Annotated in this window: 41 protein-coding genes and 1 pseudogene; 19 read left to right on the forward strand and 23 right to left on the reverse strand. The window is 69.1% G+C overall.

The features are described 5' to 3' along the window. Positions 1-846: zinc ABC transporter substrate-binding protein (locus G020_RS0112290; RefSeq protein WP_024329788.1), on the reverse strand; the 846-nt coding region annotated here is incomplete at its 3' end. Between the two features lie 25 nt (positions 847-871). On the opposite strand from G020_RS0112290, the gene G020_RS0112295 reads away from it, so the two are divergent. Both G020_RS0112295 and znuB read left to right on the forward strand, forming a co-directional pair. Beyond that, positions 872-1,762, forward strand: coding sequence for an ATP-binding cassette domain-containing protein (locus G020_RS0112295; RefSeq protein WP_019590105.1), 891 nt, complete (start codon positions 872-874; stop codon positions 1,760-1,762). Next, positions 1,762-2,586 (forward strand): zinc ABC transporter permease subunit ZnuB, encoded by an 825-nt coding sequence (gene znuB / locus G020_RS0112300; protein WP_018946265.1) that lies wholly within the window; start codon positions 1,762-1,764, stop codon positions 2,584-2,586. The genes G020_RS0112295 and znuB overlap by 1 nt, the downstream gene beginning before the upstream one ends. Positions 2,587-2,592: 6 nt before the next feature. On the opposite strand, the gene G020_RS0112305 is transcribed toward znuB, so the two are convergent. The 3 genes from G020_RS0112305 to lgt are packed head-to-tail and all read right to left on the reverse strand — an operon-like array spanning position 2,593 to position 4,752. Then, entirely contained in the window at positions 2,593-3,087 is a 495-nt protein-coding gene (locus G020_RS0112305) for a dihydrofolate reductase (protein ID WP_018946264.1), read from the reverse strand. 3 nt (positions 3,088-3,090) lie between these two features. Beyond that, complete coding sequence (locus G020_RS0112310; RefSeq protein ID WP_024329789.1) at positions 3,091-3,924, reverse strand: thymidylate synthase; 834 nt, start codon at positions 3,922-3,924, stop codon at positions 3,091-3,093. Between the two features lie 9 nt (positions 3,925-3,933). Then, positions 3,934-4,752 carry a prolipoprotein diacylglyceryl transferase gene (gene lgt, locus G020_RS0112315; RefSeq protein WP_024329790.1) on the reverse strand — a complete coding sequence of 273 codons (819 nt, stop codon included), beginning with the start codon at positions 4,750-4,752 and terminating at the stop codon, positions 3,934-3,936. A 115-nt stretch (positions 4,753-4,867) separates the two neighbouring features. Between lgt and G020_RS0112320 the strand changes: the two genes are divergently transcribed. The 3 genes from G020_RS0112320 (at position 4,868) to G020_RS0112330 (ending at position 8,374) form a co-directional block, all read left to right on the forward strand. Then, positions 4,868-6,904: a thioredoxin domain-containing protein gene (locus G020_RS0112320; RefSeq protein ID WP_024329791.1), complete on the forward strand. Its 2,037-nt coding sequence runs from the start codon at positions 4,868-4,870 to the stop codon at positions 6,902-6,904. A 110-nt stretch (positions 6,905-7,014) separates the two neighbouring features. Next, on the forward strand, positions 7,015-7,428 hold the full coding sequence (locus G020_RS0112325; RefSeq protein WP_024329792.1) for a rhodanese-like domain-containing protein: 414 nt from the start codon (positions 7,015-7,017) through the stop codon (positions 7,426-7,428). Positions 7,429-7,636: 208 nt separating this feature from the next. Next, positions 7,637-8,374 carry a 1-acyl-sn-glycerol-3-phosphate acyltransferase gene (locus G020_RS0112330; protein WP_024329793.1) on the forward strand — a complete coding sequence of 246 codons (738 nt, stop codon included), beginning with the start codon at positions 7,637-7,639 and terminating at the stop codon, positions 8,372-8,374. A 21-nt stretch (positions 8,375-8,395) separates the two neighbouring features. Here the strand turns inward: G020_RS0112330 and G020_RS0112335 are convergent, their stop codons facing one another. From G020_RS0112335 to G020_RS0112370, 8 genes are all read right to left on the reverse strand, one after another. After that, entirely contained in the window at positions 8,396-9,232 is an 837-nt protein-coding gene (locus G020_RS0112335) for a symmetrical bis(5'-nucleosyl)-tetraphosphatase (RefSeq protein WP_024329794.1), read from the reverse strand. A 7-nt stretch (positions 9,233-9,239) separates the two neighbouring features. Beyond that, a complete protein-coding gene (apaG, locus tag G020_RS0112340) occupies positions 9,240-9,623 on the reverse strand; it encodes a Co2+/Mg2+ efflux protein ApaG (protein ID WP_018946257.1) in 384 nt (127 codons plus the stop codon). Continuing rightward, positions 9,620-10,627, reverse strand: a complete 1,008-nt coding sequence (locus G020_RS0112345; RefSeq protein WP_024329795.1) for an ROK family protein — start codon at positions 10,625-10,627, stop codon at positions 9,620-9,622. The genes apaG and G020_RS0112345 overlap by 4 nt, the downstream gene beginning before the upstream one ends. 91 nt (positions 10,628-10,718) lie before the next feature. After that, positions 10,719-11,552 carry a 16S rRNA (adenine(1518)-N(6)/adenine(1519)-N(6))-dimethyltransferase RsmA gene (gene rsmA / locus G020_RS0112350; protein ID WP_024329796.1) on the reverse strand — a complete coding sequence of 278 codons (834 nt, stop codon included), beginning with the start codon at positions 11,550-11,552 and terminating at the stop codon, positions 10,719-10,721. Next, complete coding sequence (gene pdxA / locus G020_RS0112355) at positions 11,549-12,568, reverse strand: 4-hydroxythreonine-4-phosphate dehydrogenase PdxA (protein WP_024329797.1); 1,020 nt, start codon at positions 12,566-12,568, stop codon at positions 11,549-11,551. Before pdxA ends, rsmA begins: the two co-directional genes overlap by 4 nt. 4 nt (positions 12,569-12,572) lie before the next feature. After that, a complete protein-coding gene (locus tag G020_RS0112360) occupies positions 12,573-14,063 on the reverse strand; it encodes a peptidylprolyl isomerase (RefSeq protein WP_029681315.1) in 1,491 nt (496 codons plus the stop codon). After that, complete coding sequence (locus G020_RS0112365) at positions 14,041-16,269, reverse strand: LPS-assembly protein LptD (RefSeq protein ID WP_024329799.1); 2,229 nt, start codon at positions 16,267-16,269, stop codon at positions 14,041-14,043. Before G020_RS0112365 ends, G020_RS0112360 begins: the two co-directional genes overlap by 23 nt. A gap of 6 nt (positions 16,270-16,275) precedes the next feature. Further along, positions 16,276-16,917, reverse strand: a complete 642-nt coding sequence (locus G020_RS0112370) for an adenylate kinase (RefSeq protein ID WP_024329800.1) — start codon at positions 16,915-16,917, stop codon at positions 16,276-16,278. Between the two features lie 178 nt (positions 16,918-17,095). On the opposite strand from G020_RS0112370, the gene ppa reads away from it, so the two are divergent. The 9 genes from ppa (at position 17,096) to lipB (ending at position 26,002) form a co-directional block, all read left to right on the forward strand. Further along, a complete protein-coding gene (gene ppa / locus G020_RS0112375; protein WP_018870894.1) occupies positions 17,096-17,632 on the forward strand; it encodes an inorganic diphosphatase in 537 nt (178 codons plus the stop codon). A 125-nt stretch (positions 17,633-17,757) separates the two neighbouring features. Then, positions 17,758-19,644, forward strand: coding sequence for a penicillin-binding protein 2 (gene mrdA / locus G020_RS0112380; protein ID WP_024329801.1), 1,887 nt, complete (start codon positions 17,758-17,760; stop codon positions 19,642-19,644). Beyond that, the gene (gene rodA / locus G020_RS0112385) at positions 19,641-20,759 is read left to right on the forward strand and encodes a rod shape-determining protein RodA (RefSeq protein WP_018946249.1); all 1,119 of its coding nucleotides are present in this window, start codon (positions 19,641-19,643) and stop codon (positions 20,757-20,759) included. Before mrdA ends, rodA begins: the two co-directional genes overlap by 4 nt. After that, positions 20,756-21,766: a lytic murein transglycosylase B gene (mltB, locus tag G020_RS0112390; protein ID WP_024329802.1), complete on the forward strand. Its 1,011-nt coding sequence runs from the start codon at positions 20,756-20,758 to the stop codon at positions 21,764-21,766. Before rodA ends, mltB begins: the two co-directional genes overlap by 4 nt. Next, positions 21,738-22,784 carry a septal ring lytic transglycosylase RlpA family protein gene (locus G020_RS0112395; RefSeq protein WP_024329803.1) on the forward strand — a complete coding sequence of 349 codons (1,047 nt, stop codon included), beginning with the start codon at positions 21,738-21,740 and terminating at the stop codon, positions 22,782-22,784. Before mltB ends, G020_RS0112395 begins: the two co-directional genes overlap by 29 nt. Before the next feature lie 106 nt (positions 22,785-22,890). After that, positions 22,891-24,126 (forward strand): D-alanyl-D-alanine carboxypeptidase family protein, encoded by a 1,236-nt coding sequence (locus G020_RS0112400; protein ID WP_024329804.1) that lies wholly within the window; start codon positions 22,891-22,893, stop codon positions 24,124-24,126. A gap of 7 nt (positions 24,127-24,133) precedes the next feature. Then, a complete protein-coding gene (locus tag G020_RS0112405) occupies positions 24,134-25,033 on the forward strand; it encodes a D-amino acid aminotransferase (RefSeq protein WP_024329805.1) in 900 nt (299 codons plus the stop codon). Further along, a complete protein-coding gene (locus G020_RS0112410) occupies positions 25,026-25,301 on the forward strand; it encodes a YbeD family protein (protein ID WP_018870901.1) in 276 nt (91 codons plus the stop codon). Before G020_RS0112405 ends, G020_RS0112410 begins: the two co-directional genes overlap by 8 nt. Further along, positions 25,298-26,002 (forward strand): lipoyl(octanoyl) transferase LipB, encoded by a 705-nt coding sequence (gene lipB / locus G020_RS0112415; RefSeq protein WP_196800322.1) that lies wholly within the window; start codon positions 25,298-25,300, stop codon positions 26,000-26,002. The genes G020_RS0112410 and lipB overlap by 4 nt, the downstream gene beginning before the upstream one ends. Positions 26,003-26,038: 36 nt before the next feature. Here the strand turns inward: lipB and lipA are convergent, their stop codons facing one another. The 6 genes from lipA to G020_RS0112445 form a co-directional block, all read right to left on the reverse strand. Next, a complete protein-coding gene (gene lipA / locus G020_RS0112420) occupies positions 26,039-27,007 on the reverse strand; it encodes a lipoyl synthase (RefSeq protein WP_018870903.1) in 969 nt (322 codons plus the stop codon). Positions 27,008-27,063: 56 nt separating this feature from the next. Beyond that, positions 27,064-28,281 carry an HDOD domain-containing protein gene (locus G020_RS0112425; protein ID WP_018946242.1) on the reverse strand — a complete coding sequence of 406 codons (1,218 nt, stop codon included), beginning with the start codon at positions 28,279-28,281 and terminating at the stop codon, positions 27,064-27,066. Continuing rightward, positions 28,274-29,485: an HDOD domain-containing protein gene (locus G020_RS0112430; protein WP_024329808.1), complete on the reverse strand. Its 1,212-nt coding sequence runs from the start codon at positions 29,483-29,485 to the stop codon at positions 28,274-28,276. The genes G020_RS0112425 and G020_RS0112430 overlap by 8 nt, the downstream gene beginning before the upstream one ends. A 114-nt stretch (positions 29,486-29,599) precedes the next feature. Then, complete coding sequence (locus G020_RS0112435) at positions 29,600-30,112, reverse strand: hypothetical protein (RefSeq protein ID WP_024329809.1); 513 nt, start codon at positions 30,110-30,112, stop codon at positions 29,600-29,602. After that, on the reverse strand, positions 30,109-30,513 hold the full coding sequence (locus G020_RS0112440; RefSeq protein ID WP_024329810.1) for a hypothetical protein: 405 nt from the start codon (positions 30,511-30,513) through the stop codon (positions 30,109-30,111). The genes G020_RS0112435 and G020_RS0112440 overlap by 4 nt, the downstream gene beginning before the upstream one ends. Before the next feature lie 18 nt (positions 30,514-30,531). Further along, on the reverse strand, positions 30,532-30,774 hold the full coding sequence (locus G020_RS0112445; RefSeq protein WP_018870908.1) for a BolA family protein: 243 nt from the start codon (positions 30,772-30,774) through the stop codon (positions 30,532-30,534). A 276-nt stretch (positions 30,775-31,050) separates the two neighbouring features. On the opposite strand from G020_RS0112445, the gene G020_RS0112450 reads away from it, so the two are divergent. The 5 genes from G020_RS0112450 to G020_RS0112470 all read left to right on the forward strand — a co-directional run bounded on the left by G020_RS0112450 (position 31,051) and on the right by G020_RS0112470 (position 34,665). After that, positions 31,051-31,803: an MBL fold metallo-hydrolase gene (locus G020_RS0112450; RefSeq protein ID WP_024329811.1), complete on the forward strand. Its 753-nt coding sequence runs from the start codon at positions 31,051-31,053 to the stop codon at positions 31,801-31,803. 203 nt (positions 31,804-32,006) lie between these two features. Then, positions 32,007-32,492 carry a 6,7-dimethyl-8-ribityllumazine synthase gene (ribE, locus tag G020_RS0112455; protein ID WP_024329812.1) on the forward strand — a complete coding sequence of 162 codons (486 nt, stop codon included), beginning with the start codon at positions 32,007-32,009 and terminating at the stop codon, positions 32,490-32,492. An 11-nt stretch (positions 32,493-32,503) separates the two neighbouring features. Beyond that, on the forward strand, positions 32,504-33,049 hold the full coding sequence (nusB, locus tag G020_RS0112460; RefSeq protein WP_081647438.1) for a transcription antitermination factor NusB: 546 nt from the start codon (positions 32,504-32,506) through the stop codon (positions 33,047-33,049). Positions 33,050-33,080: 31 nt separating this feature from the next. Further along, on the forward strand, positions 33,081-34,076 hold the full coding sequence (gene thiL, locus G020_RS0112465) for a thiamine-phosphate kinase (RefSeq protein WP_024329814.1): 996 nt from the start codon (positions 33,081-33,083) through the stop codon (positions 34,074-34,076). A 55-nt stretch (positions 34,077-34,131) separates the two neighbouring features. After that, a complete protein-coding gene (locus tag G020_RS0112470) occupies positions 34,132-34,665 on the forward strand; it encodes a phosphatidylglycerophosphatase A (RefSeq protein WP_024329815.1) in 534 nt (177 codons plus the stop codon). A gap of 25 nt (positions 34,666-34,690) precedes the next feature. Here G020_RS0112470 and G020_RS0112475 read toward each other — a convergent pair whose 3' ends face one another. The 5 genes and pseudogenes from G020_RS0112475 to G020_RS0112495 all read right to left on the reverse strand — a co-directional run. Then, positions 34,691-35,584: an MBL fold metallo-hydrolase gene (locus G020_RS0112475; protein ID WP_024329816.1), complete on the reverse strand. Its 894-nt coding sequence runs from the start codon at positions 35,582-35,584 to the stop codon at positions 34,691-34,693. Then, positions 35,581-36,453, reverse strand: a complete 873-nt coding sequence (locus G020_RS0112480) for an HDOD domain-containing protein (protein WP_024329817.1) — start codon at positions 36,451-36,453, stop codon at positions 35,581-35,583. The genes G020_RS0112475 and G020_RS0112480 overlap by 4 nt, the downstream gene beginning before the upstream one ends. A 30-nt stretch (positions 36,454-36,483) precedes the next feature. Beyond that, on the reverse strand, positions 36,484-38,700 hold the full coding sequence (locus G020_RS0112485; protein WP_024329818.1) for a CHASE2 domain-containing protein: 2,217 nt from the start codon (positions 38,698-38,700) through the stop codon (positions 36,484-36,486). Beyond that, a complete protein-coding gene (locus G020_RS0112490) occupies positions 38,700-40,256 on the reverse strand; it encodes a FecR family protein (RefSeq protein ID WP_196800321.1) in 1,557 nt (518 codons plus the stop codon). Before G020_RS0112490 ends, G020_RS0112485 begins: the two co-directional genes overlap by 1 nt. Before the next feature lie 5 nt (positions 40,257-40,261). Beyond that, positions 40,262-40,899 (reverse strand): annotated as a pseudogene (locus G020_RS0112495) (hypothetical protein); the annotation flags it as partial.

Genomic DNA, 40,899 nt, shown 5'->3' on the forward strand with positions numbered 1-40,899 from the left:
ATACTGGTACGCATCGTGGAACACCACGAAGGCCTCGCCGCGCACCGGTTCCAGGCGCTCTTTCAGTTCGGCATCGAACTCGTCGATGCGTTCCAGCATGCGGTCACGGTTGTCTTCCAGGGCGCCGGCCTTGTCGGGGAAATTCTCCCCGAGTCGGTCCGCAAGCTGCGTCACGATCGCCCGGGCGTTGTCGGGCGACAGCCAGATGTGGGCGTCCTGGTGGCCATGTGCGTGCTCCTGGTCATGTCCGTGGTCGTGGTCATGTCCGTGGTCGTGGTCATGTCCGTGGTCGTGGTCATGTCCGTGGTCGTGGTCATGTCCGCGGTCGTGGTCATGCCCGTGGTCGTGGTCATGCCCGTGGTCGTGATCATGGCCGTGCTCATGGTCATGGCCGTGGTCATGCTCTCCGCCATGTCCTTCTTCGCGGGCCTCTTCATGCGCCGCATCATGATCGTGACCGTGGTCGTGCGGTTCCCAGACCCCGCCCGAGCGCGTGGGCAGCAGATCGAGGTCCATGTCCTCCATCAGGGTCACGACCGTGGTACCTTCTCCCCGATTGCGCAGGGGTGATTCGAGGAAGGTCTCCAGGTCGGGCCCGACCCAGACCACCACGTCGGCGTTCTGCAAACGCCGGGCTTCGGACGGGCGCATGGAGTAGCCGTGCGGTGAGGCATCCGGCGGCAGCAGGACATCGGCCTCCATGACGTCATCCACCAGGCCCGCGACCAGGCCGTGGATCGGGAGGATGCTGGAGACCACCCGCGGGTCGTCCGCCTGTGCGGGTATGGCCAGCGTGGCGCTGGCGACCAGGGTGCCGGTGAGCAGGGGGAAACGTTTGCGCATCATGACCGGGGCTCCGTCTGGGATCTGGATGTTATACAATACCATCATGTTCGCGAGCGTCCACAACTGGTTACGCGGTCACCGTGCGGGCCGCCATCCGCGGCCGCGCCCGGAGCGGGGTTCCGGGCCGCTGGTGGCGGCCCGCGAGGTGACGGTGGAGCGGGGCGGACGGACGATCCTCGACCGGGTGTCGATGGCGGTGCACGCGGGCGAGGCGGCGATGATCATCGGCCCCAACGGCGCGGGCAAGACCAGCCTGCTGCGTGTGCTGATGGGACTGTGGCAGCCGGACGGCGGCCACGTGGAACGCGCCCCGGATCTGCGGGTCGGTTACATGCCTCAGCGGCTGCAGATCGAACCGGTGCTGCCGCTGTCGGTATATCGTTTTCTGCGCATGCGCCAGCGGCTGCCGCGGCGTGAACTGCTGGCCAAGCTGGAGCGGGTGGGGGTCGGCCACCTCATCGATTCGCCGATCCAGTCGCTGTCCGGCGGCGAGACCCAGCGGGTGCTGCTGGCGCGGGCATTGCTGGGCGAGCCCGATCTGCTGGTGCTGGACGAACCGGCCCAGGGGGTCGACGTGGTGGGGCAGGGCGATGTGTTCGCGATGCTGGACGACATCCGCCGCGAGTCCGGCTGCGGGGTGCTGATCGTCTCGCACGACCTGCATTTCGTGATGGCCGGTGCCGAGACGGTGATCTGCCTGAACCAGCATGTCTGCTGCACCGGAAACCCCGAAGAAGTCTCGCGCCATCCGGAATACCGGCGCCTGTTCCCCAGCGTGGATCTGCGGGGTCTGGCGGTCTACACCCACGATCACAATCACGTGCACGGCCTGCACGGCGAGGTGCGCCCGCTGGATGGAGAGGGCACGGACACCTCCTGCAACGATCCGCAACACGGTCCGGGGTGCCGTCACTGATGGACATCGCCGGCTGGCTGGACGACTTCCTGGTGCGCGCCGTGCTGGCGGGCCTGATGGTGGCGGTGGTCGCGGGGCCGCTGGGCGCCTTCGTGGTGTGGCGGCGCATGGCCTATTTCGGCGACACGGTGTCGCATTCGGCGCTGCTGGGGGTGGCCCTGGGCTTTCTGCTGGGGCTCAACCTCAACCTGATGGTGACGCTGGTCTGCATCGCCATCGCGGTGCTCCTGGTGATCCTGCAGCGCTATCAGGAGCTGGGATCGGACACCCTTCTGGGGATCCTCGCACACAGCGCGCTGTCGCTGGGGATCGTGGCCGTAGCCTTCGTCGAGGGGCTGCGGGTGGACCTGATGGCCTATCTGTTCGGCGACATCCTCGCGGTGGGGCGTGAAGACCTGCTGGCGATCGCCATCGGCGGGCTGATCGCGCTGGTGCTGCTGATCGCGCTGTGGCGGCCTCTGCTGGCGCTGACCGTGCACGAGGAACTGGCGCGGGTGGAGGGCGTGCGGGCCCTGCCGGTGCGCCTGGGCATGATGCTGCTGATCGCGCTGGTGATCGCCGCTGCGATGCAGGTGGTCGGGGTGCTGCTGATCACGGCGCTGATGATCATCCCGGCGGCCACTTCACGACGTTTCGCCCGCACCCCGGAGCAGATGGCGATCCTCGCCGGGGTGCTGGGCATGCTCGCGGTGGGCGCGGGGATCGCGGGCTCGTTCCAGTGGGATACCCCCACCGGGCCGAGCATCGTGGTCGCGGCCCTGCTGGGGTTCATCCTGGTGCAGCTGCTGCCCGCGCGGCTGCTGCCGCGCTTCGGCACGCGCTGATCCGGCTCAGCGCCGTTCCAGACGCTCGAAGGTGAACGCGCAGGCGTGGTGCTCGTCGGCCGGGTGGTATTCCGACTCGGTCAGCGTCCATTCCGCGGGATCGATGGCGGGGAAATACGTATCGCCGGGATGGCGTTCGTGCACCCGGGTCAGGTGCAGGACCCGGGTGCGCGGCAGGGCCTCGGCGAACAGCCCGGCACCGCCGATCACGAATGCCGGACCCGAATCGATATTCGCCAGCGCTGTGTCCAGATCGGGAAAGACCTCGACGCCCTCGGGTTGCTGCCAGTCGGTCTGCCGGGTCAGCACGAGGTTGCGGCGCTTCGGCAGCGCCCGGCCGATGGATTCGAACGTGCGCCGGCCCATGATCACCGGATGGCCGGCGGTCACCCGCTTGAAATGCCGCAGGTCGTCCGGCAGCCGCCACGGCAGGTCGTTGTCGCGCCCGATCACGTGTTCCGGGTCCAGCGCCACGACGATGCGAATCTCCGGGGTAGTCATGGCTCAGATGGCGATGGGGGCGCGGATGGCGGGGTGGGACTGGTAGTCGCGGACCTCGATGTCGTCGAAGCGGAACGCGAACAGGTCGCGCACCTCCGGGTTGAGGTGCAGGGTCGGCAGCGGCAGCGGTTCGCGCTCCAGCAGGGTGTCGACCTGCTCGGCGTGGTTGGCGTAGAGGTGCGCATCGCCCAGGGTATGGACGAATTCGCCGGGCTCCAGGTCGACCACCTGCGCGATCATGTGGGTCAGCAGGGCATAGCTGGCGATGTTGAAGGGCACGCCCAGGAACACGTCGGCGCTGCGCTGGTAGAGCTGGCAGGACAGCCGGCCGTCGGCCACGTAGAACTGGAACAGGGCATGGCAGGGGGCGAGGGCCATAAGGCCGTCGGCCGCGTTCTCCTGCGGGGCGCGGGTCTCGTCCGGCAGGTCGGCGACGTTCCACGCGGAGATCACGTGGCGGCGCGAGTGCGGGCGGATGCGGAGGTTGTCCAGCAGTTCCGTCAGCTGATCGTGGGTGCCTCCGTCGGGCAGTGGCCAGGAACGCCACTGGGCGCCGTAGATCGGGCCCAGTTCACCGCTCTCGGTGGCCCATTCATCCCAGATGGTCACCTTGTTGTTGCGCAGATAGTCGACGTTGGTGTCCCCCGCGAGGAACCACAGCAGCTCGTGGATGACCGAGCGCAGATGGGTCTTCTTGGTGGTGACCAGGGGGAAACCCTGGGCCAGATCGAAGCGCATCTGGTAGCCGAACACCGAGCGCGTGCCGGTGCCGGTGCGGTCCGGGCGGTCGCTGCCGTGGTCGCGGATGTGGCGGACGAGGTCCAGATATTGCCGCATGGTGCGTCCTCAGGGCTTCCCGGAGGTGTCCGGGCGGGGTTCGGGCAGGGGGTTGCGGCGCGACCAGACGATCAGGCCGAGGCCGAACAGGATCACCGGCAGCGACAGGACCTGGCCCATGGTCACCCAGCCGAAGGCGAGATAGCCGATGTGCGCATCCGGTTCGCGCACGAATTCCACCATGAAGCGGAACGCCCCGTACAGCGTCAGGAACAGGCCCGAGACCAGGCCGGTGCGCCGCGGCTGGCGCGACACCAGCCACAGCACTACGAACAGCACCACGCCTTCGAGAAAGGCCTGGTAGAGCTGCGAGGGATGCCGGGGCACGTAGTCGGCCGCCGGGAAGACCATTGCCCACGGCAGGTCGGTGGGCTTGCCCCACAGCTCGCCGTTGATCCAGTTGCCCGCACGCCCGGCGCCCAGCCCGATCGGGATCAGGGGGGCGACGAAGTCGGTCAGGCGGAAGAACGGAACCTGGAGCCGGCGGCTGTACAGCCACGCGGCCGCCAGGACGCCGATCAGACCACCGTGGAAGGACATGCCGCCCTCCCACAGGCGGATCAGGCTTAGCGGGTCCGCCAGCACGCCATCGAAATTGTAGAACAGGGCGTAGCCCAGGCGGCCGCCGATGATCACGCCGATCGCGCCCCAGAACAGCAGGTCGCCGACCTGTTGCGGCGACAGCGGGTCCCAGTCGCGCGAACGCGCCCGCCAGACGCCCAGCCCCCAGAAGGACAGGAAGCCGACGACGTACATCAGCCCGTACCAGTGGATGCTGACCGGGCCGAGGGAGAAGGCGACCGGATCGATAAACGGGTGAGTGGGCATGGGCGCTTGCGATGGCCGGAACGGCCGCACATCCTACCGGTCCTGCAAGTCATTCGCACCCATCGGGACCGTCTTCGTCCCGGCTTTCGCCACCCACGTTTCCAGGGAGGTCGCCATGAACCGTCTCGCCGGCGCCAGCAGCCCGTATCTGCAACAGCACGCGGACAATCCCGTGGACTGGTACCCGTGGGGCGAGGAGGCCCTGGAGCGGGCGCGGGCCGAGGGCCGGCCGATCCTGCTTTCGATCGGGTACTCCGCCTGCCACTGGTGTCACGTGATGGCGCATGAATCCTTCGAGGATCCGGCGACCGCGGAGGTGATGAACCGGCGCTATGTGAACATCAAGGTGGACCGCGAAGAGCGGCCCGATCTGGACCGCATCTACCAGAACGCGCACATGCTGCTGGCGCAGCGCCCGGGCGGCTGGCCGCTGACCGTGTTCCTGACGCCGGATCAGGTGCCGTTCTTCGCCGGGACCTACTTCCCGAACACCCCGCGGCACGGCCTGCCGTCGTTCGTCGATCTGCTCAACCGTGTGGCCGATTTCCTCGCCGAACATCCGGAGGAGATCCGGCGCCAGAACGATTCGCTGCAGCAGGCGCTCACGCGGATCTACAACCCGGAGGGCGGCAGCATCCCGGCGCTGAGCGTAGTGGACAAGGCCCGCGCGGAACTGGCGCAGAGCTTCGATGCGGAGCATGGCGGTTTCGGCGATGCGCCCAAGTTCCCCCATCCGGCCTCGCTCGACTGGCTGGCCTGGCATGCGGCCCGCCATGGCGACGGCGAGTCCCGCCGCATGCTGGACGCCACCCTGGACGCGATGGCCGCCGGCGGGCTGTTCGATCAGGTCGGCGGCGGGTTCTGTCGCTACTCGGTGGACACCCGCTGGATGATCCCGCATTTCGAGAAGATGCTGTACGACAACGGGCCGCTGCTGGGTCTGTACGCCGAGCGCGGCGCGCGTGGCGATGCCCGCTCGCGGCGGGTCGCGGAGCAGACGGTGGCCTGGCTCGAGCGCGAGATGCGGGATGCCAGCGGGGCGTTCTGTTCCAGCCTGGACGCCGATTCCGAAGGCGAGGAAGGGCGCTTCTACGTCTGGGATCCGGAGACCGTGGAGTCGCTGCTGACGGCCGAAGAATGGGCGGTCGCGGCGCGCGTGTGGGGCCTGCAGGGGCCGCCCAACTTCGAGGGCCGCTGGCACCTGCACGAAGTGGTGCCGCCGGACATCGTCGCGGATGCCCTGGAGATCGCCCCGGAGGAAGCGGCGGCCCGTCTGGACCGGGCGCGCGAGCGGCTGCTGGAGGCGCGCGAACAGCGCGTGCGCCCGCATCGCGACGACAAGCTGCTGGCGGGCTGGAACGCGCTGATGATTACCGGCCTGGCGCGCGCGGCCCGCGCGCTGGATCGTCCCGACTGGCTGGTGCTGGCACAGGACGCAATGGCGGCGGTGCGGCGCCTGCACTGGCACGACGGGCGCCTGTACGCCAGCTATCGCGAGGGGGCGAGTTCGGCCATGCCGCGCGCCTGCCTCGACGACTATGCCGCGCTGCTGGAGGCCACCCTTGCGCTGCTGGAGACCGAGTGGGACAGCGAGCTTCTGGACTGGGCCGTGACCCTGGCCGGGGCCCTGATGGAGGACTTCCACGATGACGCCGGCGGCGGCTTCTTCTACACCGCGCGCGATCACGAGACGCTGATCCAGCGGCCCAAGGTGTATTCCGACGATGCCATGGCCGCCGGCAACGGGATCGCCGCGCAGTGCCTGATCCGGCTGGGGCACCTGCTGGCCGAACCGCGCTATCTGGAGGCGGCCGAGGGTACGCTGGCCAACGCCGGGCCGATGATCGAGCAGGCGCCGATGGGCCACATGAGCCTGCTGGTGGCGCTCGACATGCATTATCACGCCCCGCCGCTGGTGGTCCTGCGCGGGCAGGGCGAGGTGCTGGCCGATGCGCGCCGGACGATCGCTGCCGCCGATGGCGCGGCGCGGGTCTTCCCCGTGCCCGACGATGCCCGCGATCTGCCCGACGCCCTGGCCGGCAAGGCGCCGCGCGAGGGCGGACCGCGCGCCTGGCTGTGCCGCGGGCTGCACTGCGAACCGCCGGTGGACGACCCCGCGACGCTGGCCGCACGGCTGGCGGCGGGCGAATGACGCCCCCCGGGCAATCTGTATCCCCAGGCTTGAAATCGGCGGCGAAGCCCTCAGACTGCAAGGGTTATCCGTTCAACCATCGAAACTTCACCGAACGAAAGGAATGCCCCATGAGCGAAAAGCTGATGAAGGACTTCGTCGCCGCGGCGCGCGAAAACATCCGCGAGATCTCCCCGGAAGAGCTGCACGCGGCGATCCAGAAGGGCGAGGACTGGACCCTGGTCGACGTGCGCGAACCCTATGAGTACGAACGCGCCCACGTGCCGGATTCGCTGCTGATCCCGCGCGGCCTGCTGGAAGGCGCGGCCGACCCCAATACCCCGCATCGTATCGAGGCGCTGTACTCCGCGCGCGAGAAGCCCGTGGCCATTATCTGCGCCACCGGTGGTCGCGCCGCCCTGTCGGTCCTGCGCCTGCAGGAGATGGGCTTCACCAACGTGGTCAACGTCGCCGGCGGGATGAAATCCTGGGAAGGCGAGGACCTGCCGGTCGAATCCGGCGCCTACACCGGTCAGCTGCCGTAGGCCGACCGAACTCCCCGCATTTTCGCGCGACCGGGCCCCGGTGGTATTCCACGGGGCCGGTCCGCCGGCCTGCGCGCGTTTTCCGGCCACAGGCGGAAGCGGGTCTCGTTTACCATGGGCGGCGCGATCGGGGCACGCGCAATCCCGCGGTGGTCCCGCAACACAAGGGACGGGCATGACAGGTACGGCAAGAGGGGTGTTCCGGCTGATCCGGATTCTGGGCCATCTGCTGGTCGGGGTCTGGGTTACCTGGCGACTCCAGCGACAGCGCGCCGGACCCGAGGCGCATTCGCAGGTGCGGCGCGCCTGGTACCGCAGGGCGCTGGAGCTGGCCGGCGTGTACTGCGAGGTCGCGGGAGAAGCGCCCCGCGAGGCGTCGCTGGTGGTCGCCAATCACGTGTCCTGGCTGGATATCCCGTTGGTGGGCGCGGCGGTGGACCCCTGTTTCCTGTCCAAGGCCGAGATCGCCCGCTGGCCGATCATTGGCTGGCTGGCGCGACGCCACGGTACGCGCTTCATCCGTCGCGGCGGCCACGAGGCATCGGCGCACGTGGAGGCGATGCGCGAGGGGCTGGACGCGGGGCGGCATTTCGTGGTGTTTCCGGAAGGTACCACGACCTTCGGAAACGGCCTGCGGCGTTTCCATCCGCGGCTGTTCGCGGCGGTAACCGGCACCGTGCATCCGGTTCAGCCGGTGGCTCTGGACTACGAGACCGGCAGCGACGGTACCGTTCCGGTCGCCTATGCTGGAGAAGAGCGGCTGGTATCCAACGTTTGGCGGCTGTTGTGCCGTCCGCGCACGCGGGTGAGCGTGCATGTGCTGGAGCCGCTGGAGGGGCGCGAACGCCCGCGCCGCGAGCTCGCCGAGGCGGCGCGTTTGCAGATCGTCGAGGTGCTGGGCGTGCCCGCCGAGCCGATCGACGGTTCCCGCCCCGGGCGGGGCTGACGAGGCCCGTCCGGGTGCTTCTCAGGCCCCCGGGCAGGGGGTGTGTTCCACCGCAGCGGTCTGCGGCGTGGCACCGTCCAGGCGTGCCAGGCTCATCGCGTTCCCCCATACGCAGCCGCTGTCCAGCGCCAGCCAGTCGGGGCCGCGGCGGTGACCCAGCGCGGCCCAGTGGCCGAACACCACGGGCTGCCCGCGGGTGCGGCGCCCGGGGTGGTCGAACCAGGGCACCAGGTTTGCCGGTGCCTCCTCGGGCGGGCCGTTGCTGGCGAATTCCAGGCCGGCCCGGGAGTCGGCCTCCACCATGCGCATGCGGGTGAAGCCGTTGATCGCGAAGCGCAGGCGCTCGTAGCCCTGAAGGGCCGGATCCCACAGCGCCGGCGTGTCGCCGTACATCACCTCCAGCAGGGCACGACGCCGGCGCGGTTCGCGCAGTTCGGCCTCTACTTGCCGCGCCTCGGCGGCGGCGGTGTCGGTGTCCCATACCGGCGGGATGCCGGCGTGCACCAGCGTCCAGTCGCTTTCCGGGTCGACATGCAGCAGCGGCTGGCTGGCCACCCATTCCAGCAGCTCCGCGGCATCCGGGGCGTTCAGCACCTCCTGCAGGGTGTCGCGCCGGCCGGGTTCGCGCAGGCCCTCGCTGGCGGCCAGCAGATGCAGGTCGTGGTTGCCGAGCACGGTCGTCGCGGCCGCGCCCAGCGAGCGGACCCGCCGCAGGCAGCCGGCCGAGTCCGGCCCGCGGTTGACCAGGTCCCCGACCAGCCACAGGTGATCGCGGGCCGGGTCGAAGCGTACGCGTTCCAGCAGGCGCTCCAGCGGATCCAGGCAGCCCTGCAGGTCGCCGACGGCGTACAGTGCCACGCCGGCCTCAGTGCAGCGTGCGGGGGACGGACAGGGTGAACGGCGGGATGGTGGCCTCGAAGGTGTGGCCCTGCTCGTCGCGCATCTCGTAGCTGCCTTCCATCATGCCCACCGGGGTTTCGATCACCGTGCCGCTGGTGTATTCGAAGGAGTCGCCCGGGGCGATGTGGGGCTGTTCGCCGACCACGCCCTCGCCGCGGACCTCCTGGGTCTGGTCGCGTCCGTCGCGGATGATCCAGTGGCGATTGAGCAGCTGCACGCTGCGCTCGCCGGCGTTGTGGATCACCACGTGGTAGGCGAAGACATAGCGGTCTTCTTCGGGCTCGGACTGGTCTTCGACATAGGCACTGGAGACTTCGATCTCGACGGGATTTTCCTGCTGCATGGTCATGGGGCGGATGCTCCGTGGGGACGGGCGCGGGAAGCGGCGACCGCGGCTCCCAGCAGGCCCGGTTCGGGATGAATGATCAGTTCCACCGGCAGGCGCTCCAGCAGGTCTTCCATCGGCGGGCGTGCACGGAAGGCCTCGCGGAAGGCCGGGGCGAGAAAATGGTCGGCCCAGCGCGGGGCGATGCCGCCGCCGATGAAGACGCCACCGCGCGGCAGCACGGTCAGCGCCATGTCGGCCAGCTGCCCGGCGTACAGGGTCACGAAGCGGCGCACTACCCGCAGTGCGGCCGGGTTACCGGTGTCCGCCAGCGCGCTGATGGCGGCGGCGGGCTCCGCCGCGGCCAGCGCGCGCCCCAGTTCGGGGTCGTCGCGGCGCTGCAGCTCGAAGCGGCCGATGCGCGCGATGCCGCGGCCGCTGAGCAGGTGTTCGCGAGTGCACAGGCCGGCCTCGGCGGTGACGAAAGCGGCCAGTTCGGTCTCCTCGGCGTCGGTCGGGGAAAAACGCGCGTGGCCCCCTTCGCCGGGATGGATCGCCGGCGGGGTATCTGCGCCCGCGGGCGGCGTGACCAGGCAGGTGCCCAGCCCGGTGCCGGCCCCGGTGACCAGCCGCGGTCCCGCGGGGTCGGCTTCGCCGTTCTGCAGGATCAGGCGGTCTTCCGGGGTCAGGGCCTCGAGACAGGCGCCCACCGCGGCGAAATCGTTGAGCAGGGCCACGGGCACGCCGGCCACCGCGGCCAGGTCGGCGGTCGCGAGTTCGGGCCAGCGCAGGTTGGTGACCCGGGCGCGCCCGGCGTGCACCGGCCCGGCGACGGCCATGCCCGCGCCGCTGAACTTCATCCCGGACTGTTCCGGGCGCGCCAGCCAGTCCTCGAGGATTGCACCCAGGCCGGCGTACTCGCGGCTCGCATAGCGGGTGGTCGCGTGCAGTTGCCACGTACCCCGGGCGTATTCGGCCTGCGCCAGGCGGGTGTGGGTCCCGCCGACATCGGCGACGATCAGTTGCATGCGGTCCCTGCCAGTCATGCTCCCATGGTAACGCGAGCGGGGCGTGGAGGGAGAAAGACGGACCCGGCGCGGGGCCGTGCCCCTGCCCGGGTCACTCCGCCCCGGCGGATTCGGGGATCCGGCGGGCGAGGGCGTCGAAACCGGCGACGTCGACGGTCTCCGGACGCTGGCCCGGGTCCAGGCCGGCGGCCTCGATATCGGCCGCCTCCAGCAGACCGGCAAGCCCGCGCCGCAGGGTCTTGCGCCGACTGGAGAACGCGCGGTTGACCAGCGCGGCGAAGGCGGGCAGCCGCGCAGCGGGCACCCGCGGCTCGGCATCCGGGACGATGCGCACCACGGCCGAATGCACCTTCGGCGGCGGGTGAAATGCCCCCGGCGGGACCCCCAGCAGTTCGGTGGCGCGGGCGCGCGCGGCGACCATCACGCTCAGGCGGCCGTAGCGCTTGCTGCCCGGCCCGGCGGTGATGCGTTCCACCACCTCGCGTTGCAGCAGGAAATGCAGGTCGCGGATGTGCTCGCTCTGCTCCAGCAGGTGGAACAGCAGCGGGGTGGAGATGTTGTAGGGGAGGTTGCCGACCACGCGCCAGCCGGCGGGTGGGGGCGGGCCGAGCGCGGCCAGATCCAGTTCCAGGGCATCGCCGGTGTGCAGGGTCAGACGTTCGGGCGGGAAGTGGCTGCGCAGCGCCGCGGCCAGATCGCGGTCGATCTCCACTGCGTCCAGCGCATGCAGGCGATCCAGCAGCGGGGCCGTCAGGGCGCCGCGCCCCGGGCCGATCTCCAGCATGCGATCGTCCGGCTGCGGGTCGATGGCCCGCACGATGCGATCGAGGATGCCGGGGTCATGGAGGAAATTCTGGCCGAAGCGGCGGCGGATCGGGCCCGGTCCCTCGTCGGCTGCGGCCGGGCGCCGGGTGCGTCGGGTCATGTCGGGGTCCTCGCTGGCGGTGCCCCGCGGTGGCCCGCGAGACGGGCGGCCAGGTTCTCCGCCGCGGCCAGACTGCCGACCTCGGCGCGTCCGCTGCCGGCCAGATCCAGCGCGGTGCCGTGATCCACCGAGGTGCGCACGAAGGGGAGGCCCAGGGTGACGTTCACCGCCTCGCCGAACCCGGCGTGCTTGAGCACCGGCAGGCCCTGGTCGTGATACATGGCGAGCACCGCGTCGGCCCGGGCGAGGGCGCGCGGGGTGAAGGCGGTGTCGGCCGGCAGCGGCCCGGTCAGGTACATGCCGCGTTCGCGCAGGCGGGCGAGCACCGGTTCGATCACGAGCTCTTCCTCGCGCCCCAGCACGCCGCCTTCGCCGGCGTGCGGGTTGAGCCCGAGTACCGCGATGCGCGGCCGCGCCAGGCCGAAGTCGCGGCGCAGGTCGTGATCCAGGATGTGCAGGGTCCGTTCCAGTACCGGCGGGGGAATCGCGTCGGGGACCTCGCGCAGGGGCAGGTGGGTGGTCACCAGGGCAACGCGCAGATCACCGGCGACCAGCATCATCACCGGTCGGCCGGAGCCGGCGCGTGCGGCCAGCCATTCGGTGTGGCCGGTGAAATCGTGGCCGGCCCGATGGATCACCCCCTTGTGGACAGGGGCGGTCACCATGGCGTCAAAGTGTCCGTTGAGGCAGCCGTCGGCGGCCGTGGCCAGCAGGTTGAGCACGTGCCCGGCATTGGCCGGTTCCAGGGCCCCGGGGGTCACGGTTGCTTCCACCGGGACCTCCAGCAGCTCCAGGGTCCCGGCGGGTGTGGGTTTGCGCGGGGCGTCGGGGTCGTGCTCGCGCAGGGTGAGGTCGATGCGCAGATCGCGTGCGCGGCGTTCGAGGACGCCCGCATCGCCGATCGCGACGCGCTGGGCCGGACCGGCGTGGCGCGCCAGCATGGCCAGCAGGTCGGGTCCGATTCCGGCGGGTTCGCCGGCGGTCAGCGCCAGACGCGGAACCGGTTCTCCGGCCATCGGCTCAGGGCTCGAGGCCGTCGACGCGGTATTCGACATAGGCGCCCTCGCGCAGGCGGCGCTGCCACAGCTCCATCTCGTCCTGGCGCTTGCGGTTCTGCAGGACTTCGCGGGCGCGGGCGCGGATCTGCTCGCGGGTGGTGTCCACTTCGCGGCGGTCCAGCACCTCGATGATGTGCCAGCCGAACTCGCTCTGCACCGGCTCGCTGACCTCGCCCGGTTCGAGCCGGTTCATGGCCTGTTCGAAGCCGGGTACCAGTTCCCCGGGGCTGATCCAGCCCAGACGGCCGCCCTGTGCGGCGGACCCCGGGTCGTCGGAGTTGCCGCGGGCGAGATCGCCGAAGTCCTCGCCCTCCTGCAGGCGGTTGTGCAGGGCGCGGATCTGGCGCTCGGCCTCTTCCTCGCTGCGGACCTCGTCGGGGCTCTTGAGGATGTGGCGGACTTCGGTCTGTTCCACCAGGGTCTGGTCACCGCCCTCGCGGTCCTCGAGGCGGATGATGTGGAAGCCCTGCGGTGAGCGCAGGACGTCGCTGACCGCGCCGGTGCGCATCAGGATGGCCTCGCGGGCCAGCACCGTGGACAGTTCGCCGGGGCCGCGCCAGCCCAGATCGCCGCCCTGCAGGGCCTGCGGTCCGTCGGATTCTTCCATCGCCACCCGGGCGAATTCCTCGCCTTCACGCACGCGGGAGCGCAGCTCCGCGGCCTTCTCCCGCGCCTCGCGGATCTCGTCGCTGCCCGCGCCCTGCGGCACCGCGACGAGGATGTGCGAGAGCCGGTAGCGCACGTCGCGGTCGATGGCGCCGCTCTCCGAGGCGATCAGATCTTCGATCTCCTGATCGGAGACCCGGACCCGGTTGTCGACCTGGCGGCTGCGCAGCTGGTTGATGGTCAGCTCGGTGCGGATCTGCTCACGAAACGCCTCGAAGTCCACGCCGTCCTGCATCAGGGCGCGGCGCAGCTGGGGCAGTGTCATGCGGTTTTCGCGCGCGATCTGCTCCATGGTTCGGTTCAGTGTCATCTCGTCGATGCTGATGCCGATCCTGCGGGCCTCCTGCAGCTGCACGCGCTCGGTGACCAGCTGTTCCATGACCTGGCGCGCAAGGGCATCCTGGCCGGGCGGACGCTGCCCCTGTTCGGCCATCTGCTGCGCCACCAGGTTCATGCGTTCCACCAGCTCGCGCTGGGTGATCACGTCTTCCTCGACGATGGCGAGGATGCGGTCGGTGAACCGGTCTTCCTCCGGCGGAGTGATTGCCGGGGCGGGCGCGCCGGCATCGGTGGCGGCACCCGGGGTGACCGGGGCCTGTACCCCCGTTTCGGCGCCGGGGCCCGCTCCGGCGCCCGCTCCGGTGCCCGTACCTTCGGGCATGGAGAGCGGGTCGTGCTGGGCCTGGGCCAGCGGCGCCAGGGCCAGGGCAAGCCCGGCCAGGAGCAGGGGGCGGGCAAGCATGCCCGCGCGGCGACCGGCGCTTTTAGCGGTCGGGGTGCGCATCATATCCGGCAATACCTTCGCTCAGGAGGCTGTCGACTCCGCCGTCGAAACGGGCCAGTCCGTCCAGCGTGATCTGGAAATGGATCGAGTTGTCGTAGCGCTGGTCGGAATCCAGCGAACGCCGGGCGACCACGCGCAAACCATAGCAGCAACTACGATACTGGAGACCGGCCAGAAGTTCGAGGTCGCGTTCACTGCGCAGGCTGTAGTTCCAGCGTCCGACCAGATCCACGCGGTCGCCGGCCGGCCACAGGACGGACACGTCGGTCTGTTCCAGCCGGTCGGCCCGCTGGCGGTAGCCAAGGTTGATGCGCCGGCGCTCATCCGGGCTCCAGGATACGCCGAGCGCGGCCAGCGAGGTGTCCTCGTGCTCGCGGTTGTAGAGCACCGAGCCGCGGCCGTCCCAGGCGTCGCCGATACGCAGGCGCCCCTCCACGGCGAGGTCCGAATGGCGGTCCTCCAGTGCCGGCGCGGAGGGGCTGCGGCGTACGCGGCGGTCGCGGAAATAGCGGATCTCGCCGACCGACAGCCGGGCGCGTTCCTGTCCGGTGGTCGTATCGAGGATGCGGCTGGTCAGGGCGGCGGTCAGCTGGTGGGTGTCGCCCACGCGGTCGGCGCCGGTAAAGCGCTGCAGACTGAACAGGTTGTCGAAGCTGAACTCGCGCTCGCCGGTGTCGAACACCGGGATATCGTCCTGGTCGCGGTAGGGCACGTAGCCGTAGAACAGCCGGGGCTCCAGGGTCTGCAGCCGTTCGCCGTCGGCCAGGTCGCGTTCGAAGATCAGGCCGCCGTCCACCGCGGCATGCGGTACGGTGCGGCGGATGGACTCGGGGCCGGGCTCGCCGCGGCGGTCCAGCTCGTAGGCGGTGTAGCGCACCCCGGCGCGGGGCTCGACAAAGATCCCGCCGGTGTCGAAACGCCAGGCCATTTCCGGGTCGAGGTCGAAACGCAGGCCGGTGGGACGGTCCGAGGCGCGCTCCTGACGGGCGAAACGCACCAGTTCGGCGTCCAGGTCCCAGGTGACCCCGCCGCCGGCCCATTGTCCCGCGTATTCGCCGGCTTCCAGGGTGATCTGCGGCAGCCGCTGGTAGGGCTCGCGCCGGTCGGCCAGCTCGGTGTCGACGATCTGGTAGTCCTCGACCCGGGTGCGCAGGCGGTAGCGCGGCTGACTCCAGGTCAGGTCGGCCCGGCGGCGCAGGTCGCGCACCGAGCCGGAATAGCGGTCGGCGGAGCCGAAATCGCGGAAATATTCACTGTCGGAGACGTCCGCGGCATCGATGTCCAGGCGCAGGCCGGGGGCGATGCGGGTGCGGTGCTCCCAGGCCACAAATTGGCGATCCTCGCCGGTCTCGCGATCATCCGGCAGGTAACGAAAATCGACCTGTCCTTCGTGGGCAGGCTGCAGGTAGCGGAATTCGGTGCCCAGCTTGATCCCGCGGTCGGCCATGATGCGCGGCGTGAACGTGGCGTCGTAATTGGGCGCGATGTTCCAGTACCACGGCAGGGACAGATCCGCGCCGGTGCGTCCGCCGGTGCCGAAGCTGGGCAGGAGGAAGCCGGACTTGCGCCGGTCGTCCAGGGGGAAATCGATATACGGGGTGTAGGCCACCGGTATGTTGCGCACGCGCAGCACGGCGTGGCGGGCGACGCCGCGCCCGCTTTCCTGGTCGAGGTCGAGGCGGGCGGCGTCCAGGCGCCAGGAGTCCCGGTTGACCGGGCAGGTGGTGTACTGCGCCTGTTCGAAGCGGTGCCGGTCGGGGTCGAGCTGCGTGCCGGCCCCGGCCTGTCCGCGTGCGGGCACCGAGCGCACCATGTAGTCGATGCGGCTCAGCTCCCCGGTATCTTCGTCGAGCCGGAAGCGGCCGTCTTCGCCCTGCAGCAGCAGGTCGCCGTCGAACAGCCGGACCGCTCCCTCGGTCCGTGCCAGCCCCCGGGCGCGATCGTAGTCGAGGACCTCGGCGTCCAGCCGCTGACGGTCTGCATACAGCCGGACATCGCCCTCGGCGCGCACCTGGTCGCCCTCGCGCCGGATGTGATCCGCCTCGATCTCGCGCACGTCGGGCGGCAGTTCGCGCAGGGCGGGCCAGACGGCGTCGGGCGCGAATTCGCAGCCGGCGGGACGATCCCCGCCGAAGGCCGTCTCCGCACCGGCCGCCGGGGCGGTGGCGACCAGTACGAGGGACACCGCCGCGGCACGCGCCGGCCGCATCGCGGATCAGTCCAGCAGGCCGCGGATCTCGTCGAAGATCCGTTCCATGTCGCGCGTGCCGTCGACGTGCTTGAGCAGACCGCGGGTGTCGTAATACTCGATCAGCGGCTGCGTCTGTTCCTCGTACACCTGCAGGCGGCTGACCACCGTCTCCTCGGTGTCGTCCGCGCGGTGGACCAGGTTGCCGCCGCACTGGTCGCAGATGCCTTCCTTCTGCGGCGGGAAGGTGTGGGTGTTGAACACCGCGCCGCAGCTTTCGCAGGAGACCCGGCCGGTCAGGCGCTGCTTCAGCTCCTCGAACGGCACGTCGATCTGGATCGCGCGGTCCAGCGGGCGTTCGATGTCGGCCAGCATGCCGTCCAGGGCCTCGGCCTGGGCGCAGTTGCGCGGGAACCCGTCGAGGATGAAGCCCTTTTCGGCGTCGGGCTCCTGCAGACGGTCGCGGATCAGGCCCAGCACCAGGTCATCGGGGACCAGCTGGCCGGCGTCCATGGCGCTCTTCGCCTTCAGGCCGAGTTCGGTCTCCGCGGCGACGGCCGCGCGCAGCAGGTCGCCGGTGGAGATCTGGGGGATGCCGAAGTGACTGACCATCTTCTTGGCCTGGGTACCCTTGCCGGATCCGGGGGCGCCCATCAGGACGATTCGCATAATTGACTCCTGCCGTGTGCCGTTCGCGCCCGCATCGGCGCCGGCACGTGAATTGGGTATCGAAAGCGCACGCGGTCTTATACCGACTGGCCGGGGGGCTCGCAAGCCGGCCGGGATCGTTCACCTGTCGCGCAGTCCCGTTATAATGCCGCGCCAACCAATCAAGCGGAAAGAGACGATGGATCTGAATCAGATTGAAGCCGGGAAGGATCTGCCCGATGACATGAACGTGGTGATCGAGATCCCCGCGCACGGTCAGCCGGTCAAGTACGAAGTGGACAAGGACAGCGGTGCGCTGGTGGTCGACCGTTTCATGACGGTCGCCATGTTCTACCCCTGCAACTACGGGTTCGTGCCGCAGACCCTGTCGGAAGACGGCGATCCGGTGGACGTGCTGGTGATCACGCCGGTGCCGCTGATGCCGGGTTCGGTGGTGCGCGCGCGGCCGGTGGGCGTGCTGCAGATGTCCGACGAGGCCGGGCAGGATGCGAAGATCCTGGCGGTGCCGGTAACCAAGCTGCATCCGGGGTACGAGAGCGTGAAGGGCCCGGAAGACGTGTCGCAGGAGCTTCTGGACAGCATCAAGCACTTCTTCGAGCACTACAAGGAGCTCGAAGCCGGCAAGTGGGTCAAGGTGGAAGGCTGGGCGGACGCCGAGGCAGCCAGGACGGAGATTCTTGCCAGCTACAAGCGTTTCCAGAAGAGCAAGATCTGAAGCCTTTCGCGCAGTCATGGGCGTGTCGTGCGTGCCCCGGGGGAGCCGGTCTCCCGGGCGCGTCGCTGCGCGTGTCCGTCCGCGACCCGATGGAGCGGTCCTGATGGCCGCGGGCGGGCGGCCCCATGGATGAGCGCGACGCCTATGGACAGGAACAGCACGATCACCGGCGTTTTGTCGCGCGGGTGGTGCTGTCCCTGGTGCTGCTCGCGGGGGTGCTGGGCCTGATCGGCTGGCACACCGCCAGTCTGCAGGTGGGTGCGCACGAGCACTACACCACGCTTTCCGAGAACAACCGGCTGCGCATCGAGCCCATCGCCCCCAGCCGGGGCGTGATCCGGGATCGCAACGGCGTGCTGCTGGCCGGTAACCGGGCTTCCTATCAGCTCGAGGTCACGGTGGAACAGGCCGACGATCTTGACCGGCTGCTGGAGCGGCTTGAGGACTTCGTGGAGCTCTCCGATGCCGACCTCGAGCGGTTCCGCCGCGGGGTGGAGCAGCGGCGCCCGTTTCAGCCGGTGTTGCTGAAGGCGGGGCTGGACGACGAGACCGTCGCGCATCTGGCCGTGTCCCGTCATGAGCTGCCCGGTGTCGAGATCGAAGCGCGTCCGATGCGCTATTACCCGGCCGGCGAGGCGTTCACGCATGTGGTGGGCTACGTGGGCCGGATCACGCGCGAGGATCTGCAGCGCGTGGACCAGCGTGCCTATGCCGGGGTATCCCACATTGGCAAGACCGGGATCGAGCAGCATTACGAGGAGCTGCTGCACGGCCGCCCGGGCCACCGTCAGGTGGAGGTAAACGCCCAGGGCCGGACGATCCGCGAGCTGGAGGCCAGCCCGCCGACGGCCGGGACCGACATCCATCTGACCCTGGACTACAACCTGCAGCTGGCGGCCCGCCGCGCACTGGGGGACCAGCGCGGGGCGATCGTGGCCATCGAGCCCGCCAGCGGAGACGTCCTGGCCATGGTCAGTGCCCCGGGATTCGATGCCGAGCCGTTCGTGAAGGGGCAGTCGCAGGAAGAGTTCTCGGCACTGCGCGACCATCCGGGGCGGCCGCTGTTCAACCGGGTGCTGCATGGCCAGTATCCGCCGGGGTCCACCATCAAGCCGATCGTGGCCCTGGCCGGCCTGCACGAGGAGGCGACGACCGCCGACCGCGAGATGTTCGCCCGCGGCTACTACCAGATTCCCGGGCACGAACGCCGCTATCGTGACTGGCGCCGGGAGGGCCATGGCCTGGTCGACATGTCGCGCGCGATTGCGGTGTCATCGGACGTGTATTTCTATGATCTCGCCCACGACATGGGGATCGACCGGATCACGCCGATGCTGGAAGCCTTCGGTATCGGCGAGCCCACCGGCATCGATCTCAGCGGCGAACGCACCGGCATCCGGCCGGGACGCGACTGGAAACGTGCCACCCACGGCACCGTCTGGTATCCCGGCGAGACCCTGATCACGGCCATCGGGCAGGGGTACATGCTCAGTACCCCGCTGCAGATGGCCGATTTCACCACCACGCTGGCAAATCGGGGCGAGCGCGTGAGCCCGCGCCTGCTGCGGGCGATGGGGGATGGCCGGGAACAGGAAATCGGCGAGACCCTGCTGCCCGATTACCGCCAGCCGGTGGCGCTGGATGAAGCCCACTGGGACGTGATCCACGAATCGCTCGTCGAAGCGGTGCACGAACCGCATGGCACCGCCTGGGGCAGTATCGGGAGCACCCATCCGGAGTACACCATCGCCGGCAAGACCGGGACCTCGCAGGTCTTCAGCCTGGGCGAGGACGAGGAGTACGACGAGGACGAGCTGGCCCGCCATCTCTGGGATCACGCCCTGTTTACCGGCTATGCCCCGGCGGATGACCCGCAGATCGCGGTTGCGGTGCTGGTGGAGCACGGCGGCAGTGGTGGCCGCGTAGCGGCGCCCAAGGCGCGCGAGGTCATGGATGCCTGGCTGCTGGGCGGTGGCGGCATGAGATTGCCCGTCGAGGAGGCCGGGGAATGATCAGCGTGACCGGACGTGAGCTCTCCGCCGGGCAGTGGGCCCTGCGCAGCCTGCGGATGGATGGCACGCTGCTGATCCTGCTGTCGCTGCTGCTGATGCTCGGTCTGGTGGTGCTGTTCAGCGCGACCGGCGAGAGTCTGGTCGCGCTGGAGAACCAGGTGTTGCGGATCGGCTTCGGGGTCGCGGCGATGCTGGTGATCGCGCAGATCCCGGTACGGGTACTCCGGGTCATGGCCCCCTGGCTGTTTGTCGCCGGTCTGGTGCTGCTGGTCGCGGTGCTGTTCTTCGGCGAGATCGGCAAGGGGGCCCGGCGCTGGCTGGATACGGGGCTGGTGCGTTTCCAGCCTTCGGAGATCATGAAACTGGCCGTGCCGATGATGACCGCGTGGTACCTGTCGCTGCGCCAGGGTGCGCCGCGGGCGCGCGATCTGGCCGTGGTGCTGCCGATCATCCTGGTGCCGGTGTGGCTGATCATGGAACAGCCCGATCTGGGCACCGCGATGCTGGTGGGCGTGGCCGGGTTGCTGGTGGTCTTCCTCGCCGGGCTGTCCTGGCGCTGGTTCACCGGCCTGGGGGCCCTTGTGGCCGCGGCGGCGCCGGTGCTCTGGCTGCAGATGCATGACTACCAGCGCCAGCGCGTGCTGACGCTGTTCAATCCCGAGTCCGATCCCCTGGGGACCGGTTATCACATCATCCAGTCGCAGATCGCCATCGGCTCGGGCGGGTTCTACGGCAAGGGCTGGCTCAACGGGACCCAGTCGCAGCTGGACTTTCTGCCGGAACGCTCGACCGATTTCATCTTCGCGGTGTATGCCGAGGAATTCGGCTTCATGGGGGTGGTGCTGCTGCTGGCGCTGTATTTCGCCATCGTCGCGCGCGGGCTGTGGCTGGCATCCCTGGCGCAGGACCGCTTCGCCCGTCTGCTGGGTGGCAGTATCAGCCTGACCTTTGCGGTGTACATGGTGGTCAACATCGGCATGGTGACCGGGCTGCTGCCGGTGGTGGGAGTTCCGTTGCCTCTTGTGAGCTATGGCGGAACTTCGCTGGTGACGCTCATGGTGGCCTTCGGTATTCTCATGAGCATTGCCTCCGAAAAACGCCTGGTGAATCGATGAACCCCGTGAATCCGTGTCGCTTTGCGACGACTGTTGCCGTCTCCTGCCTGTTTGTGGCCGCCACCGCCGCGGCGGCCAGTTCCGAATACCGGGCGGGCGAGACGCCCTATCTCGAACGCGAGGATGTGCAGGAATTCATCGCTGAACGGGCGGAGGCGGGATTCGATCGCGAATGGCTGGAAGAACTGTTCGAGGAGGCCCGGCCGCGCCAGGACATCATCGACAGCATCTCCAGCCCCGCCGAAGCCCTGCCGTGGAAGGACTACCGGCCGATCTTCGTGAACGAACGCCGGGTGCGGCGCGGGCGCGAGTTCATGGAAGAGCAGGCCGAGTGGCTGGAGCGCGCCGAGGAGCGCTTCGGCGTCGAGCCGGAGATGATCGCGGCGATCATCGGCATCGAGACCGATTACGGACGCAACACCGGCAGCACCCGCGTGCTGGATGCCCTGGTGACCCTCGGGTTCGACTACCCGCCGCGGGCGGATTTCTTCCGCAGCGAGCTGGGCCATCTGCTGGAGCTGGCGGAAGAGGAGGATCTGGAGATCCTTGATCTGCATGGCTCCTACGCCGGAGCGATGGGTTACGGCCAGTTCATCTCCTCCAGCTACCGTCATTACGCGGTGGATTTCGATGACTCCGGGCGGCGCGACCTGCTGAATTCCTGGCCGGACGCGATCGGCAGCGTGGCGAACTACTTCGCCGAGCATGACTGGCGCTGGGGCCAGCCGGTGGTGGCCCGCGCCGAGGTCGACGACCATCCGGAAGAACTGGTCGAGCAGGGCTACACCGCCCGCTTCGACCTGGACGAACTGGCCGAGCACGGCGTGCGTCCGACCGAAGGTGAAACGGTCGACCCGGACGGTGATTATTCGCTGGTGTATCTGGAGGCCGACGAGGGCGATGTCTATTATCTGGGGTATCCGAATTTCTACGTGATCACGCGATACAACCGGAGTCCGCTGTATGCGATGGCCGCCCATGAGCTGGCGCAGGCGCTGTACGACTGACGGGCGTGCGATCGGCGGGGCCGCCCTGCCGGTTGCGCTGCTGGCCGGTATGATCCTTGCCGGTTGCTCGGGTACGCCCGAGCGCGACCGCCCGCTGGGGGACGCCGCCCATGACAGCTATCCCGATCCCGACGAAGTACCGCGGGATCTGGCACTCCTGCCGGATGCCGAACCCGCCGACGAGCCGCCCAGTCGTTACGGCAATCCGGCCGAGTACGAGGTGTTCGGTCAGCGCTACGTGACGCTGTCTTCTTCCGAAGGTTTCGAGGAGGAGGGGATGGCGTCATGGTACGGAACGAAGTTTCACGGCCGCCGGACCTCCAGTGGCGAGCCCTATGACATGTACGCCATGACCGCGGCGCACAAGAAGCTGCCGCTGCCCAGCTTCGTCGAGGTGACCCATCTGGAGAACGGGAAGCAGGTGGTGGTCCGGGTGAACGACCGAGGCCCGTTCGTGGATGACCGCATCATCGACCTGTCCTATGCCGCGGCCCATCGTCTGGGCATGACCGATGCGGGCGTGGCGCCGGTGCGTATCCGCGCGGTCGGCCCCGGGGACGTGAACGGCGAGGTGCGTACGGCCGAACGCGGTCGCGTCGAGGGTGCCGACACTCCCGCGGAGCCGGAGCCGGAGCCGGAGCCGGAGCCGGAGCCGCTGGCGGCGGACGCGAACGACCCGCACGCAACGCGGGAGATGGCCGGGACGGTCGACGGCGACGGGGCGTACAACGGTGACCCGGTGTCCGGACAGCCGGTGTCCGGACAGGGGGACAGCCAGGAGCCCGCGCGCTATATCCAGGTGGGCGCCTTCGGTGAACGGATGACGGCCGAGCGCCTGCGCGAAAGCCTGCGGGCGGACGGATTCCGGGTGGCCGAACTCGGTCGCGTGGAGACCGCCGGCGGCGAGGAGCTGCACCGTGTGCGCGTGGGCCCGCTGCACGGCGAGGACACCGTGCGCGACACGGCCCGGCGGCTGGAGGCGGTGGCGCCCGGGGATTTCCGTATCGTGACCGATTGAGAACCCGGACGGCGTGCCGGTCTGGTATCTTTGGCATCCTTCGGTGTCTGGCCGCCGTGTGCGCCCGCAAGCCCCCGGTCCTCATTCATGGAGACTCCTTCGGTTCATGAAGTCATTACTTCGCAATTCCCTGATCACCGTCAGTTTTCTGCTGTTCCTGCCCGTGGCGGCCAGCGCCGTGGAACTGGAACTTCCACGTGCCGGAACCGGCCCTTCGGCGCCCGGAAGCATCCCCTCGCCGCCATCGGACATCACCGCGGCCAGCTATGTGCTGAAGGACTTCGAATCGGGTGTGGCCCTGGCGGAGCGCGATCCGTCCGCGCGGCGCGAGCCGGCGAGCCTGACCAAGCTGATGACGGCCTACGTGGTGTTCGGCGAGATCCGCGACGGCCGACTGTCGCTGGAGGAAGAAGTCACCATCAGCGAGCGGGCCTGGCGTACCGGGATGGAGGGCGCTTCGCGGATGTTCATCGAGGTCGGCGAGGAAGTCCGGGTCGAGGACCTGCTGCGCGGTATGATCATCCAGTCCGGCAACGACGCCTCCACCGCGCTGGCGGAGCGCGTGGCCGGCTCGCAGGGTGCCTTCGTGGACATGATGAACAACCAGGCCCGGCGGCTGGGCATGCGGGATTCCTACTTTGCCAACCCCCACGGGCTGCCGGAAGAGGAGTCGCAATACACCACGGCGGCGGACATGGCGACCCTGGCGCGAGCCCTGATCCGCGAATTCCCGGATCTGTACAACCTGTATTCCGAGCGCTCGTTCGAGTACGCCGGGATCGAGCAGAACAACCGCAATCTCCTGTTGTGGCGCGATGCCGGTTTCGACGGCCTGAAGACCGGCTGGACCTCGGCGGCGGGCTACAACCTGGTGTCCTCCGCCGAACGCAACGACCGTCGCCTGGTGGCGGTGGTGATGGGCATCGACGCCCCCGACCATTCAACCGGAGGCACGCGCCGCGCGAACGAATCCCAGGCACTGGTGAACTGGGGCATGCGCTTTACCGAAACCCGGCAGCTGTTCGGTGCCGGCGAGGCCCTGGGCATGCCGCGGGTCTACAAGGGGAGCGCACAGGACGCCCCGGTCGGACTGGCGGAGGATTTCTGGGTGGTGATTCCGCCCGGCGAGGGGGATGATCTGTCGGCTTCCATGGAGATCGATCATCCGCTGGAGGCGCCGCTGCGCGAAGGGGCCCGGGTCGGGCGTGTGGTTGCGACCCTCGACGGCGAAGCGTTCCACGAACAGCCCCTGGTCGTGCTGCAGGAGATCGAGACCGGCGGGTTCATCCGCCGTGGCTGGGACGGCGCGGTGTTGTGGGTGCAGTCGGTGTGGCCGTTCTGAGGCGGACATGAGCATTGCCCTGTTCAATGGCGAATTCCTGCCGCTGGAGGAGGTCCGGATCTCGCCGCTGGATCGCGGCTTCCTGTTCGGCGATTCGGTGTATGAGGTTATCCCCAGTTACGCGGGCCGGTTCTTCCTGCTGGACGCGCATCTGGACCGCCTCGCGCGGTCGCTGGCGGCCATTCGCCTGCCGAACCCCTTCGGCCGCGAACAATGGGAACGTCATCTGGGCGATCTGCTCCGCCACAACGGCGCGGAACCGACGGACGGATCGACGCCGCCGGATCTGGGGCTCTATCTGCAGGTGACCCGCGGGGTGGCCCCGCGGGATCACGTCTTCCCGGATGTCTCCGAACCCACGGTACTGGGGATGGTCAGCCCCATCCGTCCGCTGGGCCCGGCGGTGCGCGAGGCGGGCGTGAGCGCGGTGACCCGCACCGACGAGCGCTGGGGTCGCTGCGACATCAAGGCGACCACCCTGCTGGCCAACGTGCTCGCGCGTCAGGAGGCCGTGGAGTCCGATGCGGTGGAGGCGCTGCTGTTGCGCAATGGTCGGCTGACCGAGGGTGCAGCAAGTAATGCGTTCGTGGTCCGCGACGGGACGCTGGTGACACCGCCACTGGATAGCGGGATGCTGGCCGGGGTGACGCGCGACTTCGTGCTCGGGCTCGCCCGGGGCGAGGGCGTGCCCGTGGAGGAGCGGGGCGTGACCGCCGCGGAACTGCGGGCCGCCGACGAGGTCTGGCTCAGCAGTTCCACCCGTGAATTGCTGCCGGTGACCCGTATCGACGGCGAGCCGGTGGGCACCGGCCGGCCGGGCCCCCTGTGGACGCGGTTGCATGCCGCCTACCAGGCCGCCAAGCCCGGTGCCGTGCGTCGACAGTCGGAGGCCATGAACCATGAGTGACGAAGAAGAACGCGAGACCCTGATCGAATTCCCCTGCCGGTTCCCGATCAAGATCATGGGGGACTCTCACCCCGAATTGATGGAAGCGGTGGAATCCTGCGTGAACGACCACGTGGACGAGCCCGGGGATGCGGTGATCCAGCAGCGGGCATCCAGTGGCGGGCGCTTTGTCGGGATTACGGTGACCATCACCGCCACCAGTCAGCTGCAGCTGGACAATCTCTACCGGGCCCTGGGGCAGTGCAACCGGGTACGGATGATCCTCTGAATACGCTGCGGGTTCATCGTCTGGGCGAACAGCCCTACCTGCCGGTATGGCGGGCGATGCGCCTGCATGCGGCGGAGCGCGGGCCGCACACGCCCGATCAGCTGTGGTGTGTGCAGCACCCGCCGGTCTATACCCAGGGGCGCAACGGTCGTGCCGAACACCTGCTCGATCCCGGCTCGGTGCCGGTGATCGCGATCGACCGCGGCGGACAGGTGACCTGGCACGGGCCGGGGCAGCTGGTGGTGTATACCCTGCTGGATCTGCGGCGCCGCGGGCTTGGGGTGCGGGCGCTGGTGGAGCGCCTGGAACAGGCGGTGATCGATGCCCTGGGCGAGTGGGGCATCGTCGCGGGCCGTCGCGAGGGCGCGCCCGGGGTCTACGCGGGCGATGCGAAGATCGCCGCACTGGGCCTGCGGGTGCGCCACGGGGTCAGTATCCACGGGCTGGCGCTCAACGTGGATCCGGCCCTGTCGGCCTTTGGCCGTATCCATCCCTGTGGTTATGCCGGACTGGCGACGACCTCGGTGGCCGCGGAAGGGGGGCCCGCGAACCCCGAGCGGGTGCGGCGCGTGGTCCTGCGGGCGCTGGCCGCGCAGCTGGCCACCGGGGGGCAGGAAACGCTGTCGGCCTGCGAGGAAGTACCGACGCTGCCGCCGGAACTGCTGCGCTGCCTGGCGCGGCCGCAGGCCCCGGCGGCCTGAACGCCCCGCCGGGTGGGCGGCGACTGAGCGGCGCGTTCAGACGGCTTCGGTCTCTCCGGCGACGCCCTGTGCCTGCAGGTCCGCGTGGTAGGAGGAGCGCACCATCGGGCCGCTGGCGACCTGCCGGAAGCCCATCTCGCGGGCGCGTTCGCCCAGCTCGTCGAACTCCTCCGGCGTGAGGAAGCGGGTGACCGGCAGGTGGTGGCGCGAGGGCTGCAGGTACTGCCCGAGGGTCAGCATGTCGCAGCCATGGTCGCGCAGGTCCTGCAGGACCTGCAGCAGTTCCTCGCGTTCCTCGCCCAGACCCAGCATCAGCCCGGACTTGGTGGGGACGCCCGGATGCTGCTCCCGGAAACGCCGAAGCAGGTCCAGCGACCACTGGTAATCGGCGCCCGGGCGCGCCTCGCGGTACAGCCGCGGCACGGTCTCGAGGTTGTGGTTGAAGACGTCCGGCGGAGCCTGGCGCATGATCTCCAGCGCCCGGTCCATGCGCCCCCGGAAGTCGGGCACCAGGACCTCGATCTTCGTGTTCGGGGTGCGTTCGCGGATCTCGCGGATGCAGTCGACAAAATGTCCGGCACCGCCGTCGCGCAGGTCGTCGCGGTCCACCGAGGTGATGACGACGTATTTCAGACCGAGGGCCTCGATGGTCTCGGCCAGGTGCCGGGGTTCCTCGGGGTCCAGAGGCTCCGGACGGCCGTGGGCCACGTCGCAGAACGGGCAGCGCCGGGTGCAGACTTCGCCCATGATCATGAACGTGGCCGTGCCGTGGTTGAAGCACTCGCCGAGGTTGGGGCAGCTGGCCTCTTCGCACACGGTGACCAGCTTCTGTTCGCGGAGGATGCCCTTGATGCGCTGGACTTCGGGGCGCGCCTGGCTCTGCGCGCGGATCCACGAGGGCTTGCGCTGCGGTTTCGTGGTCGGATTGATCTTCACCGGGATGCGCGAGACCTTGTCGGCGGCGCGCTGTTTCTCCCCGGGTTGCGGACGGTTCGTTGCGGTCATGGTTCGGTTCCTGCCGGTTGACGCCTCCGGGGGGCCCGGAGCCGTCAGTGTTTCCCTCAGGCGAGTTCCTGCATGAGGGCTTCGATCTTCGGCCGTGCCTTCTCCACCGCGGCCAGTTCGCCGTTTTCGTCCAGCGTGAAGCCGAGCCGCCGGATGGCCTGGAGGTTTTCCAGCGGAATGGCCCGGGCGCGTTCCACCTCGGAGGCGTCGCGCAGACAGGCATTGCGCGCGATGCGCACGATGTCGGTCAGGGGCGCGGCATCGGGCTGTTCCGGCCCGCCGGAATCACGGATGGCTGCCATGATATCGGAGGCGAGCCCCCATTGCTGGGCAACCAGTTCGCCGGTCATGGATTCCAGACGCTGGATCACGTGTTCCACCTCGACGGCATCCGGTTGCTCTTCGCGCGAGGCGATTTCGCCGAGGACCGGCAGGGCGCCGACCCGGTGCAGCAGGCCGGCGAGCAGGGCGCGCTGACGATCAGCCTCGCCGGATTCGTCCGCCAGCACGAAGGCGATGGCGGAGATGCGCGTGGACTGACGCCACAGCTGCTCCATGACGGCGCGATAAGGGCTGCCCCGGTCGATGAACACCTGCTGGGCGGCCAGCGCGAGCACCAGCTGGCGCGTGCGCTCGAGGCCGAGGCGCGCGATCGCATCGCCCAGGCGCGTGATCTCGCGTCGTGAGCCCATGGCCGGGCTGTTGGCGACCGATAGCAGGCGGGACGCAGTGCTGGGGTCGCGTTCGACGATCTCGGTGACCCGGCGGATCTCGATATCAGGCTCGTCGATGGCCTCCTGCAGGTGCAGGGCCACGTCGGGCAGCTGTGGCAGGGCCAGTTCGCCGGTCTGGGCCTTCTGGAAGATGTTGGCGAGCAGTTCGCCTTCCTGCGCCGTGAGGTCCACCTCGCCGACTTCCATGGCGTCGCCGACGCAGTTGAGCTGGGTCTCATAGACGTTGCGGTCAAAACGGACCAGCGTGCTGGGGCGTGCGGCGACGGCGTGGGTACGGTAGTCGTGGGGGGCAAACAGGGGCTCCAGCGCGGCCGGGTCGTCGTCCTCCACGGTGTGCGCCTTGTCGCCATGCGCCAGGACCATGCGCCCCTTCAACAGGAACACCAGGTGGCGGTATTCCTCGCGCGCATATACCTTCTGGCCGGGCTTGAGATCGATAGTCCGGGCATGGCGGATCAACTCGCGGCGACCGCTTTCGCCGAGGTCGGCGAACGGTTTCAGTCGCGGGACGACGGGGTCGAGAGTCAGGGCTTCATGCATTGAACAGGAGCTTCAGTTCGTTCAGGTCGTCGTTGCGTTCCTCGAGGAACGGGATGGGGTCGCCCGGCGCGGGCGGGTCGATGCCCAGGACCTCGAACGCCGCGACCTCGCGGGCATCCGGGTGGGGCTTGCCGCTGTAATGCAGGGCGGCCCATTCGGCCACGATGCCGACGCTGGCGTAGTCCGGCTGTTCGGCGCGGTAGGACCAGTCGTACGCGTGTTCGGCCACCGCCACCAGGTCCTGGCCCAGATCCCAGTAGTTGATGACCAGGACCCCGGCGAGGTTCCGCAGGCGCTCGATCAGCATTCCGAGGCGCTCGGCGCCCGGGTTCTCCTCGCGCATCTCGGCGAACTGGATGATGGGCACCGCGCCGATCCCGGCCACCAGTCCGCCCAGCAGGGCCCGCTCCCGGTCGAGCAGGCGCAGCGAGTCGGCGAGCAGGTAGGCGAACGCGGAGTTCAGCACGCCTTCGCTCCATACCTCGGCCATGGCCTCGCGGGTGGCCGCGTGCTTCGCCTTGAAGGTCTGGCGCAGGGCCATGTTCATAGCCAGCATGCGGGTGTTGCGAAAGCCCAGACGGGTGACCGCCTCGCGCACTGACTGGATCTGCTGGGCGCCGCGGAACAGCGGACTGTTGGTGGCGTGCAGCAGGGCGCCGGCAATGGTGCCGTCTCGCTGGATGACCTCGGTGAGGTCGTCCATGCTGGCTTCGGGGTCGTTGGTCAGTTCCTGGATGCGCAGCGCGACCTCCGGCATGGTCGGCAGCTCCAGGCGATTGCTGGTGATCAGATCGTAGAGTTCGCTGAAAAACGCGCCCTCGGTGTCGTCCAGCTCGGTGTCGCTGACCACCACGGAAGACGAATACGCCCGTTCCAGGGCGGCCTTGGGCAGCGCGAGGATGCGGCAGGGCTGTTCGGTGAGGACGAAGTCCTGATGCCCGGGGTTGCCCTCGAACAGTTCGACCGGGACGTCGTTATCCTCGCCATCGAGCCGGATGCGTTCGGGGGTCCCGCCGACCACGCGCACCAGCTGGCCGCTCAGCAGGAACAGGTGGTGCTCGCTGGCCGCATCGGGTCGCAGGCGCTTGCCGGCGGCTTCATCGCGGATTTCGCACTGGGCGGCGACTTCGTCACGAGCGCTTTGCGACAGTCCGGAGGCCGGGTCCAGTTGCTCGAGCAGCGGGCTGATCGTCGGGGTGTCCATGGGCAGGCCTGAAATCCGTACGGTTTCCGAACAAACCCGGAGTGTACCATCGTTTTTTTCGTGTGCCGTGAGTTGAGCGTTAGGAAACGCTGACCAGCGTTTCCCCGGCGCGGGTCAGTCGCCGCGCGCTCGTCCGGTCAGGCGGTCACCGGCGTCGATCAGGCCGTGCCGTTGCAGGAACCGGCGAGCATCGTCCGCGTCCTCGTGGAACCAGGCCGCGGTGCTCCCGAGACGGAAGCTGTAACCCCAGGCGTCCATGTCGCGCATCAACCGCTCGCGGCCGACACCGGGCAGGGCGTCGGCCAGCAGGATCTGCAGATAGCAGACGGCGCATTCCTCGAGGTCGTCGCCACCGGCATTGGTGTGGAGGGTGGCGCGGCGTTGCGAGTCCATGCACAGGGTGTGCGCGGCCTCGTGCAGGGCCGAATGCACCGGCGTGTCCGGCCGGGCGTGCACCCGCAGGCCGACGATCCCGGCCTCCGGCTCCCCCCACCAGGTGCCGGGGAGCGCGGCACCGGGTGGGTGCATGACCAGCTCCAGGCCGTAGCGCGCCAGCAGGGCGGCGAGGGCATCGGCCTGACCCGCGTCGCCGCAGCAGAGGATGTCGTGGTCGGAGGGGGTGTTCATGTGTCGGTGTCGTGGTCCAGCCCGCGCCGTTCCCGTGCGGCCCGCCGCGGGCACTCTTCGGGGTGGTCGCGGCACCAGCGGTCGACCCGCTCGGTCAGGTCATCCTGAAAGCACAGGAGGTAGAAGCGCGCCTGGTCCCGGTTGACGATCTCCGGACGCCCGAGGGCATCGACCACGCCGGTGCGCAGCGCGGCGATGATCGCGTTCGCCGCCTTTTTCTGCGGCCAGGAGGTGATCTCCCGCCAGGCCTGCGGTTCGAAGTACAGGCGCAGCAGGTCGGGCCGGGTGGTCAGCAGCATGCGCGTGACATTGCGCAGCGTGGTTTCCGCCTCGGCCCAGTCTTCCACCAGGCCGCCCTCCAGCAGGCGCTGGATCTCCTCGCGACCTTTGGGTGACAGCATGACGGCGACGCTGGCCGTTCAGCCTTCCGCCTCGGCTTCCTCCGGCGTCAGGGCCACGATCGACAGGGCGTGCAGTTCGCCGCTGTCGATCTGCTCGCGTACGGTGGCGTAGACCGTCTGGTGTTTCTTCACGCGGGACATGCCCTCGAACTGCGGGCTGATGACCCGCGCCTCGAACTTGCCTTCACCCCCGGTCACTTCGACCGACCGGGCATCGGGCAGGCCCGCGCGGATGAGTTCGGCGACCTGACTGGCTTCCATGGGGATTCTCCTGATTGAATGCACTGTCGGCACGGGATCTGGACCGCGATGATAGCGGTCGCCCGCGGACGACAGAAGAGCCCCCGCATGCGGGGGGAGACCCGGGACCCGGAGCGGCGGAACTTGTGCCCGCCCGCAGGGCTCCACCGGAGATGGAAACGTTGCGTGGCGCAGGCTGACGGGAAAAGCCAGCACTCGAGGTGTCGGTGGTTGGTCACGCGCTCATGACACGGGCTAGTATTTCAGGAACTCCTAATACACGTCGGAGGACACGACATGATCTTCAAGCAGCTGTTCGAACCCGAATCCTCGACCTACACCTATCTCCTGTCCTGCCCGGATACCGGCAAGACGGCCCTGATCGACCCGGTCCTGGAGACCGTGGATCGCGATCTGGAGGTCCTGCAGCACATGGGCCTGAGCCTGGACTATGCGATCGAGACCCATATCCATGCGGACCACATCACCGGCGGCAAGATGCTGCGCGAGAAGGCCGGCTGTCAGCTGGCCGGCCCGGCGCTGGACGAGCTTCCCTGCCGCGACGTCGGCATCCGCGAAGGCGAGCCCTTCCGCGTGGGCAACCTGGTGGTGAACCCGCTGTTCACTCCGGGGCACACCGATACCCACCATGCATATCTGCTGGATCACGTGGGGCTGAAGATGCTGTTCTCCGGGGATGCGCTGCTGATCGAGGCCTGCGGCCGGACCGATTTCCAGTCGGGCGATCCGCACACCCTGTATCGTTCGATCCACGACAAATTCTTTACCCTGCCGGACGAGACCCTGGTGTACCCCGGACACGATTACGAAGAGCGGCAGATCACGACCATCGGCCAGGAAAAGATGCGCAACCCGCGTCTGGGCAAGGACAAGCCCGAGGAAGAATTCGTGAAGATCATGAACGAGATGGACCTGCCGTATCCGAAGAAGATCGACTGGGCGCTGCCCGGCAACGAAGGCTGCGGCATCTGCCCGGACAACCTGCCGGAGGACAAGAAGCACCTCTGCGATCCGGAAGCCCGGGGCTGAGGCCCCGAGCTACGGCCGGCGGCGTCCGCGGTCATGATCCACGGGCGCCGCTGGCCCGAGCCGTTTTCCGACCCGGCCGTCGGGGCTGCGAGCCCCGGCGGGCCGGGTTTTTCTTTCGGTGGCAGCGGCGCGACAGTGCTACACTGTGCGTTTTCGTTGTGACCTTCGCGATGGCCGCATCGCGACGCAAAAGGGAAGACCCCATGCACGAGATCGAGACCCTGGAAGGGCAGTTTACCGACGCCGGCGGGCGCCGTTTCGGCCTGCTGCTGGCGCGCTTCAACAGCCTGGTGGTGGAACGTCTGCTGGAAGGCGCGGTGGACACCCTGCGCCGGCATGGCGTGGCGGATGACAACATGACCATCGCCCGGGTCCCCGGGGCCTTCGAACTGCCGCTGGCGGCCCGCACCATGGCGGGCTCCGGTCGTTACGACGCCATCATCGCCCTGGGCTGCGTGATCCGCGGGTCCACGCCGCATTTCGACTATGTGGCGGGCGAGGCCGCCAAGGGGCTGGCCCAGGTGCAGATGGAGGCCGACCTGCCGATCAGCTTCGGCGTGCTGACCACCGATTCCATCGAACAGGCCATCGAACGCGCCGGGACCAAGGCGGGCAACAAGGGGGCGGATGCCGCCATGGGGGCCATCGAGATGGTCAGCCTGATGCCGCGCCTGCGCACCGGTTCGTGAGCCGGGATGCCGTGAACGCCGTGACTGAATCCAGCGATTCCAGCAGCTCCGGCCGCCCGCCGCGCGAGGCGTCCCCGGCCGGATCCGGCAAGGGCGGACGCAAGCAGCGCCCGCGCAGCACGCCCGAGCAGCGGGCGCGGCATGCCCGCTCGGTTGCGCGGCGCCGTGCGATGCAGGCGCTTTACTCCTGGCAGCTTACCGGGGACGACCCCAAGAACATCCTGCTCGCGTTCCGCGAGGAGGATGAGCACGCCAAGGCGGATCCCGAATACTTCCGCGAGATCCTGATGGGCGTGACTCGGGCGCAACAGGAACTGGACGCGCGCATGCAGCCCTGGCTGGGGCGCGAGCTCGACCAGCTCGACCCGGTGGAACACGCGCTGCTGTGGATCGGCCAGTGGGAACTGGCCGAGCGCATCGAGCTGCCCTATCGGGTGGTGATCAACGAGGCGGTGGAGCTGGCCAAGCGCTTTGGCGCCGAGCAGTCCCACCGCTACGTCAACGGCGTGCTGGACCGCCTGGCCGCCGAGCTGCGCAGCGCCGAGATCCGTCGCTGAGGCGGGTCCTCCACCATCCGGTGCGCGGTGCATGGCGTCCCCGTCCCTGTCCGAATTCGACCTGATCCGGTGTTACTTCCGGCCGGCCGGCCCCTCCGGGGATCCGGTCGCGGACGCGCGCGTGGTCCTCGGGGTGGGGGACGATGCCGCATTGCTGCGCCCGGACCCCGGCCATGAGCTGGTCGTCAGTACCGACACCGTGGTGGAGGGCCGGCATTTCTTTCCCGATCATCCCCCGGCGAGCCTGGGGCACAAGGCCCTGGCCGCCAGTCTCAGCGACCTGGCGGCGATGGGTGCGGAGCCGCTGGGCGTGCTCCTGTCGCTGGCGGTTCCGCAGGCCGAAGATGCGTGGCTGAGGCCCTTCAGCGAGGGATTCCTGCAGCTGGCGCGGGAAACGCGCGCTCCGCTGGTGGGGGGGGACACCGTGCGCGGGCCGTGTTCCGCGGGGGTCACCGTGCTCGGCCAGGTGCCCGCCGGAGGCGCGCTGCGTCGCGACGGGGCCCGCCCCGGGGACCGGCTCGTGGTGACCGGCGAGCTGGGGGGTGCCGCGGCCGGACTGGCGGCCGAGACCCGACGCCGCGAGGAGAGGGCGGGGCCGCCGGATGCCCGCGCCGCGGTCGTGCAACGACTGTTCTGGCCGCAGCCCCGGCTGGCGGCGGGGCTGGCCCTGCGCGGACATGCGCACGCAGCCATCGATCTGTCAGACGGACTGCTCGCGGACCTGGGCCATGTCTGCGCCGCCTCCGGCTGCGGGGCCCGCGTCGACTGGCCGGCGGTGCCGCTGGATCCGGCACTCGCCGGGGCGGATGCGGCGCTGGCGCGGGACTGGGCCCTGGGCGGGGGCGACGATTACGAGCTGCTGCTGGCGGTGCCGCCGGAGGTGGAGCTGGCACCGCTGGCGGAGGCCGCCGGTGTTGCGCTCCACGTGATCGGGGAGTTCACCACCGGCGACGCCATCCGCGTGGTGGATGCCACCGGCGCCCCTCTGGACGCGGGGCGTTCGGGGCACGATCATTTCGCGGACTGACTGAACAACGAGACGAGGGCCGGACTGCATGGTTCCAGGGATGACGAAAACGACGATGCCGTCGGCACGCACCGTGTTCGGCGACCCCATCCATCTGCTGGCCTTCGGCTTCGGCTCCGGGCTCTCGCGCTGGGCCCCCGGCACTACGGGTTCGCTGGCCGCCCTGGTGCTGTATTTCGCGATCATGAACTTCCCCGAGTGGGCCTATCTGGCGATCACCGTGATCGTGACCATGGCCGGGTTCCACATCTGCGGGGAGAGCGCACGGCGCCTGGGCGTGCACGACCATTCGGGGATCGTGTGGGACGAGTGGGCGGGGATGCTGGTGACCCTGGCCTTCATCCCGCCCGGGATCACCCTGGCGGGTGACGCCGCCGGGCTGGTCTGGGTCGCGCTGGGTTTCTTCCTGTTCCGCCTGTTCGACATCCTCAAGCCCTGGCCGGCACGCTATTTCGACGAGAAATGGCACGACGGTACCGGGATCGTGATGGATGACGTGGTGGCCGGGCTGTATGCGGGTCTCGCCCTGATGCTGATCGTGCTTGCGGCGCAGCAGACCGGACTGGCGGTGGGTGCGCCGCCGGCCTGAGTCGAGGGGAAGGGGGCGGCGCGGCCTACAGGGTCACCGTGACGCCTTCGCGGGCGAGGTGGATGGCCGGTTCGCTCGCGGGGTCCGGCGGCGGATTGCGTTCCAGGGCCCGGGCGAATACGCGCTCGAGTTCAGCGTCGTCGCGCGTCGGCTCGTGGTGGGTCAGCCACACCTGCCTGACTCCGGCCTCGCGCGCGGCCCGGATGCTGGTGTCGTAGGTGCCGTGGCCCCAGCCCGTGCGGCGCGGATATTCCTCGGGAGTATAGGCGGTGTCGATGATCAGGGCATCGGCGCCGCGAAAGAAATCGATGATCGCCGCCCGGCGCTCCTGCACCATCGCTTCGTATTCCGTATGGCCGTCCTCGCCGGGGGCGTAGATGTTGTACGGCCACTCGTGGTCACCGGTGAACACCAGCGTGCGCCCTCCGGATTCCAGGCGATAGGCGAAGTTGAGGACCGGGTGGCCCATGATCATGGGCGTGACGGTCACGCTGCCCACCTGCGTGGTCTGCCCTTCGCGCAGGGTGACATACTCCATGGTGGCCGCCAGCTCGTTGTCGCGCACCGGGAAGAACGCGTAGTCCATCTGCCGCGCGAGGACCTCGTGGATGTCGCGCTGATTCACCGGGTCCGCCGCGCCATGGATGCGGATGCGGTTGCCCGCCACGAAGATCGGGATAAAGAAGGGCAGCCCCTGGATGTGGTCCCAGTGGGTATGGGTGATGAACAGGCTTGCCTCCAGCGGCATGCCCGCCTGCAGTTGTCGGGCCAGCTGGAAGATCCCGGTACCGGCGTCGAGGATGATCAGCTCGTTCTGCGCGCCGCGTACCTCGATGCAGGTGGTGTTGCCACCGTAGCGCACGGTCTGCGGTCCGGGGACCGGGATGGAGCCGCGTACGCCCCAGAAGGTGAATCTCATCGACTGTCCTCCTCGCTCTGCATGAACAGACGGGTGGCTTCCAGCTCCGCGCCCGGGTCGTCCAGGGCCTCCGTCAATTCCGCAAGATCGGCGCCGAAACGCTCGCGAATCGGTCGCGGGAAGGGTTCGATCACCGGATTGCCGGAATCGCCGAAGTCCAGGTGACGCACGATCTGGTTGGCCGCGAACACCGTGTCGCGCAGCAGGCTCCAGTCGCCGTCGTGATCCGGCACGTGATGGTAGCGGACCGCACCGGCCAGCGGAGCGGGCAGGCCCCAGTGTTCGATCAGCAGACCGCCCAGCTCGGCGTGATCCACCCCCAGTCGCCGGGCTTCTTCCCGATGCAGCGGTACAGGGCCGGCGGCCGCGGCCGCGAGGACCGGAGCGTAATCCTCGCCGGCGTGTCGGATCAGCACGATCTTGCCGAAATCATGCAGCAGACCGGCGACAAAATGGTCGGTGTTCTCGCTCTCCGGAACCCCCAGGCGCCGCGCCAGCAGGCGCGCGATGGTGGCCACGCCCAGCGAGTGCTCGAGAAAGCGGCCGGTGTCCATGCCGGCGTCGTTGCGCGTGGGCAGCATGCCGACCGCCGCGATGCTGAGCGCCAGATTGCGCAGAGTGTTGAGGCCGGCGATCACCATGGCCTGGCGCACCGAGCTGACGGGGCGCGCCAGTCCGAACCACGGCGAATTGACCAGCTTGAGGACGCGCACTGTGATCACCGGATCGCGTTCCAGTGCCGCGACCAGCTCACCGGGCGAGCTGTCGGGGTTGGCGGTCAGCTCGAGGATGCGCTGCACCGATGCGGGGAATCCTGGCATGCGGTCGATCAGCCGGGTATAGCGCTTCAGGCATTCATCCCGGGCCATGGTCTGTTCTCCTCGCATTCCTGTAGCGGGTCATTTGCTCTCGCGGGTCCAGCTGCCGTCCCAGTCGGGGGGCGGTGGCTCGCGCCGCAGGTGCTCGATGCGGTCGAGGTACAGCCGGTAGAGTCCGACCCCGGGGTACGCCCCGGTCAGCCGCCGGAAGGCTTTCTCCGCCGCATCCAGATCCGCTGACCGGAATGCGTCCAGGGCCTGCGCCAGCGAATCCAGTTCGGCCTGCAGCTCGGGCGTGTGCTCCGGGGACCGGCAGACCGGCTCGAACACCCGCACCGGCCGATCGCGCCCCTTGACCCGCACGCGGTCCAGCTCGCGCCAGACGAAGCACTCGCCGGTCAGCTCCCGGGTGCGCTCGCCGACGACGATTCCGACTCCATAATACTTGCTACTGCCCTCCAGGCGTGAGGCGAGGTTCACGGCATCGCCCAGTACCGTGTACGCGCGGCGGTATTCCGAACCCATGTCACCCACGTTAACCACGCCGCTGTTGATGCCGATGCCGATATGGATGTCCGGGAGGCCCTGTGCCGTGAAGGCCTCGCGCAGCCGCGCGGTTTCCGCCTGCATCTCGAGGGCCGCCTCCACCGCGTGGGTGGCATGCTCGCGATCGTCCACGGGTGCTCCCCAGAACGCCATGACCATGTCGCCCACGTACTTGTCGATGGTCCCCCGGTGCTCGAAGATGACCCGGGTCATGGGCGTGAAATAACGGTTCAGCAGCCGCTTGAGCTGGTCGGCTTCCAGCGATTCCGACAGACCGGTGAAGCCGCGGATGTCGGAAAACAGGATACTCAGCTCGCGCGAGCGGCCCTCGAAGTCGAAGGCCTCCGGATGCTCACTCATCTGCTCCACCAGCGCGGGCGGCACGTACTGCCCGAACATCGCCTTCAGCCGGTGCCGGGTGCGCGCCTCGAACAGAAAGCCCCAGCCGAGATTGAACACCGCGATCAGCACTACCGCCAGCAACGGGGACGCCAGATCCAGCACCAGGCCATGCGCCGACCACAGCCATGCGGTGAACGCGAGCAGGACACCGCCGGCGGCCAGGGACGCCGCAAGCTGGCGCAGCGGCGCCAGACGGGGCAGGACCAGGGCCAGCAGTCCGCCGGCCACCACCAGCATGGACAGGTTGGCGCCCGGGGCCCAGGCCGGTTCGGTGAGGAAGGCCTCGTCCAGCATCGCCGCGATCAGGTTGGCGTGGATCTCCACTCCGGGGAACACCGCGTCCATCGGGGTCGCGCGCAGGTCGAACAGCCCCGGCGCCGTGGTCCCCACCAGCACGATCGCCCCGGGCGGGATGCGCTCCGCGGGGTCGTCTTCCAGTACCTGCCAGGCCGATATGTACGGAAAGCTTCCGGGGGGGCCGCGGTACGGCACCAGCATGCGGCCCCGGCCGTCGACCGGTACCGTCAGATGGTCGTCGAGGTGCAGCGCCTCCGGATGCTCGCGCCGGTCGATGGTCTCGGTGGTCAGGCGGGCCTCTTCCAGGAACAGGAACTGGCGCACGGTCTCCGTGGCCAGCGAGCCGTACAGCTCTCCGTCGATGCGTGCCAGCAGCGGGGCGCGGCGCAGGGTGCCGTCGGCATCGGGGAGCAGGCTGAAGAACCCGGCCGTCGCGGCCGTTTCGCGCAGCACCGGCAGCGGCGCGCTGTAGCCACTGGCCGGAGGCAGGGCCAGCGTCTCCACCGCAAGTGGTTCTGCCAGCGGCAACGGCTCGGGGAGGGCACCCGAACGCGACCGTTCCCGCGCGTGGAAGACATAGCCCAGGACCACCTCGCGGTCTTGCAGGGCCCGCGCGAGCCGGTGGTCACCGTCGAGTTCCGGCGCCAGCCGGTCCAGCCGGGCCTGCAGCGAGGCGTCTTCCGGCAGGTGTTCACGGACGGCCTCGACCGGATTGCGCTCGGCCTCGGCGAACAGGATATCGAGTGCGATGACCCCGGCCCCCGCCGCATCGAGGCGTTCGACCAGCTCGGCGATCCGCCGGCGCGGCCAGGGCCACTGGCCCTCGTGTTCCAGCGAGGCCTCGTCGATGTCGACGATGACAATGGGAACCTCCGAATCGGTGGCCCCGCGGGCGGGCGGATGGGCCTGCATACGCAGGTCATAGACCAGCCGTTCGACCCGGTCCAGCGCCGGGGTCACCCCCGGGAGCCCGGTCACCTGCGGCAGGGCCAGCAGCGCGACCAGCAGGCCCCCGAGGACCGTCGCGAACCGGCGGGAGCGGGCGGGGCTCACTAGTCCTGTTCGAAGGCGATCACACCGGTGCCGACGAACTGACCGTCCTCACGGATCTCGTAACCGGCGATGGCGCCCTCCGCGTCGGAGCCGACGAAGCGGCCTGCGAGCCGACCCTGGACATTGGTGCCGTACTCGAGCGGGATGCCGTCTGCGTGGAACTCCGTGATCGCGACCGAACCCCCGGTGGTCTGCAGCTGCTCGCCACCTCCGAATTCCAGGGTAGCGCCGATCGTCGCGGCGCCGAAATCGACGGCCAGAGAGCCCGCGTCGATTGCGAACATGCCCGTTCCCTCAATCCCCACATGCGAGTAGCTGGCCGTTCCCGTTCCGGGGAGATTGGCCGGGTCATGGATGACCTCGGTGGAGGTGATCCAGGTGAAGCTGTCGTTTCCGCCCGAATCGTAGGGTTCGATGTCGTTGAGTCGCTGGACGTCGGCATCCGTCCACCGGCCCCAGGAGACCGACGCGTCGCCGATCTCCGCGGTCCCGGTGGTCCCGGTGTCGTCACTGTCCACCACGAAGGTCTCGATCGCCAGGTCCGGGTCCAGGAATGCCTCACCGTCCTCTGCCTGGAGCAACTGCCGGTCGTCACCCAGGCTCAGCGGCGATTGCAGGAAGCGGCCGGCGTAAAAATCGAGAGTGCCCGGCTCCGAGTACTGGCCGGTTACGAACCCGTAGGAATCGGGATCCGCGACCTCGGGCGGTTCGGTGGCGTCGGTAAAAACCTCCCGGTCGTGTTCCAGCAGGGCGGTCTCGCCGAAGCCGTCGTCCGCGGTGCGGGCCACCGGGCGTCCGGCTTCGCCCCAGCGGTCTTCCGACGGGCCCGGGGCCGCGCCCGGGTCCGTGGTGGCGGTGGGCTCGGTATCGGGATCGTCGGCCATCGCCCGCTCGACGTCGCCCTCGAAGGCGTCGAAGAAGAAGTCCGGGAGTTCGTCACCCTGCAGTGCCTGCGGGGCGGAATCCGGGTCGCGGATGTAGGCGGCATCGCGCGCGGTGCCCGCGGTGATCTCGACGCGCCCGTGCGGGTTCTCCACGTACAGCGCGCCTCGGCGAACATGCACGTACAGGTCGTCACCGCGGGTGAAGGCGTCGAAGGACGTTCCGCGGATGCCGATGGTGCCGGCGCGGGTCTCGACCCTGTAGCCATCCCCGGCGACCGCGCCGGTGATGGTGCGCAGGCCGCCCTGCAGCAGGCGTTTGATGCTGCGGTCCGCGTCGTCGGGACCGGCTTCGGGGGCGTGTTCCAGGGTATCGATGTAGAGTTCGCTGGATTCGCTCAGGGAAAGGATCTCCCCGTCGATCATCCGCAGCTGGGCACGCCCGCCCTCCGGTGTCCGCACGGTGTCGTGCACGTAGACTTCGGACCGCCGCGCCAGCTCGCGCGGGTCCTGGTCGCGGTACTCGGCGGTCACGCCGGTGGTGGCCACCAGCACGCGCCCGGCGTCCTCGCGCTCGGCTGCGCCGGCTACCGGCGGGCCGGCCAGGAGGAGGACGGCGGCCAGCATGGCCGGAATGGCCTGCGCGAACGGAAAACGGAATCGGGACGGGTTCATGGTGGTCACCATTCGCGGCGCACGCCGGCGGTGACCTGCGTGCGGCGGTAAGAATAGAGATCGAGGCTGGAATCGTTGTCGGCGTGTTCCACGCTCAGTTCCAGCCGCCAGTCAGGAGCGGGATCCCAGGCCCAGCCCAGTCGGGCCCGGTTCAGCCGATCGCGGCGCCGGTCGAGGAACGCGGGGTCGTCTTCGCGGTGACGGCTGACGAGATGGTCCAGACGCAGGTCGATCCGGTGGTGTTCGTCGACGGCCCAGCCCGCACCCGCCTGCAGTCCGGCATAGCGGCGTCCGAAGTGCTCACCGCGCGAGCGGCGGGCGCGGTCTTCCCCCCCCAGCGTCCCGCCGAACACGCGCAGCCGGGGGTCGGGGCGCCAGCTGACGCGGGCACCGGCCGCGACCCCGTCCACATCGCGGGCGTCGGCGGGCTTGTGCTGCACCCGGCTGACCTGCCCGAACAGGGTGTACTCCAGCGGCCGACCCGGGCGCAGGGTCCATTCGGCGCCGGCCGTGGCCCGGGTATTGCGGACATCGTCGTCGCGGCGGGTGTGACGCAGTTCCAGGGGCAGGGTCAGGCGCCAGCCGTCTCCGAGCAGTACCGGCCCGCCGCGCAGCCGGGCGGTGTAGCGGTCGAAGTCGCGTT

Origin of the sequence: Thioalkalivibrio sp. ALR17-21 (assembly GCF_000420185.1) — a bacterium.
Taxonomy (GTDB): domain Bacteria; phylum Pseudomonadota; class Gammaproteobacteria; order Ectothiorhodospirales; family Ectothiorhodospiraceae; genus Thioalkalivibrio; species Thioalkalivibrio halophilus.

Coding starts and splice junctions, on each gene's coding strand:
- G020_RS0112295 (WP_019590105.1), top strand. CDS start 872: ATGTTATACAATACCATCATGTTCGCGAGCGTCCACAACTGGTTACGC.
- znuB (WP_018946265.1), top strand. CDS start 1,762: ATGGACATCGCCGGCTGGCTGGACGACTTCCTGGTGCGCGCCGTGCTG.
- G020_RS0112305 (WP_018946264.1), bottom strand. CDS start 3,087: ATGACTACCCCGGAGATTCGCATCGTCGTGGCGCTGGACCCGGAACAC.
- G020_RS0112310 (WP_024329789.1), bottom strand. CDS start 3,924: ATGCGGCAATATCTGGACCTCGTCCGCCACATCCGCGACCACGGCAGC.
- lgt (WP_024329790.1), bottom strand. CDS start 4,752: ATGCCCACTCACCCGTTTATCGATCCGGTCGCCTTCTCCCTCGGCCCG.
- G020_RS0112320 (WP_024329791.1), top strand. CDS start 4,868: ATGAACCGTCTCGCCGGCGCCAGCAGCCCGTATCTGCAACAGCACGCG.
- G020_RS0112325 (WP_024329792.1), top strand. CDS start 7,015: ATGAGCGAAAAGCTGATGAAGGACTTCGTCGCCGCGGCGCGCGAAAAC.
- apaG (WP_018946257.1), bottom strand. CDS start 9,623: ATGACCATGCAGCAGGAAAATCCCGTCGAGATCGAAGTCTCCAGTGCC.
- G020_RS0112345 (WP_024329795.1), bottom strand. CDS start 10,627: ATGCAACTGATCGTCGCCGATGTCGGCGGGACCCACACCCGCCTGGCG.
- rsmA (WP_024329796.1), bottom strand. CDS start 11,552: ATGACCCGACGCACCCGGCGCCCGGCCGCAGCCGACGAGGGACCGGGC.
- pdxA (WP_024329797.1), bottom strand. CDS start 12,568: ATGGCCGGAGAACCGGTTCCGCGTCTGGCGCTGACCGCCGGCGAACCC.
- G020_RS0112360 (WP_029681315.1), bottom strand. CDS start 14,063: ATGATGCGCACCCCGACCGCTAAAAGCGCCGGTCGCCGCGCGGGCATG.
- G020_RS0112365 (WP_024329799.1), bottom strand. CDS start 16,269: ATGCGGCCGGCGCGTGCCGCGGCGGTGTCCCTCGTACTGGTCGCCACC.
- G020_RS0112370 (WP_024329800.1), bottom strand. CDS start 16,917: ATGCGAATCGTCCTGATGGGCGCCCCCGGATCCGGCAAGGGTACCCAG.
- ppa (WP_018870894.1), top strand. CDS start 17,096: ATGGATCTGAATCAGATTGAAGCCGGGAAGGATCTGCCCGATGACATG.
- mrdA (WP_024329801.1), top strand. CDS start 17,758: ATGGATGAGCGCGACGCCTATGGACAGGAACAGCACGATCACCGGCGT.
- rodA (WP_018946249.1), top strand. CDS start 19,641: ATGATCAGCGTGACCGGACGTGAGCTCTCCGCCGGGCAGTGGGCCCTG.
- mltB (WP_024329802.1), top strand. CDS start 20,756: ATGAACCCCGTGAATCCGTGTCGCTTTGCGACGACTGTTGCCGTCTCC.
- G020_RS0112395 (WP_024329803.1), top strand. CDS start 21,738: ATGAGCTGGCGCAGGCGCTGTACGACTGACGGGCGTGCGATCGGCGGG.
- G020_RS0112400 (WP_024329804.1), top strand. CDS start 22,891: ATGAAGTCATTACTTCGCAATTCCCTGATCACCGTCAGTTTTCTGCTG.
- G020_RS0112405 (WP_024329805.1), top strand. CDS start 24,134: ATGAGCATTGCCCTGTTCAATGGCGAATTCCTGCCGCTGGAGGAGGTC.
- G020_RS0112410 (WP_018870901.1), top strand. CDS start 25,026: ATGAGTGACGAAGAAGAACGCGAGACCCTGATCGAATTCCCCTGCCGG.
- lipA (WP_018870903.1), bottom strand. CDS start 27,007: ATGACCGCAACGAACCGTCCGCAACCCGGGGAGAAACAGCGCGCCGCC.
- G020_RS0112425 (WP_018946242.1), bottom strand. CDS start 28,281: ATGCATGAAGCCCTGACTCTCGACCCCGTCGTCCCGCGACTGAAACCG.
- G020_RS0112430 (WP_024329808.1), bottom strand. CDS start 29,485: ATGGACACCCCGACGATCAGCCCGCTGCTCGAGCAACTGGACCCGGCC.
- G020_RS0112435 (WP_024329809.1), bottom strand. CDS start 30,112: ATGAACACCCCCTCCGACCACGACATCCTCTGCTGCGGCGACGCGGGT.
- G020_RS0112440 (WP_024329810.1), bottom strand. CDS start 30,513: ATGCTGTCACCCAAAGGTCGCGAGGAGATCCAGCGCCTGCTGGAGGGC.
- G020_RS0112445 (WP_018870908.1), bottom strand. CDS start 30,774: ATGGAAGCCAGTCAGGTCGCCGAACTCATCCGCGCGGGCCTGCCCGAT.
- G020_RS0112450 (WP_024329811.1), top strand. CDS start 31,051: ATGATCTTCAAGCAGCTGTTCGAACCCGAATCCTCGACCTACACCTAT.
- ribE (WP_024329812.1), top strand. CDS start 32,007: ATGCACGAGATCGAGACCCTGGAAGGGCAGTTTACCGACGCCGGCGGG.
- thiL (WP_024329814.1), top strand. CDS start 33,081: ATGGCGTCCCCGTCCCTGTCCGAATTCGACCTGATCCGGTGTTACTTC.
- G020_RS0112470 (WP_024329815.1), top strand. CDS start 34,132: ATGCCGTCGGCACGCACCGTGTTCGGCGACCCCATCCATCTGCTGGCC.
- G020_RS0112475 (WP_024329816.1), bottom strand. CDS start 35,584: ATGAGATTCACCTTCTGGGGCGTACGCGGCTCCATCCCGGTCCCCGGA.
- G020_RS0112480 (WP_024329817.1), bottom strand. CDS start 36,453: ATGGCCCGGGATGAATGCCTGAAGCGCTATACCCGGCTGATCGACCGC.
- G020_RS0112490 (WP_196800321.1), bottom strand. CDS start 40,256: ATGAACCCGTCCCGATTCCGTTTTCCGTTCGCGCAGGCCATTCCGGCC.